The 56,921-nt window shown below is 48.5% G+C and carries 58 protein-coding genes and 3 pseudogenes (1 of these 61 running past the window's edge); 28 read left to right on the top strand and 33 right to left on the bottom strand.

Annotated elements, in window-relative coordinates:
* Positions 1 to 221: pseudogene (locus LC431_RS22370) on the top strand (IS4 family transposase); the annotation flags it as partial.
* A gap of 45 nt (positions 222 to 266) precedes the next feature.
* On the opposite strand, the gene purB reads toward LC431_RS22370, so the two are convergent.
* The 5 genes from purB to rluE form a co-directional block, all read right to left on the bottom strand.
* The gene (purB, locus tag LC431_RS22375) at positions 267 to 1,637 is read right to left on the bottom strand and encodes an adenylosuccinate lyase (RefSeq protein ID WP_013576215.1); all 1,371 of its coding nucleotides are present in this window, start codon (positions 1,635 to 1,637) and stop codon (positions 267 to 269) included.
* Between the two features lie 23 nt (positions 1,638 to 1,660).
* A complete protein-coding gene (gene hflD / locus LC431_RS22380) occupies positions 1,661 to 2,287 on the bottom strand; it encodes a high frequency lysogenization protein HflD (protein WP_013576214.1) in 627 nt (208 codons plus the stop codon).
* 190 nt (positions 2,288 to 2,477) lie between these two features.
* Complete coding sequence (mnmA, locus tag LC431_RS22385) at positions 2,478 to 3,587, bottom strand: tRNA 2-thiouridine(34) synthase MnmA (RefSeq protein ID WP_013576213.1); 1,110 nt, start codon at positions 3,585 to 3,587, stop codon at positions 2,478 to 2,480.
* A gap of 236 nt (positions 3,588 to 3,823) precedes the next feature.
* A complete protein-coding gene (locus tag LC431_RS22390; protein WP_013576212.1) occupies positions 3,824 to 4,270 on the bottom strand; it encodes an NUDIX hydrolase in 447 nt (148 codons plus the stop codon).
* Positions 4,263 to 4,889: a 23S rRNA pseudouridine(2457) synthase RluE gene (rluE, locus tag LC431_RS22395; protein WP_037037377.1), complete on the bottom strand. Its 627-nt coding sequence runs from the start codon at positions 4,887 to 4,889 to the stop codon at positions 4,263 to 4,265. Before rluE ends, LC431_RS22390 begins: the two co-directional genes overlap by 8 nt.
* A 132-nt stretch (positions 4,890 to 5,021) precedes the next feature.
* Here rluE and icd point away from each other — a divergent pair, with 132 nt between their 5' ends.
* Both icd and LC431_RS22405 read left to right on the top strand, forming a co-directional pair.
* Complete coding sequence (gene icd, locus LC431_RS22400) at positions 5,022 to 6,275, top strand: NADP-dependent isocitrate dehydrogenase (protein WP_013576210.1); 1,254 nt, start codon at positions 5,022 to 5,024, stop codon at positions 6,273 to 6,275.
* 341 nt (positions 6,276 to 6,616) lie between these two features.
* The gene (locus LC431_RS22405; RefSeq protein ID WP_013576209.1) at positions 6,617 to 7,126 is read left to right on the top strand and encodes an anti-virulence regulator CigR family protein; all 510 of its coding nucleotides are present in this window, start codon (positions 6,617 to 6,619) and stop codon (positions 7,124 to 7,126) included.
* A 152-nt stretch (positions 7,127 to 7,278) separates the two neighbouring features.
* Here LC431_RS22405 and LC431_RS22410 read toward each other — a convergent pair whose 3' ends face one another.
* Positions 7,279 to 7,488: a hypothetical protein gene (locus tag LC431_RS22410; RefSeq protein ID WP_370633940.1), complete on the bottom strand. Its 210-nt coding sequence runs from the start codon at positions 7,486 to 7,488 to the stop codon at positions 7,279 to 7,281.
* A gap of 321 nt (positions 7,489 to 7,809) precedes the next feature.
* Here LC431_RS22410 and LC431_RS22415 point away from each other — a divergent pair, with 321 nt between their 5' ends.
* Positions 7,810 to 8,097 (top strand): hypothetical protein, encoded by a 288-nt coding sequence (locus tag LC431_RS22415; protein WP_013576208.1) that lies wholly within the window; start codon positions 7,810 to 7,812, stop codon positions 8,095 to 8,097.
* A gap of 68 nt (positions 8,098 to 8,165) precedes the next feature.
* On the opposite strand, the gene LC431_RS22420 is transcribed toward LC431_RS22415, so the two are convergent.
* The 3 genes from LC431_RS22420 to LC431_RS22430 all read right to left on the bottom strand — a co-directional run bounded on the left by LC431_RS22420 (position 8,166) and on the right by LC431_RS22430 (position 10,480).
* Positions 8,166 to 8,381 carry a hypothetical protein gene (locus tag LC431_RS22420; protein ID WP_223510341.1) on the bottom strand — a complete coding sequence of 72 codons (216 nt, stop codon included), beginning with the start codon at positions 8,379 to 8,381 and terminating at the stop codon, positions 8,166 to 8,168.
* A gap of 139 nt (positions 8,382 to 8,520) precedes the next feature.
* Positions 8,521 to 10,161, bottom strand: coding sequence for an ABC transporter substrate-binding protein (locus LC431_RS22425; protein ID WP_112152144.1), 1,641 nt, complete (start codon positions 10,159 to 10,161; stop codon positions 8,521 to 8,523).
* Positions 10,162 to 10,288: 127 nt separating this feature from the next.
* Positions 10,289 to 10,480: a YebW family protein gene (locus tag LC431_RS22430; RefSeq protein ID WP_013576205.1), complete on the bottom strand. Its 192-nt coding sequence runs from the start codon at positions 10,478 to 10,480 to the stop codon at positions 10,289 to 10,291.
* Between the two features lie 201 nt (positions 10,481 to 10,681).
* Between LC431_RS22430 and LC431_RS22435 the strand changes: the two genes are divergently transcribed.
* Positions 10,682 to 10,927, top strand: a complete 246-nt coding sequence (locus LC431_RS22435) for a DUF2766 family protein (RefSeq protein WP_013576204.1) — start codon at positions 10,682 to 10,684, stop codon at positions 10,925 to 10,927.
* 63 nt (positions 10,928 to 10,990) lie between these two features.
* On the opposite strand, the gene LC431_RS22440 is transcribed toward LC431_RS22435, so the two are convergent.
* Both LC431_RS22440 and LC431_RS22445 read right to left on the bottom strand, forming a co-directional pair.
* On the bottom strand, positions 10,991 to 11,227 hold the full coding sequence (locus tag LC431_RS22440; protein WP_013576203.1) for a YobH family protein: 237 nt from the start codon (positions 11,225 to 11,227) through the stop codon (positions 10,991 to 10,993).
* Between the two features lie 183 nt (positions 11,228 to 11,410).
* Positions 11,411 to 14,104: an autotransporter outer membrane beta-barrel domain-containing protein gene (locus tag LC431_RS22445; RefSeq protein WP_223510343.1), complete on the bottom strand. Its 2,694-nt coding sequence runs from the start codon at positions 14,102 to 14,104 to the stop codon at positions 11,411 to 11,413.
* Between the two features lie 671 nt (positions 14,105 to 14,775).
* On the opposite strand from LC431_RS22445, the gene LC431_RS22450 reads away from it, so the two are divergent.
* From LC431_RS22450 to LC431_RS22465, 4 genes are all read left to right on the top strand, one after another.
* Positions 14,776 to 15,018, top strand: coding sequence for a PhoP/PhoQ regulator MgrB (locus LC431_RS22450; protein WP_081481100.1), 243 nt, complete (start codon positions 14,776 to 14,778; stop codon positions 15,016 to 15,018).
* Positions 15,019 to 15,162: 144 nt separating this feature from the next.
* Positions 15,163 to 15,435: a YebO family protein gene (locus tag LC431_RS22455; RefSeq protein ID WP_013576201.1), complete on the top strand. Its 273-nt coding sequence runs from the start codon at positions 15,163 to 15,165 to the stop codon at positions 15,433 to 15,435.
* A 149-nt stretch (positions 15,436 to 15,584) separates the two neighbouring features.
* The gene (locus tag LC431_RS22460) at positions 15,585 to 15,887 is read left to right on the top strand and encodes a phage protein NinX family protein (RefSeq protein ID WP_013576200.1); all 303 of its coding nucleotides are present in this window, start codon (positions 15,585 to 15,587) and stop codon (positions 15,885 to 15,887) included.
* 135 nt (positions 15,888 to 16,022) lie between these two features.
* On the top strand, positions 16,023 to 16,259 hold the full coding sequence (locus LC431_RS22465; RefSeq protein WP_013576199.1) for a DUF4060 family protein: 237 nt from the start codon (positions 16,023 to 16,025) through the stop codon (positions 16,257 to 16,259).
* A 60-nt stretch (positions 16,260 to 16,319) separates the two neighbouring features.
* Here LC431_RS22465 and LC431_RS22470 read toward each other — a convergent pair whose 3' ends face one another.
* Positions 16,320 to 16,610, bottom strand: coding sequence for a hypothetical protein (locus LC431_RS22470; RefSeq protein WP_013576198.1), 291 nt, complete (start codon positions 16,608 to 16,610; stop codon positions 16,320 to 16,322).
* Between the two features lie 187 nt (positions 16,611 to 16,797).
* Between LC431_RS22470 and LC431_RS22475 the strand changes: the two genes are divergently transcribed.
* From LC431_RS22475 to cspE, 3 genes are all read left to right on the top strand, one after another.
* Positions 16,798 to 17,787 (top strand): MBL fold metallo-hydrolase, encoded by a 990-nt coding sequence (locus tag LC431_RS22475; RefSeq protein ID WP_112152146.1) that lies wholly within the window; start codon positions 16,798 to 16,800, stop codon positions 17,785 to 17,787.
* Between the two features lie 1,123 nt (positions 17,788 to 18,910).
* Positions 18,911 to 19,027: a DUF2627 domain-containing protein gene (locus tag LC431_RS22480; protein WP_071823629.1), complete on the top strand. Its 117-nt coding sequence runs from the start codon at positions 18,911 to 18,913 to the stop codon at positions 19,025 to 19,027.
* Between the two features lie 41 nt (positions 19,028 to 19,068).
* Positions 19,069 to 19,278, top strand: coding sequence for a transcription antiterminator/RNA stability regulator CspE (gene cspE / locus LC431_RS22485; protein WP_002221949.1), 210 nt, complete (start codon positions 19,069 to 19,071; stop codon positions 19,276 to 19,278).
* 59 nt (positions 19,279 to 19,337) lie between these two features.
* Here the strand turns inward: cspE and pgeF are convergent, their stop codons facing one another.
* Complete coding sequence (gene pgeF / locus LC431_RS22490) at positions 19,338 to 20,039, bottom strand: peptidoglycan editing factor PgeF (RefSeq protein WP_013576196.1); 702 nt, start codon at positions 20,037 to 20,039, stop codon at positions 19,338 to 19,340.
* A gap of 146 nt (positions 20,040 to 20,185) precedes the next feature.
* On the opposite strand from pgeF, the gene rlmA reads away from it, so the two are divergent.
* Positions 20,186 to 21,007, top strand: coding sequence for a 23S rRNA (guanine(745)-N(1))-methyltransferase (gene rlmA, locus LC431_RS22495; RefSeq protein ID WP_112152148.1), 822 nt, complete (start codon positions 20,186 to 20,188; stop codon positions 21,005 to 21,007).
* Here rlmA and mntP read toward each other — a convergent pair.
* The 5 genes from mntP to manX form a co-directional block, all read right to left on the bottom strand.
* Complete coding sequence (gene mntP, locus LC431_RS22500; RefSeq protein WP_217243921.1) at positions 20,999 to 21,571, bottom strand: manganese efflux pump MntP; 573 nt, start codon at positions 21,569 to 21,571, stop codon at positions 20,999 to 21,001. The two genes, rlmA and mntP, sit on opposite strands and share 9 nt — an antisense overlap.
* Before the next feature lie 210 nt (positions 21,572 to 21,781).
* The gene (locus tag LC431_RS22505) at positions 21,782 to 22,240 is read right to left on the bottom strand and encodes a DUF986 family protein (protein ID WP_013576193.1); all 459 of its coding nucleotides are present in this window, start codon (positions 22,238 to 22,240) and stop codon (positions 21,782 to 21,784) included.
* Positions 22,241 to 22,346: 106 nt separating this feature from the next.
* On the bottom strand, positions 22,347 to 23,189 hold the full coding sequence (locus tag LC431_RS22510; RefSeq protein WP_013576192.1) for a PTS mannose transporter subunit IID: 843 nt from the start codon (positions 23,187 to 23,189) through the stop codon (positions 22,347 to 22,349).
* A gap of 11 nt (positions 23,190 to 23,200) precedes the next feature.
* On the bottom strand, positions 23,201 to 23,998 hold the full coding sequence (locus tag LC431_RS22515; protein ID WP_013576191.1) for a PTS mannose/fructose/sorbose transporter subunit IIC: 798 nt from the start codon (positions 23,996 to 23,998) through the stop codon (positions 23,201 to 23,203).
* A gap of 90 nt (positions 23,999 to 24,088) precedes the next feature.
* The gene (gene manX / locus LC431_RS22520; protein ID WP_112152149.1) at positions 24,089 to 25,051 is read right to left on the bottom strand and encodes a PTS mannose transporter subunit IIAB; all 963 of its coding nucleotides are present in this window, start codon (positions 25,049 to 25,051) and stop codon (positions 24,089 to 24,091) included.
* Between the two features lie 591 nt (positions 25,052 to 25,642).
* Here manX and LC431_RS22525 point away from each other — a divergent pair.
* Positions 25,643 to 27,202, top strand: a complete 1,560-nt coding sequence (locus LC431_RS22525; RefSeq protein ID WP_013576189.1) for a TerC family protein — start codon at positions 25,643 to 25,645, stop codon at positions 27,200 to 27,202.
* 76 nt (positions 27,203 to 27,278) lie between these two features.
* Here the strand turns inward: LC431_RS22525 and LC431_RS22530 are convergent, their stop codons facing one another.
* From LC431_RS22530 to pabB, 4 genes are all read right to left on the bottom strand, one after another.
* Positions 27,279 to 28,871 carry an EAL domain-containing protein gene (locus LC431_RS22530; protein ID WP_013576188.1) on the bottom strand — a complete coding sequence of 531 codons (1,593 nt, stop codon included), beginning with the start codon at positions 28,869 to 28,871 and terminating at the stop codon, positions 27,279 to 27,281.
* Positions 28,872 to 29,325: 454 nt separating this feature from the next.
* The gene (locus LC431_RS22535; RefSeq protein WP_013576187.1) at positions 29,326 to 30,690 is read right to left on the bottom strand and encodes an L-serine ammonia-lyase; all 1,365 of its coding nucleotides are present in this window, start codon (positions 30,688 to 30,690) and stop codon (positions 29,326 to 29,328) included.
* Between the two features lie 207 nt (positions 30,691 to 30,897).
* Positions 30,898 to 31,500, bottom strand: a complete 603-nt coding sequence (locus LC431_RS22540) for a CoA pyrophosphatase (RefSeq protein ID WP_013576186.1) — start codon at positions 31,498 to 31,500, stop codon at positions 30,898 to 30,900.
* Positions 31,497 to 32,873: an aminodeoxychorismate synthase component 1 gene (pabB, locus tag LC431_RS22545; RefSeq protein ID WP_223510344.1), complete on the bottom strand. Its 1,377-nt coding sequence runs from the start codon at positions 32,871 to 32,873 to the stop codon at positions 31,497 to 31,499. The genes LC431_RS22540 and pabB overlap by 4 nt, the downstream gene beginning before the upstream one ends.
* A gap of 161 nt (positions 32,874 to 33,034) precedes the next feature.
* On the opposite strand from pabB, the gene LC431_RS22550 reads away from it, so the two are divergent.
* Positions 33,035 to 33,217: a YoaH family protein gene (locus LC431_RS22550; protein ID WP_013576184.1), complete on the top strand. Its 183-nt coding sequence runs from the start codon at positions 33,035 to 33,037 to the stop codon at positions 33,215 to 33,217.
* Positions 33,218 to 33,307: 90 nt separating this feature from the next.
* Here the strand turns inward: LC431_RS22550 and purT are convergent, their stop codons facing one another.
* Entirely contained in the window at positions 33,308 to 34,486 is a 1,179-nt protein-coding gene (purT, locus tag LC431_RS22555) for a formate-dependent phosphoribosylglycinamide formyltransferase (RefSeq protein ID WP_223510345.1), read from the bottom strand.
* 250 nt (positions 34,487 to 34,736) lie between these two features.
* On the opposite strand from purT, the gene dbpA reads away from it, so the two are divergent.
* From dbpA to pip, 4 genes are all read left to right on the top strand, one after another.
* Positions 34,737 to 36,119 carry an ATP-dependent RNA helicase DbpA gene (gene dbpA / locus LC431_RS22560; protein WP_013576182.1) on the top strand — a complete coding sequence of 461 codons (1,383 nt, stop codon included), beginning with the start codon at positions 34,737 to 34,739 and terminating at the stop codon, positions 36,117 to 36,119.
* Between the two features lie 161 nt (positions 36,120 to 36,280).
* Positions 36,281 to 36,646, top strand: a complete 366-nt coding sequence (gene yebF, locus LC431_RS22565) for a protein YebF (RefSeq protein ID WP_013576181.1) — start codon at positions 36,281 to 36,283, stop codon at positions 36,644 to 36,646.
* A 131-nt stretch (positions 36,647 to 36,777) separates the two neighbouring features.
* Positions 36,778 to 38,817: a S9 family peptidase gene (locus tag LC431_RS22570; protein WP_223510346.1), complete on the top strand. Its 2,040-nt coding sequence runs from the start codon at positions 36,778 to 36,780 to the stop codon at positions 38,815 to 38,817.
* Between the two features lie 496 nt (positions 38,818 to 39,313).
* The gene (gene pip / locus LC431_RS22575; protein WP_013576178.1) at positions 39,314 to 40,270 is read left to right on the top strand and encodes a prolyl aminopeptidase; all 957 of its coding nucleotides are present in this window, start codon (positions 39,314 to 39,316) and stop codon (positions 40,268 to 40,270) included.
* Positions 40,271 to 40,289: 19 nt separating this feature from the next.
* Here pip and LC431_RS22580 read toward each other — a convergent pair whose 3' ends face one another.
* Positions 40,290 to 40,520 (bottom strand): DNA polymerase III subunit theta, encoded by a 231-nt coding sequence (locus LC431_RS22580; protein ID WP_013576177.1) that lies wholly within the window; start codon positions 40,518 to 40,520, stop codon positions 40,290 to 40,292.
* A gap of 406 nt (positions 40,521 to 40,926) precedes the next feature.
* Here LC431_RS22580 and ftnA point away from each other — a divergent pair, with 406 nt between their 5' ends.
* The 4 genes from ftnA (at position 40,927) to LC431_RS22600 (ending at position 43,232) form a co-directional block, all read left to right on the top strand.
* Entirely contained in the window at positions 40,927 to 41,433 is a 507-nt protein-coding gene (gene ftnA, locus LC431_RS22585; RefSeq protein WP_013576176.1) for a non-heme ferritin, read from the top strand.
* A 138-nt stretch (positions 41,434 to 41,571) separates the two neighbouring features.
* Entirely contained in the window at positions 41,572 to 41,958 is a 387-nt protein-coding gene (copC, locus tag LC431_RS22590) for a copper homeostasis periplasmic binding protein CopC (protein ID WP_369794827.1), read from the top strand.
* A 3-nt stretch (positions 41,959 to 41,961) separates the two neighbouring features.
* Positions 41,962 to 42,846, top strand: coding sequence for a copper homeostasis membrane protein CopD (gene copD / locus LC431_RS22595; RefSeq protein WP_153376238.1), 885 nt, complete (start codon positions 41,962 to 41,964; stop codon positions 42,844 to 42,846).
* A gap of 50 nt (positions 42,847 to 42,896) precedes the next feature.
* Complete coding sequence (locus tag LC431_RS22600; RefSeq protein WP_013576173.1) at positions 42,897 to 43,232, top strand: YebY family protein; 336 nt, start codon at positions 42,897 to 42,899, stop codon at positions 43,230 to 43,232.
* A gap of 308 nt (positions 43,233 to 43,540) precedes the next feature.
* On the opposite strand, the pseudogene LC431_RS22605 reads toward LC431_RS22600, so the two are convergent.
* Positions 43,541 to 43,708 (bottom strand): annotated as a pseudogene (locus tag LC431_RS22605) (integrase); the annotation flags it as partial.
* Between the two features lie 252 nt (positions 43,709 to 43,960).
* Here LC431_RS22605 and LC431_RS22610 point away from each other — a divergent pair.
* The gene (locus LC431_RS22610) at positions 43,961 to 44,329 is read left to right on the top strand and encodes a hypothetical protein (RefSeq protein ID WP_223510347.1); all 369 of its coding nucleotides are present in this window, start codon (positions 43,961 to 43,963) and stop codon (positions 44,327 to 44,329) included.
* Between the two features lie 41 nt (positions 44,330 to 44,370).
* Here the strand turns inward: LC431_RS22610 and LC431_RS26325 are convergent, their stop codons facing one another.
* The gene (locus LC431_RS26325; protein ID WP_255611245.1) at positions 44,371 to 44,502 is read right to left on the bottom strand and encodes a hypothetical protein; all 132 of its coding nucleotides are present in this window, start codon (positions 44,500 to 44,502) and stop codon (positions 44,371 to 44,373) included.
* Between the two features lie 164 nt (positions 44,503 to 44,666).
* On the opposite strand from LC431_RS26325, the gene LC431_RS22615 reads away from it, so the two are divergent.
* Positions 44,667 to 45,080 carry a GNAT family N-acetyltransferase gene (locus tag LC431_RS22615; RefSeq protein WP_112152157.1) on the top strand — a complete coding sequence of 138 codons (414 nt, stop codon included), beginning with the start codon at positions 44,667 to 44,669 and terminating at the stop codon, positions 45,078 to 45,080.
* Positions 45,081 to 45,160: 80 nt separating this feature from the next.
* Here LC431_RS22615 and LC431_RS22620 read toward each other — a convergent pair.
* The 4 genes and pseudogenes from LC431_RS22620 to LC431_RS22635 all read right to left on the bottom strand — a co-directional run.
* Positions 45,161 to 45,476 (bottom strand): annotated as a pseudogene (locus LC431_RS22620) (phage late control D family protein); the annotation flags it as partial.
* A gap of 190 nt (positions 45,477 to 45,666) precedes the next feature.
* A complete protein-coding gene (locus LC431_RS22625) occupies positions 45,667 to 46,461 on the bottom strand; it encodes a HEPN domain-containing protein (protein WP_223510348.1) in 795 nt (264 codons plus the stop codon).
* 1 nt (position 46,462) lies between these two features.
* Positions 46,463 to 47,692 (bottom strand): DUF262 domain-containing protein, encoded by a 1,230-nt coding sequence (locus LC431_RS22630; protein WP_223510349.1) that lies wholly within the window; start codon positions 47,690 to 47,692, stop codon positions 46,463 to 46,465.
* Between the two features lie 341 nt (positions 47,693 to 48,033).
* Positions 48,034 to 48,186, bottom strand: coding sequence for a tyrosine-type recombinase/integrase (locus LC431_RS22635; RefSeq protein WP_223510350.1), 153 nt, complete (start codon positions 48,184 to 48,186; stop codon positions 48,034 to 48,036).
* Positions 48,187 to 48,852: 666 nt separating this feature from the next.
* Between LC431_RS22635 and LC431_RS22640 the strand changes: the two genes are divergently transcribed.
* A complete protein-coding gene (locus tag LC431_RS22640) occupies positions 48,853 to 49,764 on the top strand; it encodes a cation diffusion facilitator family transporter (protein WP_112152160.1) in 912 nt (303 codons plus the stop codon).
* Positions 49,765 to 49,964: 200 nt separating this feature from the next.
* Here LC431_RS22640 and LC431_RS22645 read toward each other — a convergent pair whose 3' ends face one another.
* The 3 genes from LC431_RS22645 to LC431_RS26440 all read right to left on the bottom strand — a co-directional run bounded on the left by LC431_RS22645 (position 49,965) and on the right by LC431_RS26440 (position 54,826).
* Complete coding sequence (locus LC431_RS22645; protein ID WP_112152161.1) at positions 49,965 to 50,753, bottom strand: hypothetical protein; 789 nt, start codon at positions 50,751 to 50,753, stop codon at positions 49,965 to 49,967.
* 58 nt (positions 50,754 to 50,811) lie between these two features.
* The gene (locus LC431_RS22650; protein WP_223510351.1) at positions 50,812 to 52,791 is read right to left on the bottom strand and encodes an alkyl/aryl-sulfatase; all 1,980 of its coding nucleotides are present in this window, start codon (positions 52,789 to 52,791) and stop codon (positions 50,812 to 50,814) included.
* Positions 52,792 to 53,170: 379 nt separating this feature from the next.
* Positions 53,171 to 54,826 carry a methyl-accepting chemotaxis protein gene (locus tag LC431_RS26440; protein ID WP_013576166.1) on the bottom strand — a complete coding sequence of 552 codons (1,656 nt, stop codon included), beginning with the start codon at positions 54,824 to 54,826 and terminating at the stop codon, positions 53,171 to 53,173.
* Between the two features lie 599 nt (positions 54,827 to 55,425).
* Between LC431_RS26440 and LC431_RS22660 the strand changes: the two genes are divergently transcribed.
* Both LC431_RS22660 and LC431_RS22665 read left to right on the top strand, forming a co-directional pair.
* Entirely contained in the window at positions 55,426 to 56,052 is a 627-nt protein-coding gene (locus tag LC431_RS22660) for a zinc-binding dehydrogenase (protein WP_013576165.1), read from the top strand.
* Positions 56,053 to 56,394: 342 nt separating this feature from the next.
* Positions 56,395 to 56,921 carry the 5' portion of an extensin family protein gene (locus LC431_RS22665; RefSeq protein WP_013576164.1) on the top strand. 172 nt of this gene lie beyond the right edge of the window, so 527 of the gene's 699 nt are visible here — the first part of the coding sequence; its start codon is at positions 56,395 to 56,397; the stop codon falls past the right edge of the window.

Consider the following 56,921-nt stretch of genomic DNA (forward strand, 5'->3'; position numbering starts at 1 on the left):
CTTATCAGCTGAGTTTTAGCGGTGCAGTGTCGGAGATATTACGGTTGTTAATCGGGCTGCCGTGGGCATCAGCGGGAGCCATCCCGGGTCATCTGAAGCATTTTTACAGCAACGCAGCGATGCTAAAGCTGCCCTCGAGGCGTGAGCGTGAATATGCGAGGGAAGTGAGAGAAAAAAGGTCAAAATATCCCTTAAAAAACAATGCCGGTCACCTTAAGTGACCGGCATTAACCCGAAGGTCGCCTTTTGACGTGCAGAGCAAAAACTTACTTCAGTTCGTCAACCATGGTGGTGGCGCGGCCGATGTAGTTGCCCGGTGTCATGGCTTTCAGACGCACTTTCTCGTCTTCGGGTAATTCAAGCGAATCGATAAATGCCTGCATACCGGCAGCATCAACACGCTTGCCGCGTGTCAGCTCTTTCAGCTTCTCGTAAGGCTTTTCAATACCGTAACGACGCATCACGGTCTGGATAGGTTCAGCCAGTACTTCCCAGTTGTGATCCAGTTCGTTCGCCAGATTCGCTTCGTTCACTTCCAGCTTGCTGACGCCTTTCATGGTTGCCTGATAAGCAATCAGTGCGTAGCCCAGACCCACGCCGAGGTTGCGCAGTACAGTAGAATCCGTCAGGTCGCGCTGCCAGCGTGAAACCGGCAATTTGCTGGCCAGATGCTGCAATACCGCATTTGACAGACCGAGGTTGCCTTCGGAGTTTTCGAAGTCGATCGGGTTCACTTTGTGCGGCATGGTAGAAGAACCGATTTCGCCTGCAATAGTGCGCTGCTTGAAGTGGTTCAGGGCAATGTAACCCCAGATGTCGCGGTCGAAGTCGATCAGGATGGTATTGAAACGCGCCACGCAGTCAAACAGTTCGGCGATGTAGTCATGTGGCTCGATCTGGGTAGTGTACGGATTCCAGGTAATGCCCAGAGAGGTAACGAACTCTTCACTGAACTGGTGCCAGTTCACTTCCGGATACGCCACGATGTGAGCATTGTAGTTGCCGACAGCACCGTTGATTTTACCCAGGATTTCGACGTTTTGCAGTTGCTTAAACTGACGATCCATACGGTAAGCGACGTTAGCCAGTTCTTTACCGATGGTGGATGGCGTAGCAGGCTGGCCGTGGGTACGGGACAGCAGCGGAATGTCGCGGTATTTGTGTGCCAGGTCTTTCACGGCATCAATAATCTGTTTCCAGTACGGCAGCACGACATCCTGACGTGCAGTTTGCAGCATCAGTGCGTGAGACAGGTTATTGATGTCTTCAGAAGTACAGGCGAAGTGAATGAATTCAGACACCGCATGCAGGGCAGGGAGCGTAGCCACTTTTTCTTTCAGGAAATACTCAACGGCTTTGACATCATGATTGGTGGTTTTTTCGATATCTTTAATGCGCTGTGCGTCATTAACATCAAAATTTGCCACAATCTGGTCGAGGAAAGCGTTTGCGTCGGCATCAAAAGCAGGAACTTCCTTGATTTCTGCACAGGCTGCCAGTTTTTGCAGCCAACGTACTTCAACCTGCACACGGAATTTCAGCAGGCCAAATTCGCTGAAAATAGTACGCAGCGCGCTGACTTTATCACCGTAGCGTCCATCAACGGGGGAAACGGCGGTCAGTGAGGATAATTCCATCGGTAGCAACTCCTGGGATCTTATTAACAATGAGCGAGAATATTCTTCGCCTGTTCAAACAAGCGATTACGGGAAAACATCAGTTGCAGGCGGCCACCGCCGACCTGGTGCCACAGCACCGCGGAGCGGATCCCGGCCAGTAAAATGGCGCGGACCTTTGCCTGCACTTGCGAATTTTGCAAAATTGCCGGTGAACCGGTCACCTGAATACGCGGACCGGCCGGGCTGACTACGTCGACATAAATCGAGGCCAGAGAGCTGATCATCGTTTCAGATTCCAGTTCGAAATGCGCGAGTTGACGGTCGAGCTGGTCGATACGTTCACCGAGCTGATTCATGGCGGCTTTGTTGGCGTACAGCTTGCGCTCCAGCACCATCAGGCTTAACGCATAACGCGTTAACTCAGCGCCCGGTCCCTGGCGGTTAGCGTTCAGCACGCCCAGCAGCGTCTCAAGCCCCATCTTCAAATTGGCTTCATTATTACCGTAAACTGCCAGCGTCGAGGCCGGATTCATCTCCAGCAGGCTGCGCAGTGACACTGACATTTCTTGCTGTGAGCATTGGCCTTCATGTGCCAGTTGCTGAACCAGGCGTGCTGCCTGACAGATCCCCGCCAAAGCCAGCGTAATGTCGTAATAATTTTTAGCCACGTTTACTCCTGTAAGCGTTTTGAAACGATGAGACGCAGTGACAATGAAATAGCCCAAATTCATGGCGACAGATCATGCCATAAAACTGCCCCTAAACACAGTTCGGAATCAGTGCAGGGCGTCACAGTCGGGCAGAAATAAAGCGGGACGCCCGAAAGCGTCCCTTATTCAATCACATATTGACCCGATATCAGGCCTGAAGCGGCAGACGCTGTTCAATTACGCCCCCGCCGAGGCACACTTCCCCGAGATAAAACACCGCTGACTGACCCGGCGTGACGGCGGCAACGGGTGCATCGAAACGCACCTCGATGCGGTCGTCACCGAGCGGTGTCACTACGCACGGGATATCTTCCTGGCGGTAACGGGTTTTCACGGTACAGGTGAGCGGGCCGGTCAGCGTTTTGCGATCCACCCAGTGCAACTGTTGGGCAATCAGACCGACATTCATCAGGCGCGGATGCTCGTGGCCCTGTGCGACGTAAAGAATGTTGTTTTCCACATCCTTCTCGACGGTGTACCACGGTTCTTCGCTGCCGTCTTTCTGCCCGCCGATGCCCAGACCTTTACGCTGACCGAGTGTGTGATACATCAGACCCTGATGTTGTCCCATCACCTGACCGTCAACGCTTTTGATCACGCCCGGTTGCGCCGGTAAATAGCGGCCCAGGAAATCACGGAATTTACGCTCACCAATAAAGCAGATGCCGGTAGAGTCTTTTTTCTTCGCGGTGATCAAATCCAGTTCTTCGGCGATGCGGCGAACTTCCGGTTTTTCCAGCTCACCGACCGGGAACAGGCTTTGTGCGACCTGTTCGTGACCGAGCGTGTAGAGGAAATAGCTCTGGTCTTTATTGCCATCAATGCCCCGCAGCAAATGGCTGACGCCATTGATATCCTGGCGGCGCACGTAGTGGCCGGTCGCGATATAATCCGCGCCCAGGTCTTCAGCCGCAAATTCCAGGAAGGCTTTGAATTTGATCTCTTTGTTGCACAGGATATCCGGGTTTGGCGTGCGTCCGGCTTTGTATTCCTCAAGGAATAATTCGAACACGTTGTCCCAATATTCCGCCGCGAAATTCACGGTGTGCAGTTCGATACCCAGCTTGTCACACACGGCTTGCGCATCCGCAAGGTCGGTGGCTGCTGTGCAATATTCTTCGTCATCATCCTCTTCCCAATTTTTCATGAAGAGGCCCTCGACCTGGTAACCCTGCTGTTGCAAAAGGTACGCAGAGACAGAGGAATCGACACCGCCGGACATCCCGACGATCACTTTTTTCTGGCTGTTGTCAGACATAATAGTCCCGAAACGCATGAATTAATTGCCCGGTACTGACGGTGTTTTTCTGAAGCTTGTCCCACGAGGATGAAGGCCGCGCGCAACTCATAGTTCACAGAAAACCCGAACACCACAGAAACCCGAACAGAGAGGTACTGCTTTACACGAGGTAAATCGTGAAGCGCAAAATTTTATCACGTCGGGCCGGTTGCTGCATCGCTGATTCACCGCGTGGCAACAACCGGGGGAGGGTGTTATTCCGGCAGGTTGAAATTATGCAGGATTTCCAGAGGATAGCGCGGCGATTGCTGATAACAGCGAATGCTTTCGGCCACCAGCGGCGAGCGCAATTGCGCAGAGCCGATAATTTCTTCGGCGCTGACCCAACGGCACTGGTCGATATCATCGTCCTGCGGCGCAGTTTCCAGCATTTCAGGCAAATCAATCACGAAAGCGAAACGCAGGAACGGCGTATCGTCCGGCGCCTGCCACTGATGTAAACCCAGGAAAAACTGCGGCTCGGCGTGGATGCCGGTTTCCTCATACAGCTCGCGTTTTGCGGCGCTGACTAAGGTCTCATTGGCTTCAAGATGTCCGGCAGGTTGATTCCAGGTGACTTTGCCGTGAATGGTTTCTTCGACAACCAGAAACTTTCCCTGTGCCTGAACGATGCAGGCGACAGTAACGTGCGGTTTAAACATGTGGAATTTCCTTCCATTGGCCGGGTTGTAAATCGCCGAGAGTAAACTCGCCCATGCTGTAACGGATCAGACGCAATGTCGGGAAACCGACATGAGCCGTCATGCGGCGCACCTGACGGTTTCTTCCCTCGTATAACGTGATTTTTAACCACGCTGTCGGGATAGATTTACGTTCGCGGATCGGCGGATTGCGCGCCCACAGCCATTCCGGCTCTGGCACAATCTCTGCACCTGCGGGCAGCGTCGGGCCGTCTTTCAACGTGATGCCTTCACGCAATGATTTCACTGCGGCGTCATCCGGTTCGCCCTCGACCTGGACATAGTAAATCTTACCGGTGCGCTTGCCGGGTTGGGTCAGCGCAGCCTGCAGTTTGCCATCGTTGGTCAACACCAGTAAACCTTCGCTGTCCCGATCCAGACGGCCTGCGGCATAAATATCTGTTAATGGAATGTAATCTTTAAGTGTCGCACGACCCGCCTCATCAGTGAATTGTGGCAGCACATCAAACGGTTTATTGAAAAGAATCACCTTTACTGGCCCTTTTGGGGCAGATTGTGCTTTAGACGGCCTTTTGCTGAAACGTTTAACGTTGTGATTTTTAAAAGATAGCGGGTTCATAGGCATTGAAGTTAGAGAGAATTAGCGCATTATACTTGAAAAATGTTTCGGATTGGCTAGCGAGAAATATTCGAGTAATATCGACCGGCATCTTACAAATTTTTAACAAAAATGCGCTCGAAGGAGAGGTTAATGGAAAGCAAAGTAGTTGTTCCGGCTGAAGGTAAAAAGATTACAGTAGACGCTCAGGGTAAACTGGTCATTCCTAATAATCCTGTTATCCCATTTATCGAAGGTGATGGCATCGGTGTTGATGTGACGCCTGCCATGATCAAAGTCGTTGATGCGGCTGTTCAGAAAGCCTACAAAGGTGAGCGTAAAATCTCCTGGATGGAAATCTACACCGGCGAAAAATCCGTAGAACTGTACGGCAAAGATGTCTGGTTGCCAGAAGAAACCCTCGATCTGATCCGTGATTACCGTGTTGCTATCAAAGGCCCACTGACAACTCCAGTTGGCGGCGGCATTCGCTCCCTGAACGTGGCACTTCGCCAGCAACTCGACCTGTACATCTGTCTGCGTCCGGTACGTTATTACACCGGCACACCAAGCCCGGTGAAACGTCCTGAAGATACCGACATGGTGATCTTCCGCGAGAACTCTGAAGATATCTACGCAGGTATCGAGTGGAAAGCCGGTTCTGCTGAAGCTGATAAAGTGATCAAGTTCCTGCAAGAAGAAATGGGCGTGAAGAAAATCCGTTTCCCACAAGAATGCGGTATTGGTATCAAACCTTGCTCCGAAGAAGGCACCAAACGTCTGGTTCGTGCGGCGATTGAATACACCATCACCAATGACCGTGATTCACTGACGCTGGTTCATAAAGGCAACATCATGAAGTTCACCGAAGGTGCCTTCAAGGATTGGGGCTACCAACTGGCGCGCGAAGAGTTCGGCGGTGAGCTGATCGACGGCGGCCCGTGGGTGAAAATCAAGAACCCGAATAACGGCAAAGACATCATTATTAAAGACGTGATTGCGGATGCATTCCTGCAACAAATCCTGCTGCGTCCTGCTGAATACGACGTTATCGCCTGTATGAACCTCAACGGTGACTACATTTCTGACGCTCTGGCGGCGCAGGTTGGCGGCATTGGTATCGCACCGGGCGCAAACATCGGTTCTGATTGTGCACTGTTCGAGGCCACTCACGGCACTGCACCGAAATATGCCGGTCAGGACAAAGTGAACCCGGGTTCAATCATTCTGTCCGCAGAAATGATGCTGCGTCATATGGAATGGTTCGAAGCCGCAGACCTGATCGTCAAAGGCATGGAAGGCGCAATCGCTGCCAAAACTGTGACTTACGATTTCGAACGTCTGATGGAAGGCGCTAAGCTGCGCAAATGTAGCGAGTTTGCCGACGACATGATCGCAAATATGTAATTGCGAAATTGTTGAAATCGACATCGGGGGCATCGCGCCCCCTTTGTTTTTCATCCCTTCAAAAATTCTTCTGCAAAACCCCTGTAAAATCTTCTGCAAACCCAGACTGAAAACACCTGATTTAAATAGTCAGAACCACAAACCTTTCCTGCAGTCTTTGTCCGTGAAAACATGAGAGCTATTTGATTAATAATTTGGGCGATGATCCTGATAAATAATGAGAACAGCGTTATTAAGCTTTACATCGTCTTAAAAATATAAAATAGGAATACATGAGATTGTGAAAGGGCGTTTTCTCACATAGATTTAAAAAGTGTCATTCACCTCAAGGAACAACCATCATGTTTAAGCGTCGCACACTCCAGATTGCTCTGGCGGCGGTTATTTCTCTGACAGTGCTGTCAGCGCCCGTTTTTGCTAATCCCGGGAATGGGAATAGTAATGGTAACGGCAATAGCAACGGTAATAGCAATGGCAATAGCAATGGCAACGGCAACGGCCACGCCAATAAAGGTCAGGGAAATGGTAAATCATCTGAGCACTCCGGGAATCGCAAAAATTATGGTAAGCCAGACCATGTCTCGTCAGATATAAGCTTCTCACGTGCCCGTTCACTCGCAGTTAACTATGGATTAACCGGATATCAGGCTCTACCACCAGGAATCGCAAAAAATTTAATGCGTGGCAAACCATTGCCTCCGGGCATTGCCAGGAAAGCGGTTCCGGCCTCAATGCTGAACGAGTTGCCGTATTATCCTGGTTATGAATGGCGAGCTGTGGGGGATGATTTAGTTCTCATTGCCCTGAGTACTGCAATTGTCACTACGATTATCAATGGCGTATTTGATTAAAAATGACATAGCATTCTTTTAAGCCTCGCATTAGCGAGGCTTTTTATTTGAACTAATATGAAGATGACGATTAATGGTATCCCGAAAAAGGTCGCTGCTCAGGAATAACCAGAAACTTATTTCATCAGGGGATTCTGCGGCCCTGATGCTGTTTATTTAGCGGCCGCGACCTGCTGTTTTTTAGCTTGTGCTGCGAGATGATGCCCAATAGCGCATCCTGCCACCGCGCCGAGAACAGCGTGATGTTTCAGATGACCGACTACACCCCCCGCCACTGCCCCTTTGATACATCCTTCTGCCTGAGCAAATGAACTCACTAACATCATGCTGAAAATGGCTGCACTCAACATCGTTTTTTTCAACTGAATTCTCCCAAATGAACACATAGTGCTGTGGCAGAAAATGTCATAACAGCCCCGGTTTGTCATTTTGCTATCTGTAAGCAGGTACTGCTGCTGTTACTTCTCAGATAAGAGAAACTGGTTGCCGACGGCCATGAGTGGCTTATCCCGGTTACATCTGCCGAGGCAGTTAACGGCTCATTGACCAAAGGTTTACTTTATATATGGAAGGCGAGGGACTGCACTTTTTTTAAGTCTGCTAAACTTATATTCAGTAACCGGCGGAGGTCTGCTTTCTCCGCTGTCTCCGGTTATTTTCCACCCGTGAAGAAGGATGCTGCTATGACGCATCAAGAGCAATTGCAGGCCCTGATGGTTCGCATTGACGCGCTGGAACAACGTGAAAGACAACTGACTTATGCTTCAAATGCTTATCAGGCGATTTTAACAACATTACTGGGAATACTGGATAAACCAACCCGTGACCGGGTGATCAGCATGGTCGATCAGGCTCATGATGTGGCATATGCCAGAGCTAATCTGGAGCAGAAAGGGAATATTCTGGGCGCTGATGATATCACCCAGCGCATTTTCTTATTTGCGCAGGGACGTGCGGCACAATCTAAGTAGCGACTGACGGATCATTGATAAGTAACTCGTTGCCTGAAAAGGCTGCGAGGTTTTGTTGTGTCGCACAATCAGCAACGCCGGTCGGCTTTGAGCATATTAATCGCTGCACCCAGCATAATACGGCGCTGGACCCCCGTCGCGCAGGCCAGTTGCTCGTCGAGATAACTAATCAGCGCATCGGCACTCAGAGGTTCTCCTCTGTGGCGCATCTTAATGACACCATCACCGATAATACGCGCGACTTCATCCCAGAGCGGTTGGATCTCACTTTCCGAGAATTTCATAACGGCTCCCGTTTGTGTGATTTACGTACAATCTATCATCTGGGCGGCGCGTGGCAAGTGGGTTAGAGGAAGAAGGGCGGTGCGTAGCATTTGAAAAGCCTCTCCTCAGGCAGTCACGCCGCAAGGAGAGGAAGGCAGCTTAATGCTTAATTACATACAAATCTTTGGTATAAATGTAATTGAGCAGGCTGTCGTTGAAACCACCCACATAGGGTTTGACCAGACGGGCGCTGACGTAGTGATACAAAGGAATGACCGGCGACTGCTCGGTTAACACCTGTTCCGCCTGCTGATAGGCTTTGCCCACATCCGCTTTGTCCGTGGCTTTTAACGCATCATCCAGTGCCTTATCGTAGGCGGCATTGCTGAATTTTGGCGTGTTCTCGCTGTTACCCGTGCGCAGGGTATTCAGAAAAGTGGACGGCTCGTTATAGTCTGCAATCCACGCATAACGCACCACTTCATATGTGCCCTGATGCATGGTATCCAGCATGGTTTTCCATTCCTGATTCTGTAAAACAGCATCGACGCCCAGATTCTTTTTCCACATTGATGCGGCGGCAATCGCAATGCGCTGATGCGCTTCAGAAGTGTTATACAACAGGTTGAATTTCAGCGGATGGTTCGGACCGAAACCTGCTTCTGTCAGCAACTTTTTAGCTTCTTCGTTACGCTGTTCCTGTGTCAGGCTGGCCTCTTTAGGTTTGGCGAAAGTAAAACCGCCGGTGTTATCCGGAGAAAGATGCCAGGCTGGCGTTTGTCCCTGACCCATGACTTTATCGGCAATGATTGACTTATCAATCGCCAGATTCAGCGCTTTACGCACGCGAACATCGTTAAACGGTGGCTTCTGCGTGTTCATTGCATAGTAATAAACGGCCAGATAAGGGCTGACATGGACTTGCGAACCCAGCTCTTTTTTCAGCGATGCAAACAGCGGGGAAGGGACGGTATAAGTAATGTCGATTTCACCGGCTTTATAGCGGTTAACGTCCGCAGTCCCCGAAGCGATCGGTAAATAAGTGACTTTGTTGATGACAGTATGTGCGTTATCCCAGTAGTTCGGGTTACGGACAGCCGTGATGCGTTCGTTAACCGTCCATGTATCAAGCTTAAACGGACCGCTGCTGATCAGATTGCCTGGCTGAGTCCACTTATCGCCGTATTTCTCCACATCTGCCTGACTGATCGGGGAGAGAGAAGGGTGTGCCAGCATACCAAGGAAATAGGAAAGCGGTTGATCCAGGGTAATTTCCAGCGTCTGCTTATCCAGCGCTTTGATGCCCAGTTGCTCAGCAGGCTTTTTGCCGTTGATGATGTCGCCGGCGTTCATTACATGCATACTGCTAAGATAGGTTTCATAAGGTGAAGCCGTTTTCGGGTCTATAAGGCGTTGCCAGCTGAAAATGACATCCTGCGCGGTGATGGGCGAACCATCAGACCAGACGATTCCAGGGCGCAGATGGAAAACCCAGGTTTTGTTATCTTTAGTTTCCCAGCTCTCCGCCAGAGAAGGTTGCGCATTGCCTTTGTTATCTACCGTGACCAGTCCGGCAAAAAGATCGCTGAGGATATTGAATTCAACGTCGCTCTCCACTTTGTGCGGATCAAGTGACGCGGGTTCGCTACCGTTGTTGCGGACAATTTCCTGTTTGGCTGCCAGTTCAACACCTGCGGGAACGGTCGCAGCGTAGGTAGCAAAAGAAGCCATGAAAGAGCCGGAGAAAAGGAGTGCGAGAGGAAGTTTTTTGAAGCACCCATAAGTTTTACGTATCGTCATTGCCATTTCCTGCCCTGTCAATATGGTTAAATATCAATGAGTAACAGGGTATTCATACCGTTCTTCGAACACTTTGGCAATCGTTATGGCATTTTTTGTCGCGCTGTGTGAATGCTGACACAAATGTTCAGTAGTCAGCGTTCTCATGTGCAGGGATCCAGTAGCCGTCGATAAAATCTTCGATTGGGTAACAGCCAGCCTGGCGTAAACCTTGCTGATGCATCGCGACCATGCATTGTTTCTGAGTATTAAAGGCATCAACGACTAAGTCTTCACATCCTCCGCCCAGATAACAAATAGTCAAAACAAGTGCGAACATAGCGCATCTCCATTTTTGTCATCCTGTTAAGCATAGAACCATTATGCCCCTGGCAACATCCGACGCGGTGCGTTTGCTGCTTATTTGTCCGTCTTTATCGGACGAAAAAATGTGAAGTGGCAGAAAAGAGAATTTCAGGAAAGGGCGTGATATCCTCGCGGCCATAATTTTTATGAATGACCATTATGGAAGGAGCAGCTCATGTCTGAGTCTTTGAACAGAGAACAGGAAATCGAATCCGATCTGGTTGCATGCCAGCTGGTAATTAAACAAATTCTGGATGTGATTGAAATTATTGCGCCAGCAGAAGTGCGCGAGAAGATGTCTCATCAGTTGAAAAGCATTGATTTCAGCAAGCATCCTGCCGGTGCAGATCCTGTGACGAAGCGCGCTATCGAGAAAGCAATCTCACTGATCGAGCTGAAATTTACCAGGCACGACAGCTGATAAATAATTGTCATGCCTGCATCCGCGGGCATGACAATAATGTAGTGCGGTAAAATATTTGTTTTATTTGTTGTCGACCACTTCATCCACCCGCTTGAAAATCGGGCAGTTTGCAACACCGATGACGCCACTGTCAGAGTGAATATATTGCGAACTTACAATTCCTCTGGCGGTTAAGTACTGGCATTTCAGTCCCAGTCCTGCGGCATTCTCACTGCTGCCTACCGTCACGCCATAACCCGAAAAAAGAAAAATCGCGTAAATGACGGCCAGCAGGATAACGGTTTTAATTATTCCCATTCTGTAACTCCCTAAACATCTCGTCCTGAACGATTCAGGATATTGATAAGTATAGTAGAAGTTATTTTTCAGAAAATGTCACTGCAGCAGAATCCTAATCAGCAAAGTCGTGAAGATGCCAAAAAAATTGGCCCCTGAAAAGGGGCCAAAAAATTACTGAAGAGTGTTATTCAGACCGGCAAGTTACCAGCGGTATTTCATACCCAGGTTTGCTGCCCAAGGCTGGTCAACATCGCTGCCGCCAAGGTAGTTAGCCCCTGCGTAAACGGTGAAGTTTTTGCTCATGTCGAACTGACCGCCTAAACCAACGCGGACAGCAGAACCATCAACGCCGTTGTCGATACGGTCGCCATTGATGTTTGCATCGTTGTTAGCATCTTCATACACATACGCCAGTGTGCCGTACGGGCTAATTGCCTGATCTGCACCCAGGTCGAAGGTATAACCCAGATTACCACCCAGCTCATAACGCATGCTGTCATAAGCCTGATCGCTGACATGCATGTTGTTGCTCATGCTGTAATCGTCATCGCCGATAAACACGCCAGTAATGCTTGCGTATGGTGTCAAATAAGCCTGAGGAGCGAATTTCCAGTCATAACCCAGTTTCAGACCAAAGCCCCATGCATCAGTCGAGTTATCACCTGATACTTGCTGACCGTTGCTCATGGTGCTTTCTGTTGAGTTGCTGAAGTGGCTGTAGCTCAGAGAAGTATCGAAGAATGCGCCATTATTGAAGTCCAGGCTTGAGTAAACGCGTGCTGACTGGCTGTCAGTATCCGCATCGGCATCATCCATAGACAGGCTGGATTTTGCGAAACTTGCCGCCATACCGACCAGCCACTGGCGTTCACCGCCACCTTCGGTCACTTTATCCAAACCCACCATGATGCCATTAACGTCCTGATCGTAATCAATCACGCCGTTGTCACCGTTTTGCTGACCGCCGAAGTAGTTAACCCACACACCGCCTTTATCATTGCCCTGGGTGTGACGCGAACTGTTCATGCGGTTTTCTAAGGTGTCTTGTTCCATATGCCATGTTGCCGCATTGGAAGAAGGCAGGCTCAGGGCCGCATTTGCAGTAGAGGTAATGCCTTGTTTTGCCAGCACCACAGTATCGCCGTACTGCTCAGCCTGATATTTATAAGCACCCAGATCAGCGGTGTTAGCATGGTCAAAGGTTGCATTGCCGCCGTAGATGCGGATCAGCTCTTTATTCTGATAATCAGCAACCTGGCCTTCACCTGTCGCGTTATCGATGCGTACCTGATAATTACCGTTGGTCACGCCATTAACGGCCAGATGACCGTCTGAGTTGATGCCGATAGTGCCCTGATCATAAACATAGTCAGCGGCAGTTTTGTCGCGTGCGTTGTTCAAATCAGAGTTGAGAACATATTCACGGCTACCGATATCGAAAGTACCGTTATCGGTCAGAACCATGTTATGTGTATCAACCTGACCTAAACCTAAGTTCAGCTCAGAACCGCTGCCCACAATGATGGTGTTGGCGTAGAGAGACGCAGTTTCTTCGGTCAATGATGCCTGGCTGCCTGAGTTCAGGTTCAACACATCGGTTTTAACGCCGCCGCGCGCGGCAATTTTCAGGGTTGATGCATTGGTGAGGGAGATGTGATCTGCCAGCAGGGCAGATTCAACAACATTCACCTGAGACCGGTTGTTAACAGTCAGATCGTCAATGTTGGATGATTTGGTGGTGTCCCACTCGGAACCGTTGTTTAGCGCGACATTAAACAATCCGCTTTGATAAACGTCATCGCCAACCAGATAGCCATTGGTACTGCTGAAGACAGAGTAAGGCCAGATGCTGTTGGTGCTGCGGTTATAGAGGGCTGAATCCATCTGAACATTTGAGATAGCTGCGCCAACCCATTTGCTGCCATTATCCAGCGTCAGATTCAGTTCGTCTGTATCATCCCAGCCATTGGTATCCAGCACGCCATCCGCATTGCTGTCATGACCGCCGACGTAATAGTTCTCGTCGAAGGTGCTGACAAAAGCGACGTCACCGGTAATGGTTGAATTATTGAATACGGCATGGGTTTTCATTGCGTTATCTGCGGTGGCACTGGCAACAACAGATAACGCGATATCGTCAGCCTGAGTACCGGCAGCGCTGATATTACCGTAATCGCTTGGCTTATCAGACTGGCCGTAGAAACCGCTGGTCTGCAATTCTGTATAAGAACCTGAAGTCAGCACGGAATCATTAACTGTCAGGGTATTATCAAAAGTATTGCCATTATTTACGTCAGTATCAACCCATTCGTAGCCTTGCGTCAGCGCAATGCCCGCGACGTGAGAGTTATTTTTAATAACGATGTCACTTTCCTGATCCAATGTCACCGCAACGCCCTTGTCAAAGGTGTTCAGGGTTTCATGATCCCGAACGTTGTTAGCATCAGTAACGTCGTAATCGAAGTGTTCGTAAGTATCGTTAATGGTGGAGTTATCAATAGTCAACTGCAAAGGTGACTGATCATATTCATTGCGGGTTGTACCGCAATCGCTCGTCATGCACTCAGAAGTGATCATGCCGTTGACAGTAGTATTGGTGATATTCAGCGTGTTGCTGTTATTGCTATCAAAACCGAGATAATGAGTGGAAATAACGCCGTTAACCACAGCGTTATTGATTGAAGAGTAGATGTCTCCGCCAACGTAACCGTTATCTGCGCCGTCGTTATCCACATATCCACGATAGCCGATATGACCCGCCAGAGTGGAGTCATGATAGAACGTATCGTATACGGTGCCAGAAATATCAGCTGATATTGCGGCAGGTGCTGTTACTGCAACAGCGCAGGCCAGCGCTATTTTAGAAACGAAGAACTTTTTATTCCATGCATGCATTTATTAATCCCTCAACAAAAAATAGTCAGCATGAATCAGCTGAAATTAATTCAGCCACTATGCTTTCATTTATATAACCGAAGAGACAGAAGAACTGTTCGACGGCGGGATGATATTTTAATAGGTGGTATAATTCAACAAAGAAGTTCCTGAGAATACTCACTAAAATTAAATTATTTTAACGGCGGGAGTAATATTATTGGATTTATTTGGCAACCATAATGAAAGTAATTTCTTTAACGGTTTCTGAATAATAATTATAAAGTCATTATATAATTTTACTGCTATTAGGCTTGTGTTCTTCCGGCCTTGTGGATATAACGCAAGGCGTAATCCCGCTTATCTTGTCAGCACCCGAAACAGGAGTCAGGTTTCTGTCATGAGCCTTGCGAGAATTAATGCATTATTTCACGTTCTGTTCCTTTCTTAATAAATAGGGTTATGGTTTTTATTAAAATGTCTATTTTATAGAAATTATTGAATGAGAGTTATCAGAAATGCAGCGGAGTAAACATTACTTTGCTTGACCAGGATCAAACAAGCGTTACCTGCTATTTATAGATAAAGTTTATACATTTTATTGTTTGATTTACGTAGGTGATTATTACACGTTGTATCACCTGTAAAAGCCGTACTTTCGTTATATCGTTGTTTAGGATATTCGTCGTACTATGTCCTTCTGTTCAGTCAAATGCCGGACGTCGCCTTTGAGCCCTGATAGACGCTTTTTAAACCAAAAGAGACCTGCCATTAAATTGAAAAAGCCTGTTTTCAATGTCCGAAGGATCATTACGTTCGTTCTTTTTCTGCTCATCTGCATCGGCCTGTATCTGCTGGCGTTAAACAGTTACTGTGATCAGGGGGGCAACTTTGATCTGGGCGTATGTGCCATCACCTCATTCATTCCTTTTTAGCGGATGCCTGCCTGAATGTCTTTTTGCTCAATGCTTGCGCTGATTGCGGGGGAGTAAGAAAACCCTGTTTTTTTGCGAATAGCTTCCCTGGCCTGTCGGGGATGGTAAGATGAACGCTCTGAACATTCAGTGGTAGGGTAGTCAATGTTTGATTTCGCAATGGGCCAAAACAGCCTGGCCTCATTGGTGCTGTGTGCACTTTCAGCACTGTTATTTCTGTTGGTATGGTTTTTCGTTAGCCGTGCCAGTGTCAGGGCAAATGAACAGATTGCTCTGTTACAGGAGATCGCTGAGCAGCAACGCCAGCAGACCGAATTACTTAAAATTCTGGCTGCACAGGCAAAGGGCAATGTGTCTTCTGTTGAGGCAGACGATGACTCTGCGCTCAGCCTGCGTGGTTTTATTCCTGAAAGATAATGTTGTTTTGTTAACCCGCCTTCCGGCGGGTTTTTCGTTGATACGCGGCGTGCATATCTTTCCTTCTCTTCCTCTCTGATCTTCCTTCATAAAACTGTCTTATTCCTCCGGTAGTCTCCACGCATGTGCCTTGCAGGATGGAATAACTGATGATCAAATGGTCTGAAGAAAACGACAGTGAAGTGAACCACAACATAGCCTTACTGACCGGAGAGGAACCTGAGAAGTGGTATCCCTATGGCGGAATGAAAGGCAAAGATTATTGCAACAACCCCTCCGATGCGTGGCCGATCATTTGCGCCAACAAAATCAGCATTAATTTTAAAGAGTTGCAAAGCAATCCTCTCTGGCTTGCTGAAATCAGCAGTCCTCAAGGCCAATGGCAGGCGCAAAGCAAACGTCCCCTTCGTGCCGCTATGGTATGTTTCCTGCTTAGTAAGACTTGCGTATAAACAAAAGCGCAGAGATACTCAGATAGTGACAAAGTTTTGCAAAGAAGTGATTCGAATAAGCGTCGCATAAAGCGATGCGTATCAAGTGATTAATGTTTCCTCATTTTGACAGTTGTGTCTAAGGCGGAGTCCATTATGAAGCGCATCATTAAAGGTGATAAAACTCTCTCCCATCTGGTGGTTGCTCATGCAGCTATCGACAGTCATGAAAAAGCCTACGGCAAACGCCGGCAGGGCTGGCCTTCCACCTATCTCATCAAATATAAAGATGCGCGTGTTGCGGTCGAAGTTGTGACCCGCAGACAATCCTATGTTGCCACCCTCATGATCGGTGCCAGAAATCTCACCAAACTTTGTGGTATGCCTGCCTGATAATCGGGAAGTATTCCTGTAACTTCAAACCGTGCCGGAGATATCCGCCACGGTTTTTCGTTATACAGGCTTTCTCATCAGATAACGCTGCCGGAGGTTACCCCGCTGAAAAGGCCGTTTCATAACAGATAGCATCAGTGCGATGACATCGAGGATCAACAGCAATGTTCCGGTGATGGCTAACGCCGTCAGCCCCAGCAGGGCGAGAAGGAAAATCTTTACTGAGGTCGGAACGGTCATCCGGCGAAAGCGGGAACGCAGCCATAAACGTCCATATTGTGCCTGGATCTGCATAATATGGGTCAGCCTTGACGCAAAGGTTTTGCGGTCTTTTGTTGTGTTCCTGGTCATAAATAATCTCCTTTTTGAACATCATCAGTTAAACATGAAGTTATTAAGATTTTCTTAACCCCACGTAGTGGCTGAACTGCCACATAATTTTTCACTTTCGATCTGTAGTGCGCTCAATAAGTATGCTAATTAATCTGCCTCATGGCTTTACGCTGCCGCCGATAAAATAGTGATCTCATGGAGCCTTATGTCAGGTAAAAATCCCTTTTACGACCCGTCAAAAACACATCACACACCGGATGGTTTTACCAATGCCGAACCCCATGACCGGCAGGAGGGTGATCTCAAGCGCTGGAGGAAAGAGCGCAAGGAACTTCGCCTGCCTGCGCCTCCGGCGAAAGGTTACGAACATTTTGTCAGCCAGTGGTGGCAGGTTGCCGACTTCAGCGGGTCTGATGATCGTTTATGGTTTTTAGGACATGCCTGTTTATTGCTGCGTGTTGCCGGGCGCTATATCCTGATGGATCCTGCATTGTCTCATCGTGCTTCGCCATTCAGTTTCTACGGGCCTGAGCGAAAAACGCCGGTTGCTGTGACGGTAGAAGAACTTCCACCGATTGATGTTGTTCTGTTATCCCACAATCATTATGACCATCTCGACAGCGCGACGGTCCGCAAGCTATTGCGACGTTTCCCGGAAGTGCAATTTATGGTGCCTTTGGGCATAAAGCGTTGGCTGGAGCGGCGCGGGGCACGATACATCGAGGAACTCGACTGGTGGGATGAGCAGCAGTTTGGTGAGCTGAAGTTTTCAGCTGTGCCGGCGCGCCACTGGAGTATGCGGACATTATGGGATCGAAACCGGTCTCTCTGGTGTGGATGGGTGGTCAGCCATCCCGGTTTGCGGTTCTTTTTTTCCGGCGACAGCGGGTACAGCAATCAGTTTGAAATAATTGGACAACGTCTGGGACCTTTCGATTTAGCCGCAATTCCTGTCGGCGCCTATGCACCAAGATGGTTCATGCGTGCGCAACATATGGACCCTCAACAGGCTGTGGCTGTGTTTACTGAGCTGTGTTGTAAAAAGGCGGTTCCCATTCATTGGGGGGTTTTTGAATTAGCCGATGAATCACTGGATCAGCCACTGATTGAATTAGCGGAAGCCATAAGTCAAAGTGAATCGCCTGAAATGGAATTTAAACCATTAAAAATTGGCGCAAGCATTTCTAAAGATTGAATATCATTTCCACCGGTATTGGGAATATATAAGTAGCTACTTCACCTATGAAATGAGAAGTATTATCAGTTGGGTGACATTTTTTATAACACTTACACTTCGTGTGTGTTATGTGAATGTTAATTATTAGGTCAGATAGATTAATTACCTGCTCAATTCATCTTTATCAAAACAGAATGTTTTTTGTAAGCGCGGAGAGACTTCTTTTTGTCAGAAAAAATGGATTTTTTTGTTGCTAAACAGGGCATTGAACTGCGCTTCGCCTGCCTGCAACGCAGGCGGGTTGTCTGTCAGACTATCGTGGTTGGCTTCTGGCAGGTAATGAGACGATTTCAGCGTGATCTGAGTATGAATAGAAAGCTGATATGGGATTTTGATCACGGTAATTAATATTAGTTTTTCATATGGATATTTAGTATTTGAATAAGGCGGCCGGGAGTATCGGCAAACTGTTATGTTGTTTTAACCAACTCGCAAACTTTAATTCATTATATTGTCAAAATCACCACGATAAAAAATAGTCATTACCGGGTGTCGTAATTTGGAATTCATTTTGCCTGAAGCCGGTTGGGTTTGGGCTATTATCAGGCAGGAAGTACAGGCGCACAGTTAAGGTGCATTTATTGATTTTCACTGTTTGTTTTGCACCATTTTATCCGTCTATGGCGTAATTGATTATTGCATAACCAGTCATATTGGGAGGCACTGACGTTGTGCATATACCCGTTCTGTTGCACAAGTGCCGCAAACGCCGTGTGATGCGCTGTCACCGGACCTGATCTCACGCTGTAAGGCCTGTAAAGCGGTGCCGAATGGGCACAGAAGCGGAGAGTTTTAGCTGGCTCCCGCAATAAAAATTCAAATAAAGGTGTGTTTTACGCTTACGGTTCTGCATTAAATGATCAATAATCGAAACAGGTCGTTATTGTTTTGTTTGATATGCAGGTAAAACTGCAAAGCAGAAAAAAGCATGTCTATCAACATATTTCAGCTTAACTGAACACGAAGTGCCTTTAACCGGCTCAAATATGTGCGACATGTCCATCACTGATTAAAAATGGCTTGCCATCGAATTCAGAGTATGTGATAACGCATCTGGGTAAAACGAGGTACAGTTCTGTATATGTGTGGCATTTTCAGTATAGAAGTTCTGAGTAAAGACGTTCACGTTGAATACCGCTTCTCTGCCGATTCTAATCTTAGTGCCTCAAGCAGTAACGACTCTAGTTTGTCTATGTAACGCCGCTGGGCGGTTTAAACAATCCAAAGGAAATACTCAAGATGGCAAAGATCAAAGGTCAAGTTAAGTGGTTCAACGAGTCTAAAGGTTTCGGTTTCATTACTCCTGCTGACGGCAGCAAAGATGTGTTCGTACACTTCTCTGCAATCCAGGGTAACGGCTTCAAAACTCTGGCTGAAGGCCAGAACGTAGAGTTCGAAATCCAAGACGGCCAGAAAGGCCCGTCAGCAGTTAACGTAACTGCAATCTAAGCAGCGTTAGCTGTAAAAAAACCCGCCAAGGCGGGTTTTTTTGTGTCAGCCGTTCAGGCTCAGAGGATCATGATCCCTGATTGCTGGTTACGTCCGCTGATACCCGGGTGTGTCGGGTCCTGCGCCCGCTGATGGCTGTTACGGCGAAAACTCGTGTACCTGAATCCGGTTCCGGCTGCATCGGGCGAGCAAATCGTGCAACGGCCTGCGCGATCAACGCCTGCAAATCCTAACGCCCGCAATTTGGCTTCAGCAATGGCAACCAGATCAAGATGGCGGTGGCTTGGTGAGATGAGTGCAGGGGGTAAATCGAGACGTTGCAGAAAAGTATCAATCAGTTCCTGACTGACTTCATAACAGCAGGCTCCTGCGGACGGGCCGACAGACACAAACCAGTCAGAAGTATCACCCGACTGATTAATCCGCTGTGCCATTTGCTCCAGAATGCCGTCAATCAGCCCGCGCCAGCCTGCGTGCACTGCCGCAACTTCTCTGCCATCTTTGCGACAGAAAATTACCGGTAAGCAGTCTGCAGTGAAAACGGCAAGAAGAATGCCCGGCATAGCGGTGATGAAGCCATCCGCCTCACCGCATTCCTGGCCTGCGACTGTCACATCGACAATCCGTGTGCCGTGTACCTGTTTTTTTCCGGGACAGGTCGCTTCATAGCTTTGCAGATGTTCAGGCAGCAACGCCTGTTTATCGCCGAAGCCATGCACAATACCGGGGATTTGACTGAGTAAAGCTGAGTGGTCACTCATCTTGTGTCTCGTTAGAAAATGTTATGCAACCAGTGTAGCCGCCTTTGAGCGGGATTTTCCAGCAGTTGCAACCCCTGAGCACCTTCTTTAGACTTAACACTATTGCGAATTTTCGCCCCCTCAGACTTTTCTTGCAGGTTTTCCGCATGACTTATCAGTGCCCGCTTTGTTTCCAGCCGCTTACGCTGGCCGGTCAGCAATGGTGTTGTCCCGCCAACCATCAGTTTGATAACGCGAAAGAGGGGTATGTCAATCTGATGCCCGTACAGCACAAACGCTCAAAGCAGCCGGGTGACAGCCCGGAAATGATGATATCGCGTCGTGCTTTTCTTGATGCAGGCCATTACCAGCCTTTGCGTGACCGTCTGACAGATATTCTGGACGACGTCATCGCGCAAACGGCGGACACATTGCTGGATATTGGCTGCGGGGAAGGGTACTACACCGCCGCATTCGCTGAGAGGCTCACACAAAAACGTGCGCTGAAAGTGTTTGGGCTGGATGTCTCGAAAGTGGCCATCCGTTATGCATCCAAACGTTATCGCGATGTGTCATTTTGTGTGGCTTCCAGCCATCGCTTACCTTTTGCTGAGGGTTCACTGGATGCGGTCATTCGTATTTATGCACCCTGTAAGGCGCAGGAATTGTACCGGGCGATAAAACCGGGCGGCCTGGTGGTTACGGTGGCACCGGGACCACGTCATTTATATCAGCTGAAAGGGTTGATATACCAGGATGTACAACTGCATGCTGATCTCGATGAGCAGCTGGAAGGTTTTGACCGGATAAGTACGGAAGCGCTCGCCTATGACATGATGCTTTCCGGAGAGCAGGCGTTTGATTTATTGCAGATGACGCCATTTGCATGGCGGGCGACAGAAGAAGTGATGGCCAACTTAAAGGCTCAGACAGCCTTTGAATGCGAGACAGACTTCCTCATCAGGATACATCAGCGTGCGTCAGCGTAAATAACCCAGATGCTCCAGCAGGATGCTCGACCCAATTCCTATCAGAACCGTACCTCCTAAAACTTCGGCCCATTTGCCTAACAGCGGGCCGATAAAACGCCCGACCATTATCCCGAGCGTTGACATCACCATGGTCGCCATACCGATGAGCAGCGCGGTAAGGATGATGTTCACTTCAAGAAAAGCTAAACCGACGCCGATCGCCAGAGCATCAAGGCTGGTGCCGATAGCCGTTGCAGCCAGGATCCAGAACCCGTGACGGGTTGCCGTTGTCAGGTTATCTTCCGGCTTATTTTTTAGCCCTTCGATGATCATGCGCGCGCCCAGAATAAACAGCAGGGTAAACGCGACCCACTGGCTCCACTGCATGATGTACTGGCTGGCAAATAAGCCCATATACCAGCCAATCAGTGGCGTTATGGCTTCTATGACGCCGAAAATAAAACCCGTGCGGAAGGCCTCACGAAAGCAAGGACGATGAAGGCTGGCGCCTTTGCCAATTGATGCGGCGAAGGCGTCCATGGACATGCCAAATGCAAGAATAAGCGTAGCGGATAAGTTCACGAGAATAGCCCCCAAATGACGGCGCAACCTTACCACACTATTTTTATTCGGGACAACACCAAATAAAATGGGGTTTTAAATAATGCCGTATATTGGGGAGTAACAATATTGTTGACAAAGTATTTATCAACATTGTTATTTGTAAGGTTAAGTTAAATTCTGGGGAATATGCACCATGCTATAACTGATAACTCATGGTCTAAATTCAACTTATTGATTATTAACCATAATTTTATATATTCTTTCAAGATCATCCAGTTCGTTTACGCGAATTAATAACTTTTTCTGTTCTAATTCAAATACCAGAATACCGTCTTCAGAAAGATTCATACTGCGGATCCGATCGTAGGTGATGAAAGTGTTGGCGAAATAAAAACCCTCCTCTTTGAAGAGCATTTTTGGCCAGCGGATAAAAGAGAGATAAAAAGCAATCAGCCCCAGGCCGATCAGTAAATAATTGGTAATAACGGTGCCATTCGCATGGATATTATTATAAAGAAGAATAGCCAGAAGACCGATAAAGATAATCGAATCGAGTCTGTTACGGCGGCGCAGGTTGACCCGCAGGCGAGTTTTACCCTTGCGTGTACCCATGATGAATTCGTCATAGATGGCGTAGGCAAGCAACAGGAGAGTGAAAAGGGCGAGGACGATATCGGTTACAGACATGAAAACTCCAGCTAACAGCCATCAGGCAAAGCAAAGTAAAAATGACAAAGAGATCAATAGCAGAAACAAAAAAGCCGGGGAAAGATTTCCCCGGCTTTGAAGGTTATCAGAGACCTAGCAGGCCAATCCAGTAACCGAAGATACCGATGGCGAAGAAGCCAACGATGATCCACAACGCATTCACTTTCTTCCGCAACAGCCACATACAACCGAAGGTCAGCAGTAATGGCACCAGACCCGGCATCAGCTGGTCCAGAATAGTCTGGACAGTGGTGACGGTGGTATGACCCGTCTGGTCGGTGATTTTCGACACGACTAGCGGAATGTTAACGTGTGTCCACTTGTTAACCAGGGCCCCCATGACAAAGAGGCCGAGAATTGACGCCCCCTCGGTCAGTTTTTGCAGGAAGCCGCCGCCCATATCGTTAACGATATCGACACCTTTTTTGTAGCCATAAGACACGCCGTAGTAGCGGGTCAGCAGGCGTACGAGGTTAAACAGAACGAAGAACAGCAACGGACCCAGCAAGCTGCCGGTCATCGCAATACCCGCACCCAATGCAGCAAACACCGGACGCACAGTACCCCAGAAGATCGGGTCACCCACACCGGCCAGAGGCCCCATCAGACCGACTTTCAGGCCGTTGATGGCTGCGTCGTCGATAGGTGCGCCATTGGCACGCTGTTCTTCCATCGCCAGCGTCACACCCAGAACCGGAGCCGCAACGTAAGGATGGGTATTAAAGAATTCCAGGTGGCGTTTGATAGCCGCTTTGCGATCGTCGTTATTTTCAGGGTAGAGACGACGGATTGCAGGCACCATACAGAAGCAGAAGCCCAGAGCCTGCATACGTTCGAAGTTCCATGACCCCTGGAAAAGGTTGGAGCGTATAAACACACCGCGAATATCGCTGGCCGTGAGTTTTTTAACTGCAGTTTGATCAACCATGTCCTTCACCCTTAATCCAATTCGTTGTCGAGATCGTTAACACCCGGTGCAGCCGCCGCTTGCGCAGACTTGTTGTATTTCGGGCTCAACTGGATGTAAAGAACAGCCATCACCACACCAATCACACCCAGTGCAACCAGGTTGAAGTTGGTGAATGCAGCAGTAACGAAACCGAGGTAGAAGAACGGCATCAGGTAGCCAGCACGCATCATGTTGATGACCATGGCGTAACCCACGACGACGATCATACCACCAGCGATGTTCAGACCGTTGGTAACCACTTCAGGGATTGAAGCCAGTAAGTCATGAACAATAGCAGTACCCACAGACACAGCAACAATCACAGCAGGGATGGCAATACGCATTGCCTGCAGGATCAACGCTGAAACGTGGATCCAGCTAATCGCGCTCAGATTCCCTTTTTCAGCCGCTTTATCCGCTGCGTGCTGGAAGGCGACGGTGATGGTACGAACGATGATGGTTAATACCTGACCTGCTGCTGCCAGCGGGATCGCCAGTGCGATACCGGCACCGACAGACTGACCGCCTGCGATAACCAGAATGGTAGAAATGATAGAGGCGAGGGCAGCATCTGGCGCAACAGCAGCACCGATGTTCATCCAGCCAAGCGCGATCATTTCCAGAGTACCCCCGATGATGATCCCGGTTTTTACATCACCAAGAACAAAACCGATCAAAGTACAGGCGACTAACGGACGGTGAAACTGAAATTCATCCAGGATCGAACCCATCCCGGCAATACATGCGACAATAAATATCAGCACAATTTGTAGTGTGGTGATCTCCATTGCACTTCTCCTATGACCAAAGGACGCTGAGTATAAACAGGCACACCAGACAGATAACGTTGAGGGAATCTGCCAACAACGGCGCGCTTATTAATTCATTTTATTAATGAGATCCATCATCTTGAGGCGTGAGTCAGTAGAGACTTTACGCACTTCAAGTTCGATACCTTTTTCATTCAGTTTCCTGAATGCTTCGATATCTTTTTCGTCGACAGACACGGCGTTATTCACCTGAGTTTTGCCCTGGCGGAAAGCCATACCACCAATGTTTACGGAGGTGATTTTCACGCCACCCTCAACCAGACGCAGAACATCTGTCGGGTTAGTGAACAGGAACATGACGCGATCGCCCGCGTATTTTGGGTTATCCCAGACACGAATGGCTTTCGCAACGTCAACAACGTGTGCGGTAACACCAGGAGGAGCAACCTGAGTCAGCAACGTTTTACGCACGGTATCGGCAGCCACTTCGTCGCTGACAACAATAATGCGTGTCACGTTGGTTTCTTTGGTCCAGCGGGTCGCGACCTGGCCATGGATCAAACGGTCATCGATTCGGGCAAGGCCGATCTTCATATGGTCGTTCGGACCGGCAGGTTTCGCCGGGGCGGCTGCTTTTGGCGCAGGGGCGGCGGCAGGGGCTTGAGCGGCAGGTTCAGGGGTTTTTAGCGCTTTTACGCCGATACGACCCGTCTCCACTGCAATGGCAACCAGTTCTGCGAAAGCAGGATTGTCATCACGTGCCATGAAAGTCTCTGCCAGCATCGGGATGTTAACACCGGTGACAACTTCGTAATTTTCCTTATCGACAACAATACGGCTGGCGGCATTGAACGGGCTGCCACCCCAGGTGTCGACCAGGAAAAGGACGCCGCTGCTGGTGTCTAAACCACCCAACTTAGCCGTGTACTTTTCGATCAGGGTTTCGGCGTTTTCGCCGGGAACGAAATCAATAAAGGCGACATTATCCTGTTCACCTAAAATCATTTCCGCTGTTTTCAGCAATTGCTCAGCTGCTGACCCGTGCGTGCCGATGATAATAGCAATACTCACTCGCTACCTCCTCTGTTAACTCTGGGAAAGAGTTATGCACATAAGTAATGGTGCTGATGATATCCGCCCGTTTTTATTCCTGAGGCGGACGGGGCATTCCGTGCGTCCTGACTGTCCTTAATTTCTGATAAGACTGCAAAACTATAAATGGCAGAACCTCAACGGGTTGTGCGACGTGATTTATTTTAGTGTGCGAAAAAATAATTTTTGTGACGACTGTCCGTTATTGAACGACGTATTGTGAATACGGTTTCACATCGCACATTAAAACAGCATAGATGTTACAAACTGATGCTGAAGGTAAAAGATCACTCTTTCTTCAAATAATCATTCCTGATAAAGTGATTTTCCGAATAATTGAACAGGAGTACCGGGCCTCAGCCCTCCCTATGGACTGTCACCGACGTCACTATTCTTCGCTTTTTCACCTCATTCTTACCGGCAAATCTGCCCCGATGGGCCTGATTTCAGCCGCACTGAAACCGCTTTCATCTGCTATTTCTGCAGCCAATACTTCCGGACGGTCATCTGACAGCCTGGGGTCTGGTGTTTTTGTGCGTCTTTTTTCTTTAACTCATTGCGGAGTCTGACATGGAATTTTTGATGGACCCTTCAATTTGGGTCGGTTTGCTGACGCTTGTCGTGCTTGAAATTGTTCTGGGTATCGACAACCTTGTTTTTATTGCCATTCTTGCCGATAAACTGCCACCGAAGCAGCGTGATAAAGCCCGTATCATCGGCCTCTCGCTGGCGCTGATCATGCGTTTAGGTTTGCTGTCACTGATTTCGTGGATGGTGAAACTGACCACGCCGCTGTTCAGTATTGCGCAGTTCAGTTTCTCCGGCCGTGATCTGATTTTGTTAGTCGGGGGGATATTCCTGCTATTCAAAGCCACCACAGAGCTGCATGAGCGGCTGGAAGGGCATGACGAGCATGGAACAACGAATCGCGGCTATGCCAGCTTCTGGGCTGTGGTGGCGCAGATTGTTGTGCTGGACGCGGTCTTCTCGCTGGATGCGGTGATAACCGCCGTCGGTATGGTGAATAACCTGGCCGTCATGATGACTGCAGTGATTATTGCCATGGGCGTGATGCTGCTGGCATCGAAATCGCTGACCCGTTTCGTAAACAATCATCCAACCGTCGTGGTGCTATGCCTCAGCTTCCTGCTAATGATTGGTCTGAGTCTGATTGCTGAAGGCTTCGGGTTCCACATTCCGAAAGGTTACCTGTACGCCGCGATTGGTTTCTCTATCCTGATTGAATTGTTCAATCAGATTGCGCGCCGCAACTTCCTGAAAAGCCAGTCCAGCCGTCCGATGCGTGAACGTACAGCGGAAGCTATTCAGCGACTGATGGGCGGGAAACGCCAGAATGAGCATGAAGATGAGCCCGCTGGCGATGTATTGCCAGCCGGTGAAACCTTTGCGGAAGAAGAACGTCACATGATCACCGGCGTGCTGACGCTGGCGTCACGCTCCCTGCGCAGCATCATGACGCCACGCACCGAGATTTCCTGGGTAGACTGTGAAAAGTCACCGGATGAAATCCGCAGTCAGCTTCTCGATACGCCGCACAGCCTGTTCCCGATTTGCCGTTATTCACTGGATGATGTTATCGGTGTGGTGCGTGCGAAAGATCTGCTGGTGGCGCTGGAAAACGGTGAAAGCATTGTCGCGTTCGCGGAAAAAACGCCGCCGATTGTGGTGCCGGAAACCATGGACGTCATCAACTTGTTGGCCGTTCTGCGTAAAGCCAAAGGTCGTCTGGTGATGGTCAGCAATGAGTTTGGTGTGATTCAGGGGCTGGTGACGCCGCTGGATGTGCTGGAGGCCATCGCAGGTGAATTCCCGGACGAAGATGAAACGCCGGACGTCGTGACTGACGGTGATAGCTGGATTGCTAAAGGCGGAACCGATTTGCATCTGTTGCAGCAAATTCTGGACGTCAAAACGCTGGTGAATGCCGACGACGATTTTGCTTCTCTTGCCGGGCTGCTGCTGTCGAAATCAGGACAAATGCCGGTCGTGGGTGAAGTGATCGAAATGGCGTCGCTGCACTTTGAAATTCTTGACGTGTCGGAATACCGTATCGAACGCGTACGTATTACGCGGCTGAAATCAGAAGACAAATGGGATGAAGACCAGTAACGGGGCTTTATTTCGGGATGTAAAACGGCGACTCAGGTCGCCGTTTTTTATGGTCGGGGAAAACGGGTTTCCACCTTCAGACCGGATCTGTATTATCCTGCAATTCCATGTTCTGCGTAGTTTTTTTATAACGTTCCAGCCAGATCGGGAATACTTCTATAGGCATCGGGCGGGCAAAGTAGTAGCCCTGCAATGAATCGACCCTGCGTTCGCGCAGATAATCTACCTGCTCACGGGTTTCCACTCCTTCAGCAATCAGTTTTAGATTGAGACGCTGCGCCAGTGTGATGATGGTATCCGTGACGGTGGCGTTAATCGCATCGGTGCCAATTGAGGCCGTAAACGCCTGATCGATTTTCAGCACATCGGGATTAAGGGTTTTGAGATAGCTCAGGGAGCTGTGACCCGTCCCGAAATCATCAATGGCCAGCAGAATACCCATTTCTTTCAACTGTGAAATCTCAGCAGCACGTAACTCCTGTAACCGCGTCCGTTCCGTCAGCTCCAGCATGAGAGAAACTGACGGCTGCGCCGGAAGCCACAGCTTTCGGATGTCATCAACAATTTCCATATTATTAAAGTGTTGTGCCGCAACATTAATACTGACGTAAAAACCCGGCGTTGCCGGAAATACGGACAGATTTTCAGCGACTGTCTGAATGAGATAGCGTGTCAGCGCAATGATTAAACCGTGCTGTTCTGCCAGAGGAATAAACACATCGGGCGAAACCCATTCCTGCCGGCGGTTTTTCCAGCGCATCAGTGTTTCCACGCCAATACAACGGCCATCCGTACTGTTAATAATGGGCTGACAATAAACTTTAAACTCGCGGTGGGAAATGCCGTGGCTGATCGGATAAGCCAGACTGATGCGACTGCCGGAGAACAGATAAATGGCTGTTGCTGTCAGCAGGCTGATCAGAACCGACAGCGGCAGATGTGAAAACAGCTCCTCCCAGGCCAGTGTGCTGGCTTCTTCACCATAAATAGAGACCGCAAAATCATATTTTTCCGATCGGGCGCTCAGCAAAGGGGCGCGCGGCAGGGCACTGGTGTTGATGATTGAATTTTTGCCGTATTCGAGATTTTGTTGTCCGACGTTGAGAACGATGTGGCTGGCATAAGGCGGTTGGGGCTCGAGCAGGAAATTCGACAAGATCCCGATGTTATAGACAAACAGTTCACCGTTAAGATTATCCGGTGTGGTCGGATGCCATAAAACCAGCGTCGGTGTATTGACACGGCTCCATTTCGAGGCGCGCAACTCAAGTTGGGTTTTACCCTGTGCGAAGGAAGGCAAGGTTTGATTGAAATTCAGATCCAGCGTGCCTACCAGGCTTGAACAAACAATGGTGCCGTTGCTGACGAGACTGATTGAACGTAATGTTTGCATGCGGGCGACGGTTTGTTGCAACAGAGGTTGCTGTGCCTTACAGGCGAGTGTCTGGTCGAAAGGAATAATTTTGCCGGCCGGAGAAGCGGGTTCAAGCAATTTTTCCAGTTTTTCAACGGTGTGAACAGCCACACGTTTTTGATCTTCGGCGATAACCTGGGCTTGTTCGTAGATACGAATGCCCAGCGTCAGAAGCAGCGTACATATCCCCATGGCACTGGCGAGGGCAATGCGATAGTAGCGATACTTCGCGAGTCCGGTCTGGGAGAACAGCATCGTTCTAATCCTTTTATCCCGAGTTAAAGGCAGGCTCAAAATTATTATTTTAAAGGGTTACCGATGCGTAACAGCCATTTCGTTTTTATAGAGAGTAGCTGTAAATCGTCGGGCGCTCAGTTTGAGTAGCGGCAAACTCCCTATATTTCTCTGTTCAAATCGAAAAAAACATACAGGTGACAGTGTCACTGAGGTTTTTCCTGTCCATTTCCGACATTTACGCAGACGTAATAAGGGGGACCCGGACAGGGGAAATCAGGCGGAAATCAGCATGCCGCACCTGCAGGGTATAATGCAAGTCTCACTACCATTATGTATTGATAATACAACAGGTTGTTGTTAGCGAAGGTTTTATTGCTGCCGGCTACCGGCCAGGTGGTATTTCCTGCGGTAAATTGGTTGAAATTAATACAACCTGAAAATACCGCAGGAAGAGGTCATCTTTTCGACCGGATCAGTCGCACTGAACCTTAATCGCCAGACCGCCACGCGAGGTTTCCCGATATTTGGAATTCATATCTTTACCGGTTTCGTACATTGTCTCAATGACTTTATCCAATGAAACTCTCGGCTCACTGGTGCGGCGTAATGCCATACGGGCGGCATTAATGGCTTTCACTGACGCGATGGCATTACGTTCGATGCACGGTACCTGAACCTGTCCGGCAACAGGGTCACAGGTTAATCCCAGATTGTGTTCCATGCCAATTTCGGCCGCAACGCACACCTGTTCCGGGCTGCCGCCAAGCAATTCCGTCAAGCCTGCCGCCGCCATTGAACAGGCTACGCCAACTTCACCCTGACAGCCCACTTCAGCGCCTGAAATCGACGCATTCATTTTATACAGAATACCGATAGCACCGGAACTCAGGAAATAACGCAGATAAATGTCCGGGCTGACCGACTGAATGAACTGGTCATAATACGCCAGCACCGCAGGCACAATGCCGCATGCGCCGTTGGTGGGTGCCGTCACGACACGTCCGCCTGCCGCGTTTTCTTCGTTAACCGCGAGGGCAAACATATTCACCCAGTCGATCACGTTCATCGGGTCACTGGAAAGTTTGTCGTTAGACACCAGCATCCGGCGCAGGGCAGAAGCACGACGCGGCACCCGCAACGGGCCAGGCAGAACGCCTTCGGTATTCAGGCCGCGATCGATACAGGCCTGCATGGTGTGCCAGATCTTCTCGAAATACTGCTCAATGTCCTGCTTACTGTGCTGCGCCAGCTCGTTTTTCATCACCAGACCGGATAATGACAGCCCGGTTTCCTTACATTTTGCCAGCATTTCACTGGCCGAATTAAAGCTGTACGGCACCGCCACTTCATCCAGCACAGGCTGACCGAAATGCTCGTCATCAACGATAAAGCCGCCGCCGACCGAGTAATAGGTTTTGCTGTAAATCATCTTGTCGCCAGCAAAAGCGTGAATTTGCATGGCGTTTTCGTGACGCGGTAAATTCTCCCCGCGGAACACCATACCGGTATCACGTGGGAAATCGACTTCATGCTGGGTTCCGCCCAGCGGCAGACGCTCACGTTGCTCAACGTCGCGGATAAAATGTGGAATGCCGTCGATGTCGACGGTATCTGGCTGATTGCCCGCCAGACCTAAAATAATGGCGATATCTGTGTGGTGGCCTTTACCTGTCAGAGACAAAGAACCAAAAACGTCCACAGCGACACGCGTAACGGCAGGCATCATGCCCTTTTCCAGCAGGTCATCAGCGAACTGTTTGCCTGCTTTCATCGGGCCCAAAGTATGGGAACTGGAAGGGCCAATCCCGACCTTGAACATGTCGAAAACGCTAATCACGTCGAATACTCCTGTAATAGATTGCGGCAGGGAACGGGATCCCTGGCTTCCATAAATGAACCAACACCAGAGACAGCCCTTATGGACGGGTCTCTTGTTCTTATGGATAGACTTATAGTTTAAAAGGGCTGAGAGGCAAAAGTTTCATTTTTCGCATGAAATAAACTTATTTGATGCAAAAGTGTGATCGTAATGTAATCACTGAGCTCAGACTTCAACCTGCCGGGCCAACTGACGGATGATTCCCGCCGTCAGCCCCCAGACAAATTGTTGCTGATACCAGGACAGATAAACCCGGTGATGAGTGCCTCTGCGGTGAATATCCAGGGGGTGATAACGTGCGAGATCAAAGGCTTCCCGCAGCGGCATTTCAAACAACTCGGCGACTTCATCTTCCGCGGGATGCAGTGGTACATCAACAGGCAACAGCCCGATAACCGGCGTGACCTGAAAACCGCTGCTGCTGTCCTGCGGCGACAGTGTGCCTAATATATGAACCTGTTCAGGGGGGATCGCGACCTCTTCATGCGCTTCGCGTAATGCGGTGGCAATAATCGAGGCATCGGAAGCATCTGCTGCACCACCGGGAAAGGCGACCTGGCCGGCGTGTTTACGCAACTGATCGGAGCGGCGCGTCAGTAAAAGGGTCGGTTCCGGACGACAAATAATCGGGATCAACACAGCGGCGTGGCGGGTTCCGCGCAACGCCGCAGCAGGCAGGCGCGGCTGCTGCAATTGAAAACGCAGGATGAAATCTTCCACGGCAGGTGAAAACGTCTGTAAGGGCGCGTGTTGTTCCAGCAGCGTCACGGCTGTATTTCTCCTAATTCAGGCAGAATACGGGCAATCTTATCAAAAGTTTCCTGATATTCCGCCTGTTCCTGACTGTCAGCGACGATCCCGCCACCCGCCCAGCAGTAAATTTTGCCCTGTGCGGTGAGCAATGTGCGGATGGTGATATTGCTGTCCATCGTGCCGCAGCAACTCAGATATGCAATGCTGCCGCAATAGCCGTTGCGCCGGTGCGGTTCAAGTTCTTCGATAATTTCCATGGCACGCACTTTGGGCGCACCGGTAATGGAGCCGCCGGGGAAACAGGCACGCAGTAAGGCGCTGGCGTGACAGGTTTCGGGTAACCGGGCGGTGATCGTGCTGACCAGATGATGGACGGCGGGGAAGGGCTCCACAACGAACAGCTCCGGCACCCGCACACTGCCGGGTGTCGCCACGCGGCCGATATCGTTACGCAGCAAATCGACAATCATCAGGTTTTCGGCGCGATCCTTTTCCGATGCCGCGAGCCGTTCTGCCTGCTGCATATCCTCAGTCGGATCTTCGCAGCGCGGCAGCGTTCCCTTAATCGGGCGGGTCTGTATCTCAGCGTCTTTCAGCCAGATGAAACGCTCGGGTGAAAGACAGACAACGGCATTTTCCGGCAGACGCAGAAACGCGGAGAAAGGGGCGCGGTTAGCCTGATTGAGGCGCAGGAAAGCCTGCCATTCATCGCCGCTGTATTCCGTCGAAAACCGCTGCGCCAGATTGATCTGATAGCAATCACCACTGTGAATATATTCCTGAATCTTACGGAATTTCTCACCGTATTCTTCGCGGCTCATATTTGCCCGCCACGGCGCATGTAAACAGAAAGGCGCAGGAGAAGGAACAGGTTGGTACTGGGCCAGCCAGCGTAAACGTTCAGAAACGTCACCATGGCAAATCAGCGTCAGGCGCTGTAAATGGTGATCGGCAATCAGCGCCCAGTCATAAATCCCTGCCGCCATATCCGGCAGGTCGATATCCCGTTCCGCAGTTTCAGGCAATGTTTCTATCCTGCGCCCCAGGTCATAACCGAACAAACCCAGTGCGCCGCCCAGAAAAGGAAAATCCGCTGAACTTTCTGCCTGTAAACCGGCCACCGCCATTTGCTCTTCCAGTAAAGCAAACGGATCTTCAGTCCGGGTTTCGGCCATGCCGTTGTGCTCAATCTGCGTTAGCTTGCCACGTGTGGTCAGCGTGATCAGCGGATCGGCCACCAGAATATCGAAACGATTATGCTGGTGCTGTGCCGAACCTGAATGCAGTAACATCGCCCACGGCAAAGCAGAAAGCGGCGCGAACCGTTCAGTTATTGCATCGGGTTGATAAGGTAATGAATGGAAAACAACGGGTTGGGCGAATGGCATGACGGGTATGAGTTTCTCTGGCGCAGTGACTATTTTTCAGGATCCTAACACAGATCGGGCTGCCTGAAAGCAGCGCAGGCGATTTGCGTGAATAAGGCGTATACTGTGCAACCCCGCACTGCGCGGGCTTTTTATTATCACCCGTACAACAGGACACTCCCATGCTGACAGGTATGCCTTCATTATCACATCACGAACAAGAACAGGCCGCCGATCGTATCCGCCAGTTAATGGAAAACGGCATGAGCAGCGGCGAAGCCATTGCGACCGTTGCAGAAGAAATCCGCGAAACGCATAAAGGTGACCGTGTGACCGTCATTTTTGATGACGAAGACGACGAATAAAACGTTGCTCCGCAGTTTCCCTTTGCTGCAAAGAAAAACCGGACTCTTTTCAGGCGTCCGGTTTTTTTTCATCTCAGCGTCAGGAATGGATTAGCCTTTAACCACCACTGCAGCCGCTGCCTGTTTGGCCTGTTCCACGGCGTCTTCAACGTTGTCCGCCGTCGCCAGCGCTACGCCAAGGCGGCGCTTACCACTGATTTCCGGCTTACCGAACAGACGGATCTGGTTGTAACCGGTCAGTGCGTTTTCCAGGCCGGTAAACGTCACGTTGCTGCTGGTCAGTTCCGGCAGGATTACGGCAGAAGCGGAAGGGCCGAACTGGCGGATATTGCCCACAGGCAGACCGAGGAATGCGCGCACATGCAGGGCGAACTCTGATAAATCCTGAGAAATCAGCGTTACCATCCCGGTGTCGTGCGGGCGAGGTGACACTTCGCTGAAGATCACTTCATCACCACAAACGAACAGTTCAACGCCAAACAGGCCTTTACCGCCCAACGCTTTCACCACTTTCTCTGCGATGTCTTTGGCGCGCTGCAATGCAAGGTCTGTCATCTGCTGTGGCTGCCAGGATTCGCGGTAATCACCGTCTTCCTGACGGTGTCCGATTGGCGCACAGAAATGAATACCATCAACGGCGCTGATCGTCAGCAGGGTGATTTCAAAATCAAACTTCACCAGACCTTCAACGATGACACGTCCGCCGCCAGCACGGCCACCTTGCTGGGCATAATCCCATGCCGCCTGTAACTGATCGGCACTGCGGATCAGGCTCTGACCTTTACCGGAAGAGCTCATCACCGGTTTGATAATGCACGGATAGCCGATGGCGTCGATCGCCTCACGGACAGCCGCTTCATCATCGGCAAACTGATAAGTGGAAGTAGGCAGCTTCAGCGTTTCGGCAGCCAGACGACGGATGCCTTCGCGGTTCATGGTCAGGCGTGTCGCTTCAGCACAAGGCACGACGTTGTGACCCTGTTTTTCCAGCTCGACCAGCATGCTGGTGGCAATCGCTTCGATTTCCGGCACGATAAAATCAGGGTGTTCGCTTTCGATAACCTGTTTCAGTGCATCGCCATCCAGCATGTTAATGACATGGCTGCGATGGGCGACCTGCATCGCGGGTGCATCGGCGTAGCGATCAACGGCGATCACTTCCAGACCCAGTCGCTGGCATTCAATCGCCACTTCTTTGCCCAGTTCGCCGGAGCCTAATAACATGACGCGGGTGGCGCCAGTGCGCAGTGCAGTACCAATGGTTAACATAGCTTCGTACCCAGATCTGTGTGAAGGAAAATAGGAATTTCGGCGCGCAGTATATCTGAAATTATTGTCGACGAAAACGATTGCGCAGTGCTGTTGATAAATTTAAGCGGGAATAAAAGCAGGATTTTTTCAGCCTGTTTTCTGCCGTTTAAGGCAGTCTGCGGGCGTCTCTGTTATCATTTACCCAAACCATGGCGTCAGGCTTCCTGCCGCTGTCCCGATTTTTGCCTCACATAAAGAGTTATCGCCCTTGAGCACGCATTCCTTTTCTGCCCTGACATTACCCGTTGAGCAACTTTCTAACCTGAATGAACTGGGTTACACCGAAATGACCCCGATTCAGGAAGCGTCGTTGCCTGCCATCCTGCTGGGTCAGGACGTCCGCGCCAAAGCCAAAACCGGCAGCGGTAAAACAGCCGCTTTCGGTATCGGTTTACTGAACAGCATTACCGTTTCACAGTTCGTCGCTCAGGCGCTGGTATTGTGTCCGACCCGCGAACTGGCCGATCAGGTCAGCAAAGAATTACGCCGTCTGGCGCGTTTTACCCAAAACATCAAAATTCTGACCCTGTGCGGTGGCCAGGCAATCGGACCACAGCTTGAATCGCTGGTCCATCCGCCGCACATTGTGGTGGGTACGCCGGGCCGTATTCAGGAGCATCTGCGTAAAGGCACGCTGAAACTGGACGAACTGAAAGTACTGGTGCTGGATGAAGCGGACCGCATGCTGGATATGGGCTTTAGCGAAGATATCGAAGATGTCGTCAGTTATACGCCGCAGGATCGCCAGACGCTGCTGTTCTCCGCGACGTATCCGGACGGCATTGAGCGCATCAGTTCTAAATTTCAGCGTCAGCCGCTGAAGGTAGAAATCGAAGGCGAAGATGACATTGCTGATATCAGGCAGATTTTCATCGAAGCCGACAAACATCAGCGCTTATCGCTGCTGGCCGCGGTGCTGTATCAGTATCAGCCGACTTCCTGTGTGGTGTTCTGTAACACCAAACGTGACTGTCAGGATGTTTGTGATGACCTGAAGGCGAAAGGCATCAGTGCGCTGGCGCTGAACGGCGACCTCGAGCAGCGTGACCGCGACCGCGTACTGGTGCGTTTCTCCAACGGCAGTTGCCGCGTACTGGTGGCGACAGATGTTGCGGCACGCGGGCTGGACATTAAACAGCTCGGCCTGGTCATTAATTACGAGCTGTCTTTCGACCCGGAAGTTCACGTTCACCGCGTGGGCCGTACCGGTCGTGCGGGCACCAGTGGCCTGGCCGTCAGTCTCGTGACACCGCAGGAAATGCCGCGTGTAACGGCGCTGGAAGATTACACCCGCCAGCGGTTTACCTGGCAGCCCGCAGCGCAGGCACTGGCCGCCGCCCCGGTGGCGCTTGATCCTGAAATGGCAACGTTATGCATCGATGGCGGCCGTAAAGCCAAAATCCGTCCCGGCGATATTCTGGGCGCGCTGACCGGTGACGCCGGGCTGACCGCAGCTGAAGTTGGTAAAATCGATATGTTCCCGGTTCATGCTTATGTGGCGATTCGTCAGAAGAGCGCTAAGAAAGCGCTGCAACGTTTGCAGGAAGGGAAAATTAAAGGCAAGAATTGCAAAGCCATTATCTTGCGTTAACCGGGTTTATTATCGCTTTGCATTGGCCGTCTTATTGTTAATGTTGTGTTATTGCCTTGTTGAGGATTATATTATCTAACGCAAGCGATGACCTTGCCTTATGTAGGGATATTGTCCGGCAAGGTCAACTGAATGAACGACAAAGACTGGGAAGACGAACGATGAAAAAGATAATCTTGGGCGTTGTGATGGCCGTTGCAGGAATGAGCGGTCTGAGCCAGGTTGCACAGGCCGATGAGCCTGAAGTGAGAACGGCAACGGTAACACCCTGTTCCACGGCCACAAAAGATGAAGTGGCAGCACTGGTTAAACGTGATTTCCTGCAAAACCGTATTCCGCGCTGGGATGCAGATAAAAAAGTGCTCGGCACTTCTACACCGGTGGCCTGGGTGGTGACTGACAGCATCAGCGGCAATAACGCCAGATGGAATATCCCGCTAAAAGTGCGCGGTGATCACACTGATAAAACCTATCAGGTGACCCTCAACTGCCAGATCGGCGAAATCAGCTACAGCACGCCGGTATAGCCTTTCTGCACTTCCGATTGCGTCCGTTATTTCTTAGCGGACGCATTATTTCCCTGCATTGACGTCTCTTGGTTTCCCTGCCTAAACCTGTCACTCTTGTCACACCGCAAAGAGGACAAAGAGATCCCGAGATGATGACACCTCCAAAGGCTGAAAAACGCCCGCAAACCCTGAGCGTACACGGCGATGACCGCGTCGATAACTATTACTGGCTGCGTGATGATGACCGCGCCGATCCTCAGGTTCTGGCGTATCTGACCGCTGAAAACCAATATACCGAACAGGCCATGCAACCGCATCAGGCGCTGCGTGAAACCCTGTATGGCGAAATGGTTGCGCGTATTGCGCAACAGGATCATTCCGTTCCCTACGTGAAACATGGCTACCGTTATCAGACCCGTTATGAACCGGGCAACGAATACGCCATTTATCTGCGTCAGCCCGCAGCGGAACATGAAAACTGGAGCACGCTGATTGATGGCAATGAACGTGCCAGAGACAGCGAATTTTACACGCTGGGCGGTCTGGATATCAGCCCTGATAACAAACTGATGGCCGTGGCGGAAGACTTTCTTTCGCGCCGTCAGTACGACATCCGCATCAAAAAACTTGATGACGAAACCTGGACTGACGATCTGCTGAAAAACACCTCCGGCAGCAGCGAATGGGCGAACGATTCTCAGACACTGTATTACGTGCGCAAACACAAGAAAACGTTGCTGCCGTATCAGGTTTATCGCCACGTGGTCGGCACTGATCCTAAGACCGACACGCTGGTGTATGAAGAGAAAGACGACACGTTTTACGTCGGGCTGGATAAAACCACGTCTGAAAAATACATTCTGATCCACCTCGACAGCACCACGACTTCCGAGATCCTGCTGCTGGATGCCGATGATCCGCAGGCAAAACCGCAGGTGTTTCTCTCACGCCGTAAAGATCATGAATACGCTCTCGATCATTACCTCGGGCATTTCTACATCCGCTCCAATAAAGATGGCAAAAACTTCGGACTTTATAAGAGTGAAGATGGCGTGGAAGCAAACTGGCAGACCCTGATTGCGCCGCGTATTGAAGTGATGCTTGAAGGCTTCAGCCTGTTCCGTGACTGGCTGGTGGTGGAAGAACGTCATCAGGGGCTGACGCAATTGCGTCAGATCCACTGGAAAACTGGCGAGGAAAAATCGCTGGCGTTTGACGATCCGACCTATACCACCTGGCTGGCGTACAACCCGGAGCCGGACACCTCATTGCTGCGTTATGGTTATTCTTCCATGACCATGCCGAGCTCGCTGTTTGAACTCGATCTGGATACGCATGACCGTACGCTGCTCAAGCAGCAGGAAGTGAAAGACTTTGATGCGGCAAATTATCGCAGCGAACGTGTCTGGGTTACGGCACGTGACGGCGTGAAAGTCCCGGTGTCACTGGTGTATCGCCGCGAACTGTTTAAGCCGAATGAAAATCCGTTACTGGTTTACGGTTACGGTTCCTATGGCAGCAGTATGGATCCGGCGTTCAGTGGCAGCCGTCTGAGTTTACTCGACAGAGGATTTGTTTTCGTACTGGCGCACATCCGCGGTGGCGCTGAGTTGGGCCAGCAATGGTATGACGATGGCAAACTGTTCAACAAACTCAACACTTTCCATGACTTCATTGATGTGACCAAAGAACTGGTTGCTGAAGGCTACGGTGACGCCGGGCAGGTTTACGCCATGGGCGGCAGTGCAGGCGGTTTGCTGATGGGCGCAATTATTAATCAGGCGCCAGAATTGTATCGCGGCATTGTGGCACAGGTGCCGTTCGTTGACGTGGTGACCACCATGCTTGATGAATCCATTCCACTGACCACCGGTGAATACGACGAGTGGGGCAACCCGAACGACAAAGCGTATTATGACTATATGCTGCAATACAGCCCATATGATCAGGTTCGCGCGCAGGCCTATCCGCATATGCTGGTCACCACCGGACTGCATGATTCGCAGGTGCAATACTGGGAGCCGGCAAAATGGGTGGCGAAATTACGCGAGCTTAAAACCGATGATAACCAGTTGCTGATGCATACCGATATGGATTCCGGGCACGGCGGTAAATCCGGACGCTTCAAAGCCTACGAAGATATCGCGCTGGAATATGCCTTTGTGCTGGCGCTGGCAGCGAAGCACTAAATATCACACCTTTCCCCTAAATAATTCGGGTTGCAGCCAATGCCACTGCAGCGCGAAGTAGGACGGGGAGAATAAAAAAAACCCGCTCTCGGCGGGTTTATTCTACGAAGTCCATTGTCAGGCAGAAGCTTTCTTGGCTTTTTTCTCAGCCTTTTTTTCGGCCGGAGTTTTCAGTGGTTTTTTCTTCGCATTCTTTTTGCTATCCATTCCTTTACTCATATTTGCCTCTCTTAAAGCTGGTGGATTGGGTTGCTCTGCTATTTACTGCTTAATTCGCTCCGGTTGCAAGTGTCTTCGCAGGTTTTTCTTCACTCTTTGCACGGCCGCTTTAAGGCGGGCCGGGCGTGCCTGAAAGTGAAATTGCGCGATAAGTATGCGAACGGCATGCAAAATAACGATTTTTGCTTATAACACCTTGTGGCGGGCTAGCCGATGCGCTGTTATGAAGATGTAAGCACATCAATCAATACACTGGCCGAATAGAACAGGAAATGTCATGCCAAAATTTAAAGGGTTATATCCGCCACGGGAAGCCTATGCCAGCGGCATGCTTGATACCGGCGATGGTCACCAAATTTACTGGGAACGCAGCGGAAACCCGGCAGGCAAGCCAGCAGTATTTCTCCACGGCGGACCCGGCGGCGGCTGCTCATCGGTACACCGTCAGTTGTTTGATCCCAATGATTATGACGTCATGCTGTTTGACCAGCGTGGCTGCGGACGCTCAAAACCTCACGCCAGTCTCGAAAACAATACAACCTGGCATCTGGTCGAGGATATCGAGCGTTTGCGCAAAATGGCCGGTGTCGACAAATGGCTGGTGTTCGGCGGCTCGTGGGGTTCAACACTGGCGCTGGCGTATGCCGAGACGCATCCTGAACATGTCAGCGAGATGGTGCTGCGCGGAATCTTCACGCTGCGTAAGCAGGAACTGTCCTGGTATTATCAGGACGGCGCGTCCCGCTTCTTCCCGGAAAAGTGGCAACGTATTTTGTCGATTCTGTCGGATGAAGAGCGTAAAGACGTGATTGCTTCTTACCGGGCCCGTCTGACTTCCGGCGATCGCGCTGTGCAGCTTGAGGCTGCTAAAATCTGGAGCCTGTGGGAAGGGGAGACCGTGACACTGTTGCCTGCGGAAGGTTCGGCATCCTTTGGTGAGGACAATTTTGCGCTGGCGTTTGCCCGTATAGAAAACCACTATTTTACACATCTGGGTTTTCTGGAAAGTGACGACCAGTTGTTGAAAAATGTCACACGTATTCGCCACATTCCGGCCGTCATTGTGCATGGCCGTTATGATATGGCCTGCCAGGTGCAAAATGCCTGGGATCTGGCGCAGGCATGGCCGGAAGCGGAGTTGCACATCATTGAAGGGGCAGGGCATTCGTTCGACGAGCCTGGCATTCTCGATCAACTGATCCGCACTAACCAGCGTTTCGCCGCCCGGCGCTAATGTTGCCTGCTACTCCCGTTTACTTTTGCTTCGGCTCATAAGGTAAGCGGGAGAACTTATGTGATTCCCCGCGATAGAACATCACCCGCTCACGAAAATAGGTGCGCAGATGCGCAGGCTGCTCGCGTTCCGCCATCTCAGCGACAACCGGCATGTTGTAGCGTTCTTTAAAGGCCACCGCTGAGGCCGCAAGATCGACATTGATACGATCCATTTCTTCTTTGCTGATTTCAGCCAGATTGATGCTCATAACTGCTTCCCGATGATCCGTTTTACCACATTGTACCCGAGGCAGGCGCCAGCGTGAATGTTGCGATTTGGCTTTTATGTTCCTTTGCCCGGCAAAGAATGCGGATAATTATCAGGAGTAAATAAGAACCATTCACAAATCAGAAGTGATAATTATATTCAACAAGTCGACGTTAATTAATATCGTAAATAAGAATGATTCCTTTTAATAGGGAATTACATGTTAATGATTATCATTGTTGAATATTTATTGCTTTATAAAATGATTTAAAATCAATTGTTTAAAATTAATTGTTATTGCTGTGCATGTTAATGTGAATAAGGTGTATTTATTTTGTGTTGATGCGGGCATAATGCAGATAAATAAATCAGCCCACCTGACTTAATTCAATTTATGGAGCCGTATCGTGCTTAAAAAAGAAATGATTGATCAGCTTAATGAACAGCTGAACCTCGAGTTTTATTCTGCCAATTTATATTTGCAGATGAGTGCATGGTGCAGCGACAAAGGCTACGAAGGTGCCGCCGCTTTCCTTAAACAGCATTCAATGGAAGAAATGGACCACATGCATCGCCTGTTCAAATACGTCAGCGATACGGGTGCTCTGCCTTTGCTGGGCGCAATTGCCGCTCCGCCGGTGGCTTTTGAATCCCTGACTGATCTGTTCAAACAGACTTACGAGCATGAACAGCTGATCACCCAGAAAATCAACGAACTGGCTGATCTGTCTATGACGCTGAAAGATTACTCTTCTTTCAACTTCCTGCAGTGGTACGTTTCTGAACAGCATGAAGAAGAGACGTTGTTCAAATCAGTCCTTGATAAACTGGCGCTGGTCAGCAACACCGGTAACGGCCTGTTCTTCGTGGATAAAGATCTCAAAAATATGGTGACGCAAACTCCGGCAGGCTAATTTCCCGCCAGAGGTGTTCACAAAAACGCAGAGTGCTTCCGCCTCTGCGTTTTTTTATGCCTTTTTGGCAAACGTTTTGTGGCGGTTTGCGCTAAAGTGACGGCGTTATAAATTCATCGTTAAGCAAGCCAAGGAATTATCGTGTTCAAAAAAACCACTTCTCTTTGCCGTGCCCTGGCAGTCTCAGCCGTTCTGCTGAGCGGATTTATCTCACAGCAGGCTTCTGCTCACGCCCATCTGAAAACAGAAACCCCGGCGGCGGATTCGGTGTTAACCGTCAGCCCGACTGAACTGTCTCTCGGCTTCAGTGAAGGGATCGAGCCTGATTTCAGTAAAATTACCCTGACGGATGCCAGCCAGAAAACAGTGAAAACCGGCAAAATGACGCTGGCAGCGAATGACAACACTCAGGCCGTTCTGCCACTTTCCGATGCGTTGAGCGCGGGGAAATACATTGTTTCGTGGAACGTTGTCTCCGTTGATGGTCACAAAACGCACGGTCAGTACAGTTTCACCGTTAAATAAGCGATGAGTCTGACTGCACTGTTTGTTCTGTGCCGCTTCATGCATTTTGCTTCGCTGATGCAAATCTTCGGTCTGAGCGTTTTCTGCTCGTTGCTGACGCCTGCAGGTTTCTCGGCCGTGTTGTTGCGCAAAAACCAGACCCTGATGATCTGCTCCGCCCTGGTTGCGGCGGTCACTTCGGTCGGTATGCTGGCGATTCAGGCTGCGCTGATGGGCAACGGCTGGAGTGATGCGCTGAATCTGAATGTCTGGCTGCTGGTTTTAACCACTGCATTTGGTGAAGTCTGGCGCTGGCATTTATTACTGACGGCCGCGCTGTTGCTGGTGCTTTTGATGGACTGGCTGCCCGCGCGGAATATGCTGGTCTTCCTGTGCTCATGCGGTTTACTGATGAGTCAGGCGTTGGTCGGCCATGCTGCGATGCATGAAGGTCTGCCCGGGCTGGTACAGCGGACGAATCATGTGGTGCACCTGCTCAGCGCGGCCTACTGGTTCGGGTGTTTGCTGCCATTGCTGATCTGTATGGGATATACCCGACAACCTTCGGCAAGACCTTATGCTATTGCCACGCTTATCCGTTTTTCGCTCTGGGGACATGCCGCCGTCGCGCTGGTGATCCTCACCGGTATCATCAACACGGCCATTATTTTACAGCGCTGGCCAACGGATATGACGTCGCTTTACCAGTGTCTTCTGGTGGTCAAAGTGCTCATGGTAGGAATGATGGTGGCTGTCGCTGTGTTTAACCGCTACCGGCTGGTGCCCTTAATGGGTAAAGATCCCGACAGGGCACAACACTATTTTATCATGATGACCTGGCTCGAATGGGGGCTGGCGCTGGGCGTATTGCTGCTGGTGAGTGTGTTTGCCACACTGGCACCGCGCTGAACGGGTTATCTGAATAAGTACCAGGAATTTAATATCACCGAGGAAAAATTATGAGGAAAACACTGCTAGCTTGTGTGCTGCTGACCTTATCTGCCAGCAGCTTTGCGGCACCCCAGTTGGAAACGATCAGCCGTCTGCAATACGGCAAAGCCTGGGCCTTTACCCGTGAAGAAGTCATGCTGCAATGCCGTCCCGGTAATGCGCTGTATGTGATTAACGACAGCACGCTGGCGCAATATCCTCTCAATGACGTGGCGAAAGAGCAGGTAAAAAACCATCAGGTTCAGGCTGTGCCACTGGAGAAAATCTGGCTGGACGACCCGCAGAACCCAGGGCAAAAAATGAGTCTGGCCCCTTTTATTGCCAAAGCTCAGTCGCTTTGCTGAACAGCCGTGCCGACGATAACTGACTGATGTAAATCCCATGTTTTGCGTATGTTGTCACACAATGAAAATAATACATCATTGTTATTATCACTATGTTTCAAACTGGGTGGAAAATAGTCATCTGTCGTCTACTCTTTAAGTTGTACGGCTTAACCGCCTGCATTAATGCCAACTTTTAGCGCACGGCTCTCTCCCAAGAGCCATTTCCCTAGACCGAATATAGGAATCGTATTCGGTCTTTTTTTTGAACATTTCTTAAATCAATAACTTACCGTTAAAACAATCACTTAAACCACTTCCTGTTACCTTCAATGCTGCTCATTTGGACTTTCTGCCGCCACTTTGTCGCCATCCATTTGAGCCAGCGGATTCAGGTGAATAGCGTCTTCCAGGTGATCGGGAGCGAAGTGTGCGTAGCGCATCGTGATGCGGATATCTGAGTGTCCGAGGATGCGTTGCAGCACGATGATATTGCCCATGCTGTTCGCTGGCGGCCATGAGTCGCAGGATTTGTTCCTGGGTCAGCCATGCCATTTCACGTTCCGGTTGATCAAACTCGCGGATATTTTCGGGAGGGGTTGATTGAGTCAGTCGTATACATGCAAGGGTGCAACCGATGGGTTTGTCTAAGCAAATATCTTTTGGAAAGGTTGCGGCGCAAACGGTGAAATTTTTATGCCAGGTTGTTAAGATTAGTCTTAACAGTTTGCTTTCACTATAAGGACTTAATGATGAAGTTTGTTCTGGGATTTGCTGCTTTAGTGCTTCCGTTTGCCGTGAGTGCTGCATTTGTCAACCCTATGGAATTCGATGGTTCCGAAGCGCAAAAACAAGAAGTAATTGAATACATCAAGGCGAGGGTGAAGGCTGATTACTGTGATGGTGCCGTTAATATGTGCCAGCCAACAACGCTTCGTATGATGGAAAAGCAAAATCTGACCGCTTTTAAAAATCTGACCAAAGCCAAAAATAAAGAAATATTAGATAAGGTTATCGGGGATTATTGTGAAGGTGCGGTTAATATGTGCACTTACGCGACTCTGGATATGATGTACAAACAAAATCTGAAAGCCAGCGGTGAGCAACTTAGCTGGTGATCCTGAATGTTAAAAAACCCGCCATTGGCGGGTTTCTTGTTTTAATGCATCTGCAAAGATTGTTGCTGATGTTTATCCGGATGCAACTGAACAGCATGAACGGTGCCAGGTTCAACAATGATGTCCGCAATGGATTCATGCGTTTTGAACGGGCGTGTGCTGCGTGCTGACATTTCGGGCAGTGCATCATAATAATCACCATGTAATCATTTTTAATTAGATTTGATCATTGTGTTTTATGATGAAAAATAGACATGTGAAATTACAGTGATTTACATTGCAACGTAATAATAACAATCCTATAAATAATAACTCTGCTTATTGAATTGGATGTTTTATGACTGTTCTGATTAAAAAATTACTTCCTTCAGAGTGGGAAAGCGCATTCCCGATCATTGCTCAGCTAAGAAATATCACCAAAGACGAATTTTTAAAAAGCGTAAGAGTTCAGACTCTGAATGGGTATGAGCTTGTTGCTGCTGTTCTCGAAGAAAGAATTATCGGTGTGATGGGCATAAGGCCTGTACACACGCTGGCACGAGGTTCTCACCTGCATATTGATGATCTGGTCGTTGATGAACATGAGCGCCATTCGGGAACGGGTAGGTTACTTCTTGATTTCGCTGTCAGTGAGGCTAAAAGCAGGGAGATGAATTTTGTTTTTCTTGATGCAAGGAAAGAAGCAATTCCCTTCTATGAAAGAAATGATTTCATTTTCCACACCTCACCTTCAATGAAAAAGATCCTTTAATTTCCCCTATCCGCAGGCATGTTCAATCCCTGGTCTTACAATGGAATTGAACATACCTGATTGCTCTAACACTCCAGATTCTACGTCGTCACAAATCCACTGCCGCCCAGACTGTGCGTTACCTTGCTGATTATCCACGGCTGCGCGTCGATCACTGACTTAAAGCCCGACACTGCCACCGGCGTCTCAGGAAATAAATCAGCCCGCCCGCGAGCCAGGGAGATCGACAACTCCGCGCTGGAGTTTGTCCCACTTCGCCTGTGCTGCCCGCATGGAGGCCTTTTGCGTGGCGTAGAGGGTAGTGAGGGTAAACGCGTTTTCATCGCTGCCAGCCAGATAATCCCCTTCCTTCGCTTCCGGCGTTTTCTGCACCTTCGCGCTGGTCTTCTTTGCCTTAGCAGTGATGTTTACGATGTTGCCAGAGTTCCAGCTAATAGAATTAGCATTACTGGTAAGAAATATAATTTTGAATGCAATGTCGAAAATATAATCCCAGTTGGCCTAATATTTAAAACAATTATCAGTGAGCGAGTGTTTTTGCATCTGGCATTATTTTAAATACCAGATGATTTAGCAATGAAGAGTTTTATTGCGTCAATTGCATTTGCATTTGCATTTGCATTTGATTGATTCTTTCGAGCATCGCTCTTCCTTGATTATTAAGTCTATCAGTAACATTGATATCAAGAATTAGAATCCCTTTGATAATATCTATAATAACATTTTTCTCATCAATAGGATTGATAAGAGTTTGTACTGTATTTGAAGAGTGAGCTACACTTCCCCTCATCGCGCCGTATCTGTCTAGCAGTTGGATCAGATCATTATAGTCCCCCTCTAATATACCTAAGGGGACAAACATATTTTTAAAGTTTTCTTCTTTTACACCATGATTATTTAACAATACATGCTTGTAAGCGCCATAGGCTTTCTCAGCGGCGGCTAGTGCTATTCCTGAACCATGTTTTTTGATTTGCTGATCAGAAAAGGGTTTGTATTCCTTAACACTGCAGTCAATTTTATCCCAACCGGAATAATGGGACGCAATGATATTTATCACAACGTCACTAGGTGTACCATCTGCTTTCCAACTTAGATACTCATCTTTACTAAGTTTATCTGCTAAATTTTCAAGGTATGCTTCAGTTTCTGCGTGACACAGAAGGCGAAAAGCACGAATCATATCTTGATCAAAAATTATTGTTGGATCTGAAAGGTATTGATCCTCCTGAAGTTTAGTTATTAAAATCTCTTCATTAATAAATTTACTTTCGAGTTCATAAATTCTAGAGATATATGTATTGAAGCTTACTGATGCAAGTTCTAATTTAGGTGTTGATGATATAGTGTCTCTAATTCTAGAATCAGTAATTGGTTGCATTTTAGTCCTTAAACACCGGTATCACAACATCGCCACCTAAATCGCGTAAAATTTCACCCCAACGCACAATTCGATACCGAGTAGCTGGTATTGTTTTAGTCGTTGATTCAATACTATCCATGTATTTTTTGTCTGTACAACACAAGTCTTTAAATGCAGTTAATATTGTCTCCTTCTTGTCTTCTAACGATTTTCTTGCTGCTGGAGAGGTAAAGTAGAAACTCATGGAATCTAAAATCCCCCTATTAAAGCGATTAATAAACTCGCCATTTAAAAACTTCCGGTAAGCATTTTTCCCGAATATCTCCTTAACAAAAGCATGAGATTTTTCAAACTCCTCACAATATTCTGATATTCTTTTTTCAACTTCGCCCCAGTTTTTATTAAAAATTTTACAGACGTTATCAAGGAATTTTTTTAAATCCCCATCATAATCATTCAAAAAGAAATAATATGATATTTCTCTTAATAATATTTCTACATCACGCATTCTAAAGTCTGGAGTTGTTCTATTAAGAATCTCTTGAAGCGCAATGCTCTCAGATGCTATTCGGTCAATATGCAATGTAAAGCTGCCAGGATGTAATGCTTGCCTTAACTCTTGAGGACTTAAGGGTTTACTGCCTGTGTTTAGGCGAAGAAAAACTTCATACAGAAAAGACTCATGGGGGTAATTTTTGATAACAATCGTACGAATTGGCTGGTTTTCTAATTGCGAAATATCTCCAAGAAACTCGGGCGAATCCATCATCGATTTAAAAGTCATACCATTTAACTTTTCTTTTATTTTTAACCCAGTCAATTTAAGGGGGGGAGATGGTTTTTCTCCATCAGGTGTAATATTGGTAAATTTGTATATTGAAAGCAGTCTTTGCTTGCCATCTAAGACAATATACTTCCCTTTTTCATTAGCATTAACTGCCAGAACGATAGGTGGGATGGGGAATCCTAAGACTAAAGATTCAATGAACCGACTTTTCTCTTTTGCAGTCCAAGCATCACGACGCTGAAAGTTTGGGTTTAATTCAATATTACCTTTTCTGATTTGATTTGTTATTGTTTCGGTTGTCCAGTCAGTAGAAAATACAACAGCATTTCCAACCTCTGCTCGTTGTTCTTCTGACCAAGTATTATCATCAACATCTTCTTGCAAGCCTAAATCTTCGTTGAAGATGTTATCGTCAGGGAGGTCAATTTCTTCTTGTTTTACGACGCCTAAAGTGAGTTCCATTAGCTTTGTTCCTTCAGTTCTATTGCCCAGTATTTGAAGTGTATGATCGGTTTACCCCTAAGTAAATCAGGATAAATCGCCAATCTCAAAGATATGTTGAATTTGTCAAAGGCATAAAGAGGATTGCCGCCATAACATCGCCACTTAATATCATTTATTTACCTAATGTATTGATTTATATCTATCTATTTTTTTGTCAATAGTATTCGATATTTTTTACTATTTGATTTATAAAGATAATTTCAGCATCTCCCTAAATCCTAAATCCTAAATCCTAAATCCTAAATCCTAAATCCTAAATCCTAAATCCTAAATCCTAAATCCTAAATCCTAAATCCGGTCTATATCTCCGTCCACTCGGTACCGCGGCTATCAGGATAAACGTTCGTCATTTTCATCGATTTATGCCCCAATAGTTTCTGAGCAAATTCCGCGCCGTATTCCCGCTCGTAAAGCCGGGAAGCAAGACTGCGGGCTTTTGCTCTGTGATACACCGCTTTTTTACTGCGCGCCAGAATGCTTGGGTAATGCTATCCGCTCGAAGCGTGCCGGGCTGCCAGCCGGTTTTTCTGCTGGCAGAACTGAGAATGAACTCAGTATTATTATTCTGCAAACTAAAATTATATATAGGGGATCTGCTGAGTAACAAGAAGAGAATAAATCATAATAATAGTTATCATTCCTATTTCATGGATATCAGTATCATGAAGTGAACTAATGTCTGCTGAAATTTTCAGAATTAAGGTTATGCTAATAATTCTTTTGTATGATTCAGACTATGGGTAAATATGCTAAGAGCTCATTAATGAAATTGCGAGTCTGGAGTATGTTACCCCATGAATATGCTAGTTTTTTTTCGTATTCTTCACACCATGGTGGCATTTTTAATAATGTCGGAAATTATTAACGCTAATCTGACAGAGACCGAAGCAATTGCTGAACATAGTCTTGAAGGGGTTATAACCTGGATGCACATTATTTCAGGATTTGGGCTTATTATATGTGGTTTTCTAATTTCACTGAGGTCTATTTTTATACACATGGTGCGATGGGAGTTTTGCATCTTTTAATTGAAGCATATAAAAATGGTACATCTGACTTAAGTGATTAATTTTTGGTGTGGCAATAATGTAGTTTGCCGTCCATTACAGGGTGAAATAATGAGTAAAAACAAAGCATTGACGCCATCACTTACGCGCTACGCCTGGCTGTCCATTGCCACTGCGATTGCCACCATCGGACTAAAAGGTGTGGCGTGGAAAATGACCGGTTCGGTCGGTCTGCTGTCTGATGCCATCGAATCCGTGGTCAACCTCGCGGGAGCCCTGATGGCGCTCTGGATGCTGACCCTGGCTGCACTTCCGGCCGACGATAAGCACGCATATGGACACGGTAAAGCCGAATATTTTTCGAGCGCTTTTGAGGGGTTCTTGATCCTATTGGCGGCAGCCAGTATTGCCTATACCGCCGTTGATCGTATGTTGGCCCCGCAGCCACTCGACGCGGTTGGTGTCGGACTACTGGTTTCTGTGGTTGCATCCGTTCTTAATTTTGTGACGGCACGAATATTGTTAAGGGCTGGCAAGCAGCACAATTCAATCACGCTTGAGGCAGATGCTCACCACCTGCTGACCGATGTCTGGACGTCGGTCGGGGTCATTTTGGGCGTCGGACTGGTCTATCTGACCGGCTGGTTATGGGTCGATCCGGTTATTGCATTGCTGGTCGCGGCCAACATCGTGTGGACCGGTTATCAGCTCATGAGCCGTTCAGCTGCGGGTCTGATGGACGTCTCGCTACCCGTTGAAGAACTCGAAAAAATCGAGTCGCTGCTGGCGGGATACCGTGAGCAGGGGCTCGGTTTCCATGCGCTGCGCACACGCCAGGCGGGCGGACGCGCGTTTATGACACTGCACATCCTCGTTCCTGGGCTATGGACTGTTCAACATGGTCACGACTGGGCTGAGCGTATAGAGAATGATATCCGCACAGCACTGCCTTTTATCCATATCACCACTCACGTAGAACCCTTGGAAGATCCGGCGTCAATGAACGACCAGGCGCTCGACTGACGCACTCCCTGTTTATTAAACTTATTGATTTTAATAAATTGAATGAGTGTTTGGTTGTTTTTTTGATCATTCTTTAAATCAATAACCTACCTTTAAAACAACCCATTAAACCCCTTCCTGTTACCATAATAAGAAAGGGGAACGTTGCACCCGCGTAAGCATGGCAGCCACTCCCCTTATGTTTCAGCGAACGGAGTAAACTAGAGAAACTGCAGGTTCAGCCCGGCAAAAATCTGCCATCTGGGCTGACCAGGTCCGTGATCTGCCACTGAGCCTTGTGGCTCGATAAAGAAGTTGTAGACGGTTTTTTCCTGCCTGATGACCTGCCCAATCCCAAGCCCCATGGGGACGCTATAACTGTCATTCTGGAAGTTATAAACCCATATAGGTGCTGCGCGAAGATAAGTCCCGCCCCCTAACTGGTAAAAGAGAAATGGCTGGAATGTCCCGAGATGAACATCGTTGCGATCGTCTTTTCCGGCGAAACTGTGCTGCCATGACGCAAGGTAGCCGTATTGAAATTTTGGTGAACTCGCATCAAATAACACGTTGACCAAACCCGCTGACCATTTCTCTGTGCCCAATGAATCATCGCTTGCAGTAGGGGCAGTGATTTGCGGTCCAAAGCCAAAGCTGACAGCAGGATTGCCGGTATCAATCAGCCATGACGCGAAAAGATTAAGATCACCTGTGCCGGTTTTATGGCCGCCAGAGGGAGGTGAAGGGTATGTGTTTACAGGTAAAGAGCCGCGCAGTAGCCAGTGACTTTCACCCAGCGAAAATGGCTGGGCATAACGGAACCAGAACTGGTTGGCATCTTTATCGGTTCCGCTGGCGTCGCCGATATAATAATTCTGCATATTGAATGCAGTCATATTGGCCAGCGGGTTATTCGCCTGCGCAGCGTCCGGCGTATGTTCTTCGGCCGCCAGGACATAACCCGAAACGAAGGGGAAAAGTAAGGGTAATAGTGTGAATATCCGACGCATAAGATCACCTGAATTGAATTCCCCTGCGGCTGTGGTAGAAACACCGCAGGGGTTTTATTTATGGCGTGACGATATTGAACCAGAACTCAAATTTATCCATATAACCCAGCATTTCATCCAGCTTCGCACCGTTGCCGGTCACCTTCACATCGCCTTTATCTTCAGCTTGTTTCAGTGTTACTTCCTTGAGGATAATTTTGTTGAGGGTGTCACGGTTCAGGACAATAGTGGCATCGGCGTCTTTCGCTTCTGCATCGGCTGTATGATTGAGCACACCGTTTTCCAGTTCCAGCTTGTACTTGCCGCCGTCACTGCCCAGATCAACGTTAAACACCGCTTTCGCATTCGCCGCTTTCTCGCCATTGATATGCACACCCAGATAGTCGAAGAACATTTCAGGCGACATGGCTTTTACCGTATCCGCGCTTGCCGTATTCGGCGTTGGCAGTTTCTGCACGCCATTACGTAATTCCTGCGCGCCAGTGAGATAGAAATTACGCCATGGTCCTGATTCGGCCTGATAGCCCAGTTGTTCCAGTGCATCAGCTTCGAGGTTACGCGCAGCCTCATTTTTCGGGTCAGCAAAGACAACTTTACTCACCACCTGTGCTACCCACCGGTAATTCCCTTGATCGTAATCCTCTTTGGCCTTTTTCAGGATGTTATCGGCACCCCCCATATAATCGACAAACTTTTTCGCCGCCTCCTCAGGTGGCAGTTCATCTAATGTTGCCGGGTTGCCGTCAAACCAGCCGAGATAAAGCACATAGGTCGCTTTTACATCGTGGCTGACAGAACCGTAATAACCACGGCTTGCCCAGGTTTTAGCCAGACCGTCCGGGAGTTTAAAGTTTGCGGCTATTTCATCACGTGTCAGGCCGGTATTCGCCAGGCGCAACGTCTGATCATTGATATAGCGATACATATCGCGCTGACTTTTCATCAGGCTGACAACGTTATCTTTACCCCACGTCGGCCAGTGGTGCTGTGCCATGATGATTTCTGCTTTATCACCCCAGCGGTTAATTGCATCGTTAATGTATTTTGACCAGGCGAGGGGGTCGCGAATTTTTGCGCCACGTAACGAGTATGTGTTGTGCAGGGTATGAGTAACATCTTCTGCTGCTTCGATGAGTTTTTTCTCTTCGATATACCACAGCATTTCAGACGGTGCTTCAGAGCCTGGCGCCATCATGAAATCGTAAGTCAGGCCATCAATCGTCTCTTTCTGTCCTGTCTTGTTGATGTAGTTGGTTGGAGCAATTAACGTTACTGTTCCCGCCGATGTCGTGGTACCCAGACCCGCACCCACCTGGCCTTTCGCATCCGGTTTCAGCAGGTTACCGTACATGTAACTGGCTCGGCGGCTCATGACATTACCCGCCATGATATTCTCGGAGACCGCTTCATCCATAAATCCGGCAGGCGCATAAATTTTTACCTTACCGGATTTCACATCAGCCTCGTCGACGACACCACGGACGCCGCCATAATGATCAACATGGCTATGGGTATATATCACCGCGACGACAGGTTTTTGCCCGCGATTTTTATAGTACAAATCCATACCCACTTTCGCGGTTTCTGCCGATACCAGCGGGTCAACCACCGTAATCCCTTCTTTACCCTCGATAATTGTCATGTTTGAAAGATCAATATTGCGGATCTGATAAACCCCGTCGGTAACTTCAAAGAGACCGCTGATATTAATTAATTGTGACTGTCGCCAAAGGCTTGGGTTGACGCTTTCAGGAGCCTTATCGCCTTCTTTGATGAAGGCATATTTCTGAGGATCCCAGACAATATTCCCCTGGGAACCTTTGATCACCTCTGCTGGTATTGCAGCAATGAATCCTTTATGTGCGTTGGTAAAGTCGGTGTTGTCGGAGAAAGGAAGCTGATTATAAAGTGCGTCATTGACCTGTTTGGTCGCCGCCGTAGCATCCTTTGGCGCTTCCTGGGCAAATAGCGGTGTGAGGCTGGTTGATGAAAGTAACCCTGCCAGAGCAAGGCTTTTGACTATCAATTTAAGCTTCATTGCTTATCCTTAAAAATAATCACCCCACCAGGTGGGCATATTCATTAATCCGCATGCGATATACCTCACCCGGGGTATAACGACTGTGGATTAATCTTTTCATGACTCATTTTAAGGATAATCGTGATGTTACATTACGCAATGTTTGAACATAGAAAAACACACAACTTATTGGATTCAAGTGCTTTTTTAAGTAAAATATAAGCTGTGACTATTTTTAATTTCATTTAATTCAGTTTTTATTTCTGTTTCCGGTCATCGCTCTCTGTCCTCCCGGGGGACAGGTCTGACAGTAAAACTTCCCGATTCAACGCCGTCACATTGCCCCACAAGAATGACGAACCAGCCCTTCCCATTCATGCCGGGAAGGGCTGGAATATCAGAACTTCGTCCAGCCGCCATCTTCTGTGGTTAAGACTCTGCTATTTTTTTGTGTTTTATTTTTGGGAAGAAGACTCGCTGAAGAAAGGGGAGCCCTGCCTTCGATTTTAAACACCGAGACAATTTCTGTGAGCTGACGTGCCTGCTCTTCAAGTGAGGCGGCGGCGGCGGCTGATTCCTGCACCAGTGCGGCATTTTGCTGCGTAACACTATCCATTTGCACGACTGCTATACCGATTTGGTTTATTCCTTTGCTTTGTTCAGTCGATGCAGCCGCTATCTCGCTCATGATGTCATTTACACGGCTGACAGAGCTGACGATTTTCTCCATGGCTCCCCCGGCCTGGGTCACTTGTTCTGACCCGGACTGAATGTTCTCAACCGATTCATTAATGAGCACACCAATCTCTTTTGCGGCCTGTCCACTGCGCTGCGCCAGATTTCTTACTTCGCTTGCAACGACGGCGAATCCCCGACCTTGCTCTCCGGCTCGTGCTGCTTCAACAGCGGCATTAAGAGCAAGAATGTTGGTCTGGAAGGCTATACCATTAATAACACTGATTATTTCTACGATTTTATGCGAGCTGGCGTTAATTTTTACCATGGTAGATATGACGTCGTTCACAATAACACCGCCTTGGTTTGCCTCCTGAGTTGCCTGTTCTGCCAGTGTGCTGGCCTGACTCGCATTATCTGCATTATGTCGAACGGTTGAACTCAGTTGTTCCATGCTTGCGGCTGTCTCTTCAAGTGCAGATGCCTGTTCTTCCGTCCTGGAGGAAAGGTCGGTATTCCCGGTGGAGATTTCACTGGAGCCTTTATAAATTGAATCAGCGCTGTTTCGGATGTCGTATACTGTTTTTGCCCAGTTATCCTGCATCTTGTTGATATAAGGTATTAATTGTCCAACGCAGTTTTTACCCTGGAAAGCAATTTTGCTGTCAAGTATGCCGGTTGCCAATGATTCAAGGTGAGCTTTCACTTTGTTTAATGGTTTAACAAGAAAGTTTGCCAGATAACGATCGCTCAAAAGCATAATGACAACGCTGAGGGCCATAGCACCTATAAGTATATATTGGCACCATGCAACCCACTGGGTAATTCTGTGATTCGCTTCAGCGTTAAGAGAGGTAATTTTGTCATTATATTTTTCTATGGCTGCACTAAAGTTACGTCTAAGCGGAAGATATTTATCATTTTTTAAAGACGCGAACAGACTTGTATTTTTCACTGCTGCTGATTCATACATGGGGAATACAGCACTGTTGAAAAGAGTAAAGGAACTGTTATAGATATCGTCCACGGTGTTGGAGTCTAAATTCCCATGATCAATATTTTTAAATTGATCTAACCCTTTTTTAAGACTTTCTAATTCAATCAACGTGGCTTTTATTTCAATATCATAAATGCCGTTATTGTTTTTTTCTAACCCAGCTATAGCGCGTTCCAGTGCTGTTACTGCACGGTAATACTGTGCATTGGCACCATTGATGATGTCACCGTTTTGCTGTTGAACATTGGTGAAGTTCAGTTCACTTTTTAACTGATTAAGTGAGTATAAAGCGAAACCTGATACTCCGGCCCATAAAAGTGAAAAAGTGATGAGAATGGTTATTAATACTGTTCGTATTTTAATATCTCTTATAAATCTCACTTTAGAATCCTCATGTATTTAAACGATAAATTCGCCCTCAACAGGCTTCGGATTTTTTTTATAATTTATAAAACAGCTGAGCCAGCTTTTTTATATTTCATTGATCTCACTATCGGCATCAAAATTTATATCTTGAGCTGTTTTTTGATTTATAAAAGTGAAAAGTATTTGGAGAGTCTTTCGTGTTGAAAAGTATAGATATTACTTAATGATAGGGAAATACTAATATGCATCCTAATTACCAGTCCTTTAAGTGTTTCAGTCAGATTTAAATGGGTAGCAGAATTACCGACCGTTAATTGTGTGGATAAAATTAATACACATTAAATTATGACTGAACGTAGAGTACGTGAATCAGCGGGGGAATATGGCACCTTCGTTGTACTGCTGGATTTTTTAACCAATTGATTTTTCATGATTAAAGTAAAAACTCTGTCCCATATTGCCTGAGTATCTGCCGTCATATTCCTCATCAACAATGGAAATGAAACTTTCCGCCAACGTTTTGAACTTGATAGTTAAAGCGTTTCATTCTCATTTGCAGCCAGATAAATAGCGTTGTAACTTTGAGGTTCCGCCACAACGATAAGGAAAGGAAAATGAAAGCTGCTGTTGTGAATAAAGACCACTCTGTGGACGTCGTGGAGAAGACTCTGCGTGACCTGGAACATGGTGAGGCACTTTTGGAAATGGAGTGCTGTGGTGTATGTCATACGGATTTGCATGTCAAAAACGGTGATTTCGGTGACAAAACCGGCGTAATCCTCGGGCACGAAGGGATCGGTATTGATGTTAATGATCAGCAACTGGAGTTTGCCGCCGACATGGGTGCTGACCTGACCATTAATATGCGGAAAGACGATGCAGCAAAAATTATTCAGGAGAAAGTCGGTGGCGCTCATGCTGCGGTGGTAACAGCAACGGCGAAATCCGCTTTTAACTCCGCAGTGGATGCGATGCGCGCTGGCGGTCGTATTGTCGCCGTGGGTTTACCGCCGGAATCCATGAGCCTGAATATTCCTCGTCTGGTGCTTGACGGCATTCAGGTCGTCGGTTCACTGGTCGGTACCCGTGAAGATCTGGCTGAGGCTTTCCAGTTTGCCGCTGAAGGTAAAGTGGTGCCGAAAGTCACAAAGCGTCCGCTGGGCGATATCAATGCGATCTTCCAGGAAATGGAACAAGGCAAAATTAAAGGTAGAATGGTGATCGACTTTACGCATAAGTAAGGTTTTCAGGGTGTCGGGTGGCGCGGCTTAGCATCTTTTGCTGCGTCACTCATGACTTCCGTGCGAGATAGCCGATAAAAAAAAGCCCGCTCGGGGCGGGCTGAAAGGGGTAATGCGAGGGTCTTACACACTATGAAGGACAGTTCACAGTGGACACAGGAGAAGAAACATCGTCTTCGGATATAAAAGTAACAAACTCAATGTCTATTTATGTCAAAGCTAAGTAAGTTTATTTCCCGACTTGTAACCCCGTCAGATCACTATTTACTCAGGCGCTATACTCAAAATATTCCGCGTGAAAAACAATGTACTGCTAAACCTAAGTGGTGCTAAAGGAACACTATGCGATATTGGGTTAGCTTCATTGTGATTATTGGCATCGCCTGGTTCAGTGGCCCGTGGATAAGCCGTCATGTGCCTTCTGAATATAATCCTTTCACACCGATAACTATTAATGACCCGCCGAATCTGATCACCCGCTACAAATTAAGGAAGCTGGATAACAATCCTCAGGAATGTCTGGCTGTGCTTGAACGGGCTCAGCAAGAGGGGATGATTGAGTTTAACAGCGCCGGAAATATGGGCGGGAAATGTCCGCTGACTCATTCTGTACGCGTTCGCGGATTTGGTGATGTTTCATTGAGTTCGAGTTATCTGGCGAGCTGTCGCCTTGCACTGAGCAGCGCAATGTTTGTCGCGCAGGTTGCGAAACCGCTGGCCACTCGGGAATTAGGTTCGCCGCTGGTGCGTATTGATCATCTGGGCAGTTATGCCTGCAGGAACGTCTATAACAAGCCCGACGCCCGGCTAAGTGAACACGCTACGGCGCAAGCGCTGGATATTGCCGGTTTCTCGCTGGCTGACGGGCG

The sequence above is a fragment of the Rahnella sp. GSA61A genome, from assembly GCF_019969905.1.
Taxonomy (GTDB): Bacteria; Pseudomonadota; Gammaproteobacteria; order Enterobacterales; family Enterobacteriaceae; genus Rahnella; species Rahnella aceris.

Coding starts and splice junctions, on each gene's coding strand:
- purB (WP_013576215.1), bottom strand. CDS start 1,637: ATGGAATTATCCTCACTGACCGCCGTTTCCCCCGTTGATGGACGCTAC.
- mnmA (WP_013576213.1), bottom strand. CDS start 3,587: ATGTCTGACAACAGCCAGAAAAAAGTGATCGTCGGGATGTCCGGCGGT.
- LC431_RS22390 (WP_013576212.1), bottom strand. CDS start 4,270: ATGTTTAAACCGCACGTTACTGTCGCCTGCATCGTTCAGGCACAGGGA.
- rluE (WP_037037377.1), bottom strand. CDS start 4,889: ATGAACCCGCTATCTTTTAAAAATCACAACGTTAAACGTTTCAGCAAA.
- icd (WP_013576210.1), top strand. CDS start 5,022: ATGGAAAGCAAAGTAGTTGTTCCGGCTGAAGGTAAAAAGATTACAGTA.
- LC431_RS22405 (WP_013576209.1), top strand. CDS start 6,617: ATGTTTAAGCGTCGCACACTCCAGATTGCTCTGGCGGCGGTTATTTCT.
- LC431_RS22415 (WP_013576208.1), top strand. CDS start 7,810: ATGACGCATCAAGAGCAATTGCAGGCCCTGATGGTTCGCATTGACGCG.
- LC431_RS22420 (WP_223510341.1), bottom strand. CDS start 8,381: ATGAAATTCTCGGAAAGTGAGATCCAACCGCTCTGGGATGAAGTCGCG.
- LC431_RS22425 (WP_112152144.1), bottom strand. CDS start 10,161: ATGACGATACGTAAAACTTATGGGTGCTTCAAAAAACTTCCTCTCGCA.
- LC431_RS22430 (WP_013576205.1), bottom strand. CDS start 10,480: ATGTTCGCACTTGTTTTGACTATTTGTTATCTGGGCGGAGGATGTGAA.
- LC431_RS22435 (WP_013576204.1), top strand. CDS start 10,682: ATGTCTGAGTCTTTGAACAGAGAACAGGAAATCGAATCCGATCTGGTT.
- LC431_RS22440 (WP_013576203.1), bottom strand. CDS start 11,227: ATGGGAATAATTAAAACCGTTATCCTGCTGGCCGTCATTTACGCGATT.
- LC431_RS22445 (WP_223510343.1), bottom strand. CDS start 14,104: ATGCATGCATGGAATAAAAAGTTCTTCGTTTCTAAAATAGCGCTGGCC.
- LC431_RS22450 (WP_081481100.1), top strand. CDS start 14,776: ATGTCCTTCTGTTCAGTCAAATGCCGGACGTCGCCTTTGAGCCCTGAT.
- LC431_RS22455 (WP_013576201.1), top strand. CDS start 15,163: ATGTTTGATTTCGCAATGGGCCAAAACAGCCTGGCCTCATTGGTGCTG.
- LC431_RS22460 (WP_013576200.1), top strand. CDS start 15,585: ATGATCAAATGGTCTGAAGAAAACGACAGTGAAGTGAACCACAACATA.
- LC431_RS22465 (WP_013576199.1), top strand. CDS start 16,023: ATGAAGCGCATCATTAAAGGTGATAAAACTCTCTCCCATCTGGTGGTT.
- LC431_RS22470 (WP_013576198.1), bottom strand. CDS start 16,610: ATGACCAGGAACACAACAAAAGACCGCAAAACCTTTGCGTCAAGGCTG.
- LC431_RS22475 (WP_112152146.1), top strand. CDS start 16,798: ATGTCAGGTAAAAATCCCTTTTACGACCCGTCAAAAACACATCACACA.
- LC431_RS22480 (WP_071823629.1), top strand. CDS start 18,911: ATGTGTGGCATTTTCAGTATAGAAGTTCTGAGTAAAGACGTTCACGTT.
- cspE (WP_002221949.1), top strand. CDS start 19,069: ATGGCAAAGATCAAAGGTCAAGTTAAGTGGTTCAACGAGTCTAAAGGT.
- pgeF (WP_013576196.1), bottom strand. CDS start 20,039: ATGAGTGACCACTCAGCTTTACTCAGTCAAATCCCCGGTATTGTGCAT.
- rlmA (WP_112152148.1), top strand. CDS start 20,186: ATGACTTATCAGTGCCCGCTTTGTTTCCAGCCGCTTACGCTGGCCGGT.
- LC431_RS22505 (WP_013576193.1), bottom strand. CDS start 22,240: ATGTCTGTAACCGATATCGTCCTCGCCCTTTTCACTCTCCTGTTGCTT.
- LC431_RS22510 (WP_013576192.1), bottom strand. CDS start 23,189: ATGGTTGATCAAACTGCAGTTAAAAAACTCACGGCCAGCGATATTCGC.
- LC431_RS22515 (WP_013576191.1), bottom strand. CDS start 23,998: ATGGAGATCACCACACTACAAATTGTGCTGATATTTATTGTCGCATGT.
- LC431_RS22525 (WP_013576189.1), top strand. CDS start 25,643: ATGGAATTTTTGATGGACCCTTCAATTTGGGTCGGTTTGCTGACGCTT.
- LC431_RS22530 (WP_013576188.1), bottom strand. CDS start 28,871: ATGCTGTTCTCCCAGACCGGACTCGCGAAGTATCGCTACTATCGCATT.
- pabB (WP_223510344.1), bottom strand. CDS start 32,873: ATGCCATTCGCCCAACCCGTTGTTTTCCATTCATTACCTTATCAACCC.
- LC431_RS22550 (WP_013576184.1), top strand. CDS start 33,035: ATGCTGACAGGTATGCCTTCATTATCACATCACGAACAAGAACAGGCC.
- purT (WP_223510345.1), bottom strand. CDS start 34,486: ATGTTAACCATTGGTACTGCACTGCGCACTGGCGCCACCCGCGTCATG.
- yebF (WP_013576181.1), top strand. CDS start 36,281: ATGAAAAAGATAATCTTGGGCGTTGTGATGGCCGTTGCAGGAATGAGC.
- LC431_RS22570 (WP_223510346.1), top strand. CDS start 36,778: ATGATGACACCTCCAAAGGCTGAAAAACGCCCGCAAACCCTGAGCGTA.
- pip (WP_013576178.1), top strand. CDS start 39,314: ATGCCAAAATTTAAAGGGTTATATCCGCCACGGGAAGCCTATGCCAGC.
- LC431_RS22580 (WP_013576177.1), bottom strand. CDS start 40,520: ATGAGCATCAATCTGGCTGAAATCAGCAAAGAAGAAATGGATCGTATC.
- copD (WP_153376238.1), top strand. CDS start 41,962: ATGAGTCTGACTGCACTGTTTGTTCTGTGCCGCTTCATGCATTTTGCT.
- LC431_RS22600 (WP_013576173.1), top strand. CDS start 42,897: ATGAGGAAAACACTGCTAGCTTGTGTGCTGCTGACCTTATCTGCCAGC.
- LC431_RS22610 (WP_223510347.1), top strand. CDS start 43,961: ATGATGAAGTTTGTTCTGGGATTTGCTGCTTTAGTGCTTCCGTTTGCC.
- LC431_RS26325 (WP_255611245.1), bottom strand. CDS start 44,502: ATGTCAGCACGCAGCACACGCCCGTTCAAAACGCATGAATCCATTGCG.
- LC431_RS22615 (WP_112152157.1), top strand. CDS start 44,667: ATGACTGTTCTGATTAAAAAATTACTTCCTTCAGAGTGGGAAAGCGCA.
- LC431_RS22625 (WP_223510348.1), bottom strand. CDS start 46,461: ATGCAACCAATTACTGATTCTAGAATTAGAGACACTATATCATCAACA.
- LC431_RS22630 (WP_223510349.1), bottom strand. CDS start 47,692: ATGGAACTCACTTTAGGCGTCGTAAAACAAGAAGAAATTGACCTCCCT.
- LC431_RS22640 (WP_112152160.1), top strand. CDS start 48,853: ATGAGTAAAAACAAAGCATTGACGCCATCACTTACGCGCTACGCCTGG.
- LC431_RS22645 (WP_112152161.1), bottom strand. CDS start 50,753: ATGCGTCGGATATTCACACTATTACCCTTACTTTTCCCCTTCGTTTCG.
- LC431_RS22650 (WP_223510351.1), bottom strand. CDS start 52,791: ATGAAGCTTAAATTGATAGTCAAAAGCCTTGCTCTGGCAGGGTTACTT.
- LC431_RS22660 (WP_013576165.1), top strand. CDS start 55,426: ATGAAAGCTGCTGTTGTGAATAAAGACCACTCTGTGGACGTCGTGGAG.